Annotated in this window: 54 protein-coding genes (1 of these 54 only partly in view); 22 read left to right on the top strand and 32 right to left on the bottom strand. The window is 62.2% G+C overall.

The window, feature by feature from the left end:
- Positions 1-41: 41 nt before the first annotated feature.
- From ABIE32_RS01265 to ABIE32_RS01295, 7 genes are all read left to right on the top strand, one after another.
- Entirely contained in the window at positions 42-851 is an 810-nt protein-coding gene (locus ABIE32_RS01265; RefSeq protein ID WP_429013079.1) for an alpha/beta fold hydrolase, read from the top strand.
- Positions 852-975: 124 nt separating this feature from the next.
- Positions 976-1272, top strand: coding sequence for a YciI family protein (locus ABIE32_RS01270; RefSeq protein ID WP_224150739.1), 297 nt, complete (start codon positions 976-978; stop codon positions 1270-1272).
- A gap of 218 nt (positions 1273-1490) precedes the next feature.
- Positions 1491-2927, top strand: coding sequence for an MFS transporter (locus tag ABIE32_RS01275; protein WP_429013082.1), 1437 nt, complete (start codon positions 1491-1493; stop codon positions 2925-2927).
- A 23-nt stretch (positions 2928-2950) separates the two neighbouring features.
- The gene (locus ABIE32_RS01280) at positions 2951-4492 is read left to right on the top strand and encodes an FGGY family carbohydrate kinase (RefSeq protein ID WP_429013085.1); all 1542 of its coding nucleotides are present in this window, start codon (positions 2951-2953) and stop codon (positions 4490-4492) included.
- Positions 4489-6171, top strand: coding sequence for an FAD-dependent oxidoreductase (locus ABIE32_RS01285; RefSeq protein WP_429013088.1), 1683 nt, complete (start codon positions 4489-4491; stop codon positions 6169-6171). Before ABIE32_RS01280 ends, ABIE32_RS01285 begins: the two co-directional genes overlap by 4 nt.
- Entirely contained in the window at positions 6165-7706 is a 1542-nt protein-coding gene (locus ABIE32_RS01290) for an FAD-binding oxidoreductase (RefSeq protein WP_429013091.1), read from the top strand. The genes ABIE32_RS01285 and ABIE32_RS01290 overlap by 7 nt, the downstream gene beginning before the upstream one ends.
- 17 nt (positions 7707-7723) lie before the next feature.
- Complete coding sequence (locus ABIE32_RS01295) at positions 7724-8293, top strand: glycerol-3-phosphate responsive antiterminator (protein ID WP_429013094.1); 570 nt, start codon at positions 7724-7726, stop codon at positions 8291-8293.
- Positions 8294-8445: 152 nt separating this feature from the next.
- On the opposite strand, the gene ABIE32_RS01300 is transcribed toward ABIE32_RS01295, so the two are convergent.
- Positions 8446-9579 (bottom strand): pseudouridine synthase, encoded by a 1134-nt coding sequence (locus ABIE32_RS01300; protein WP_429013096.1) that lies wholly within the window; start codon positions 9577-9579, stop codon positions 8446-8448.
- Positions 9580-9880: 301 nt separating this feature from the next.
- Here ABIE32_RS01300 and ABIE32_RS01305 point away from each other — a divergent pair, with 301 nt between their 5' ends.
- Positions 9881-10069, top strand: coding sequence for a hypothetical protein (locus ABIE32_RS01305; protein WP_224150745.1), 189 nt, complete (start codon positions 9881-9883; stop codon positions 10067-10069).
- Positions 10070-10087: 18 nt separating this feature from the next.
- On the opposite strand, the gene ABIE32_RS01310 is transcribed toward ABIE32_RS01305, so the two are convergent.
- Positions 10088-10816, bottom strand: coding sequence for a Crp/Fnr family transcriptional regulator (locus tag ABIE32_RS01310; protein ID WP_224150746.1), 729 nt, complete (start codon positions 10814-10816; stop codon positions 10088-10090).
- A gap of 123 nt (positions 10817-10939) precedes the next feature.
- Here ABIE32_RS01310 and ABIE32_RS01315 point away from each other — a divergent pair, with 123 nt between their 5' ends.
- The 9 genes from ABIE32_RS01315 to ABIE32_RS01355 all read left to right on the top strand — a co-directional run bounded on the left by ABIE32_RS01315 (position 10940) and on the right by ABIE32_RS01355 (position 20494).
- A complete protein-coding gene (locus tag ABIE32_RS01315; RefSeq protein ID WP_224150747.1) occupies positions 10940-11194 on the top strand; it encodes an acyl-CoA-binding protein in 255 nt (84 codons plus the stop codon).
- A gap of 337 nt (positions 11195-11531) precedes the next feature.
- Positions 11532-13478, top strand: coding sequence for an AMP-dependent synthetase/ligase (locus ABIE32_RS01320; protein WP_429013100.1), 1947 nt, complete (start codon positions 11532-11534; stop codon positions 13476-13478).
- A gap of 25 nt (positions 13479-13503) precedes the next feature.
- Positions 13504-14286, top strand: a complete 783-nt coding sequence (locus ABIE32_RS01325; protein ID WP_429013103.1) for an ABC transporter ATP-binding protein — start codon at positions 13504-13506, stop codon at positions 14284-14286.
- Between the two features lie 22 nt (positions 14287-14308).
- On the top strand, positions 14309-15238 hold the full coding sequence (locus tag ABIE32_RS01330; protein ID WP_224150750.1) for a branched-chain amino acid ABC transporter permease: 930 nt from the start codon (positions 14309-14311) through the stop codon (positions 15236-15238).
- Positions 15239-15253: 15 nt separating this feature from the next.
- The gene (locus tag ABIE32_RS01335) at positions 15254-16318 is read left to right on the top strand and encodes a branched-chain amino acid ABC transporter permease (protein ID WP_224150751.1); all 1065 of its coding nucleotides are present in this window, start codon (positions 15254-15256) and stop codon (positions 16316-16318) included.
- A 76-nt stretch (positions 16319-16394) separates the two neighbouring features.
- The gene (locus ABIE32_RS01340) at positions 16395-17705 is read left to right on the top strand and encodes an ABC transporter substrate-binding protein (protein WP_224150753.1); all 1311 of its coding nucleotides are present in this window, start codon (positions 16395-16397) and stop codon (positions 17703-17705) included.
- A 116-nt stretch (positions 17706-17821) separates the two neighbouring features.
- Entirely contained in the window at positions 17822-18649 is an 828-nt protein-coding gene (locus ABIE32_RS01345; RefSeq protein ID WP_224150754.1) for an ABC transporter ATP-binding protein, read from the top strand.
- A 165-nt stretch (positions 18650-18814) separates the two neighbouring features.
- Complete coding sequence (locus ABIE32_RS01350) at positions 18815-20062, top strand: phenylacetate--CoA ligase family protein (RefSeq protein WP_429013107.1); 1248 nt, start codon at positions 18815-18817, stop codon at positions 20060-20062.
- Between the two features lie 189 nt (positions 20063-20251).
- A complete protein-coding gene (locus ABIE32_RS01355) occupies positions 20252-20494 on the top strand; it encodes a hypothetical protein (RefSeq protein ID WP_184710161.1) in 243 nt (80 codons plus the stop codon).
- Positions 20495-20590: 96 nt separating this feature from the next.
- Here ABIE32_RS01355 and ABIE32_RS01360 read toward each other — a convergent pair whose 3' ends face one another.
- From ABIE32_RS01360 to tkt, 14 genes are all read right to left on the bottom strand, one after another.
- A complete protein-coding gene (locus tag ABIE32_RS01360) occupies positions 20591-20989 on the bottom strand; it encodes an OsmC family protein (RefSeq protein ID WP_429013110.1) in 399 nt (132 codons plus the stop codon).
- Between the two features lie 230 nt (positions 20990-21219).
- On the bottom strand, positions 21220-21966 hold the full coding sequence (locus tag ABIE32_RS01365) for a sulfite exporter TauE/SafE family protein (protein WP_429013113.1): 747 nt from the start codon (positions 21964-21966) through the stop codon (positions 21220-21222).
- The gene (locus ABIE32_RS01370; protein ID WP_429013116.1) at positions 21960-22277 is read right to left on the bottom strand and encodes a hypothetical protein; all 318 of its coding nucleotides are present in this window, start codon (positions 22275-22277) and stop codon (positions 21960-21962) included. The genes ABIE32_RS01365 and ABIE32_RS01370 overlap by 7 nt, the downstream gene beginning before the upstream one ends.
- The gene (locus tag ABIE32_RS01375; RefSeq protein WP_429013119.1) at positions 22270-22584 is read right to left on the bottom strand and encodes a FixH family protein; all 315 of its coding nucleotides are present in this window, start codon (positions 22582-22584) and stop codon (positions 22270-22272) included. Before ABIE32_RS01375 ends, ABIE32_RS01370 begins: the two co-directional genes overlap by 8 nt.
- Before the next feature lie 43 nt (positions 22585-22627).
- Complete coding sequence (ccoG, locus tag ABIE32_RS01380) at positions 22628-24082, bottom strand: cytochrome c oxidase accessory protein CcoG (protein WP_429013122.1); 1455 nt, start codon at positions 24080-24082, stop codon at positions 22628-22630.
- A 133-nt stretch (positions 24083-24215) separates the two neighbouring features.
- Positions 24216-25133, bottom strand: a complete 918-nt coding sequence (gene ccoP / locus ABIE32_RS01385) for a cytochrome-c oxidase, cbb3-type subunit III (RefSeq protein ID WP_429013125.1) — start codon at positions 25131-25133, stop codon at positions 24216-24218.
- Positions 25130-25300 (bottom strand): cbb3-type cytochrome oxidase subunit 3, encoded by a 171-nt coding sequence (locus ABIE32_RS01390; RefSeq protein ID WP_429013128.1) that lies wholly within the window; start codon positions 25298-25300, stop codon positions 25130-25132. Before ABIE32_RS01390 ends, ccoP begins: the two co-directional genes overlap by 4 nt.
- An 11-nt stretch (positions 25301-25311) precedes the next feature.
- Positions 25312-25941 carry a cytochrome-c oxidase, cbb3-type subunit II gene (ccoO, locus tag ABIE32_RS01395; protein WP_429013131.1) on the bottom strand — a complete coding sequence of 210 codons (630 nt, stop codon included), beginning with the start codon at positions 25939-25941 and terminating at the stop codon, positions 25312-25314.
- Positions 25942-25956: 15 nt separating this feature from the next.
- On the bottom strand, positions 25957-27402 hold the full coding sequence (gene ccoN, locus ABIE32_RS01400) for a cytochrome-c oxidase, cbb3-type subunit I (protein WP_224150766.1): 1446 nt from the start codon (positions 27400-27402) through the stop codon (positions 25957-25959).
- Between the two features lie 145 nt (positions 27403-27547).
- Entirely contained in the window at positions 27548-27685 is a 138-nt protein-coding gene (ccoS, locus tag ABIE32_RS01405) for a cbb3-type cytochrome oxidase assembly protein CcoS (RefSeq protein ID WP_224150767.1), read from the bottom strand.
- A gap of 18 nt (positions 27686-27703) precedes the next feature.
- Positions 27704-30127 carry a heavy metal translocating P-type ATPase gene (locus ABIE32_RS01410; protein ID WP_429013135.1) on the bottom strand — a complete coding sequence of 808 codons (2424 nt, stop codon included), beginning with the start codon at positions 30125-30127 and terminating at the stop codon, positions 27704-27706.
- 300 nt (positions 30128-30427) lie between these two features.
- Complete coding sequence (gene gap, locus ABIE32_RS01415) at positions 30428-31426, bottom strand: type I glyceraldehyde-3-phosphate dehydrogenase (RefSeq protein WP_224150769.1); 999 nt, start codon at positions 31424-31426, stop codon at positions 30428-30430.
- 322 nt (positions 31427-31748) lie between these two features.
- Positions 31749-32297, bottom strand: a complete 549-nt coding sequence (locus tag ABIE32_RS01420; RefSeq protein ID WP_184710180.1) for a hypothetical protein — start codon at positions 32295-32297, stop codon at positions 31749-31751.
- Between the two features lie 95 nt (positions 32298-32392).
- Positions 32393-34432 (bottom strand): transketolase, encoded by a 2040-nt coding sequence (gene tkt / locus ABIE32_RS01425; RefSeq protein WP_429013139.1) that lies wholly within the window; start codon positions 34430-34432, stop codon positions 32393-32395.
- A 230-nt stretch (positions 34433-34662) separates the two neighbouring features.
- Here tkt and ABIE32_RS01430 point away from each other — a divergent pair, with 230 nt between their 5' ends.
- Positions 34663-35175: a PepSY domain-containing protein gene (locus ABIE32_RS01430; RefSeq protein WP_429013141.1), complete on the top strand. Its 513-nt coding sequence runs from the start codon at positions 34663-34665 to the stop codon at positions 35173-35175.
- 83 nt (positions 35176-35258) lie between these two features.
- On the opposite strand, the gene ABIE32_RS01435 is transcribed toward ABIE32_RS01430, so the two are convergent.
- The 14 genes from ABIE32_RS01435 to ABIE32_RS01500 all read right to left on the bottom strand — a co-directional run bounded on the left by ABIE32_RS01435 (position 35259) and on the right by ABIE32_RS01500 (position 48965).
- Positions 35259-35819 carry a GNAT family N-acetyltransferase gene (locus tag ABIE32_RS01435; protein ID WP_429013144.1) on the bottom strand — a complete coding sequence of 187 codons (561 nt, stop codon included), beginning with the start codon at positions 35817-35819 and terminating at the stop codon, positions 35259-35261.
- Between the two features lie 54 nt (positions 35820-35873).
- On the bottom strand, positions 35874-36440 hold the full coding sequence (locus ABIE32_RS01440; RefSeq protein ID WP_184710185.1) for a carboxymuconolactone decarboxylase family protein: 567 nt from the start codon (positions 36438-36440) through the stop codon (positions 35874-35876).
- Positions 36441-36463: 23 nt separating this feature from the next.
- Positions 36464-37810, bottom strand: a complete 1347-nt coding sequence (locus ABIE32_RS01445) for an aspartate aminotransferase family protein (protein ID WP_377779665.1) — start codon at positions 37808-37810, stop codon at positions 36464-36466.
- 301 nt (positions 37811-38111) lie between these two features.
- Complete coding sequence (locus ABIE32_RS01450; protein ID WP_224150776.1) at positions 38112-39284, bottom strand: MFS transporter; 1173 nt, start codon at positions 39282-39284, stop codon at positions 38112-38114.
- 64 nt (positions 39285-39348) lie between these two features.
- On the bottom strand, positions 39349-40800 hold the full coding sequence (locus ABIE32_RS01455) for an FAD-binding oxidoreductase (protein ID WP_429013149.1): 1452 nt from the start codon (positions 40798-40800) through the stop codon (positions 39349-39351).
- Between the two features lie 146 nt (positions 40801-40946).
- On the bottom strand, positions 40947-41774 hold the full coding sequence (hutG, locus tag ABIE32_RS01460) for an N-formylglutamate deformylase (RefSeq protein WP_224150779.1): 828 nt from the start codon (positions 41772-41774) through the stop codon (positions 40947-40949).
- 135 nt (positions 41775-41909) lie between these two features.
- Complete coding sequence (locus tag ABIE32_RS01465) at positions 41910-43295, bottom strand: formimidoylglutamate deiminase (RefSeq protein WP_377779669.1); 1386 nt, start codon at positions 43293-43295, stop codon at positions 41910-41912.
- Between the two features lie 19 nt (positions 43296-43314).
- Entirely contained in the window at positions 43315-43902 is a 588-nt protein-coding gene (locus ABIE32_RS01470) for a HutD/Ves family protein (protein WP_429013616.1), read from the bottom strand.
- 18 nt (positions 43903-43920) lie between these two features.
- Complete coding sequence (locus tag ABIE32_RS01475) at positions 43921-44697, bottom strand: amino acid ABC transporter ATP-binding protein (RefSeq protein ID WP_317986723.1); 777 nt, start codon at positions 44695-44697, stop codon at positions 43921-43923.
- On the bottom strand, positions 44694-45362 hold the full coding sequence (locus tag ABIE32_RS01480; RefSeq protein WP_224150782.1) for an amino acid ABC transporter permease: 669 nt from the start codon (positions 45360-45362) through the stop codon (positions 44694-44696). The genes ABIE32_RS01475 and ABIE32_RS01480 overlap by 4 nt, the downstream gene beginning before the upstream one ends.
- Positions 45363-45429: 67 nt before the next feature.
- The gene (locus ABIE32_RS01485; protein ID WP_224150783.1) at positions 45430-46170 is read right to left on the bottom strand and encodes a transporter substrate-binding domain-containing protein; all 741 of its coding nucleotides are present in this window, start codon (positions 46168-46170) and stop codon (positions 45430-45432) included.
- Between the two features lie 41 nt (positions 46171-46211).
- On the bottom strand, positions 46212-46988 hold the full coding sequence (locus tag ABIE32_RS01490) for an IclR family transcriptional regulator (RefSeq protein WP_429013156.1): 777 nt from the start codon (positions 46986-46988) through the stop codon (positions 46212-46214).
- A 337-nt stretch (positions 46989-47325) separates the two neighbouring features.
- Positions 47326-48339, bottom strand: coding sequence for an XdhC family protein (locus tag ABIE32_RS01495; RefSeq protein ID WP_429013159.1), 1014 nt, complete (start codon positions 48337-48339; stop codon positions 47326-47328).
- A gap of 17 nt (positions 48340-48356) precedes the next feature.
- A complete protein-coding gene (locus ABIE32_RS01500) occupies positions 48357-48965 on the bottom strand; it encodes a nucleotidyltransferase family protein (protein WP_429013162.1) in 609 nt (202 codons plus the stop codon).
- Positions 48966-49109: 144 nt separating this feature from the next.
- Here ABIE32_RS01500 and ABIE32_RS01505 point away from each other — a divergent pair, with 144 nt between their 5' ends.
- Together ABIE32_RS01505 and ABIE32_RS01510 are read left to right on the top strand one after the other, a co-directional pair.
- Positions 49110-49592, top strand: coding sequence for a (2Fe-2S)-binding protein (locus ABIE32_RS01505; protein ID WP_429013164.1), 483 nt, complete (start codon positions 49110-49112; stop codon positions 49590-49592).
- Positions 49589-51892: a molybdopterin cofactor-binding domain-containing protein gene (locus ABIE32_RS01510; protein WP_429013167.1), complete on the top strand. Its 2304-nt coding sequence runs from the start codon at positions 49589-49591 to the stop codon at positions 51890-51892. The genes ABIE32_RS01505 and ABIE32_RS01510 overlap by 4 nt, the downstream gene beginning before the upstream one ends.
- A 25-nt stretch (positions 51893-51917) precedes the next feature.
- Here ABIE32_RS01510 and ABIE32_RS01515 read toward each other — a convergent pair whose 3' ends face one another.
- Both ABIE32_RS01515 and ABIE32_RS01520 read right to left on the bottom strand, forming a co-directional pair.
- Positions 51918-52655 (bottom strand): 16S rRNA (uracil(1498)-N(3))-methyltransferase, encoded by a 738-nt coding sequence (locus ABIE32_RS01515; RefSeq protein ID WP_377779673.1) that lies wholly within the window; start codon positions 52653-52655, stop codon positions 51918-51920.
- A gap of 91 nt (positions 52656-52746) precedes the next feature.
- A complete protein-coding gene (locus ABIE32_RS01520) occupies positions 52747-53913 on the bottom strand; it encodes an aminoglycoside phosphotransferase family protein (RefSeq protein WP_377779674.1) in 1167 nt (388 codons plus the stop codon).
- A 114-nt stretch (positions 53914-54027) separates the two neighbouring features.
- Here ABIE32_RS01520 and ABIE32_RS01525 point away from each other — a divergent pair, with 114 nt between their 5' ends.
- Entirely contained in the window at positions 54028-56466 is a 2439-nt protein-coding gene (locus ABIE32_RS01525; protein WP_429013170.1) for an LPS-assembly protein LptD, read from the top strand.
- An 11-nt stretch (positions 56467-56477) separates the two neighbouring features.
- On the top strand, positions 56478-56749 hold the beginning of the coding sequence (locus tag ABIE32_RS01530; protein ID WP_224150792.1) for a peptidylprolyl isomerase. The gene runs 1129 nt beyond the window's last position; the window shows 272 of its 1401 coding nt (coding positions 1-272); its start codon is at positions 56478-56480; its stop codon lies beyond the right edge, outside the window.

Here is a 56749-nt window from a genome sequence, read left to right on the forward strand (position 1 = left end):
TTGGCCTCTTGCAATGCACAACGACGAAGGAGTGACACGCCTTGGAGAGCGACGATGATCTGCTACACCTTGAGGAGCGCCTCTCGGCACTCCCCGATCCCAGGCGCCACGGGTATGTTGATGCCCAGGGAGTGCGCATCTGGTTCGCCGTCTTTGGCTCAGGCCCGCCTGTTGTCCTGCTGCATGGCGGCATGGGCAACAGCACCAACTGGGCGTGTCTGATCCCCGAGCTGGTCGACCACGGATACTGCGCCATCACCATTGACAGCCGTGCCCAGGGCCGCAGCTTCTGGGACGGCAAGCCATTGCACTACACGGACATGGCGGCGGACGTTCGGCAAGTACTCGACCATCTCCACATATCTAGCGCCGCCATCGTTGGCTGGAGCGATGGCGCGGACACCGGGCTGGTGTTGGCGGAAACGTCCCCCGAACGGGTACATGGCCTCTTCTTCTTTGCATGCAATGTGGACGCTTCCGGAACCAAGCCGTTCGAGATGACGCCGCGCATCGAACGTGTATTGCAACACCACCGCAGGCAATATGCCGCGTTGTCGCCAACACCCGATAACTTCGACGAGGTCTTTGAGGCAATTCAACGCATGCAGTCGAGCGAGCCGAATTACCTGGCGGCTCAGCTTGCGCGGATGAATGTACCGACCACGGTATGCCACGCAGAGAATGATGAATTCATCTTTCGTGAGCACCTGGCGTATCTGGCAGACACCTTGGGCAATGCCAGGTTCGTTCTCTTGCCTGGTGTTGGGCACTTTGCTCCCTGGCAACAGCCTGCCCTGTTCAACACCGCCGTCATCGCATTTCTGAGGCGCCTGCATACGCCCACAGAATGAACGGCATCATGAATCGATTCGTTCAGCCCTACCGACAGCGCCCCAGCCGCTGTCAACTCCGCATCACCCGTACGAAGGGTGCGTGCGCTACGCTTCATACCTTCTCTTGATCCCTCCTCCTTGTATGCCTTACATCATCGAAACCTTTGACAAGCCCAACAGCCTTTCCCTGCGTAAAGAGAATCGGGATGCACACCTCGAATTTCTCGATGAGCACAAGGCAGCGCTGATCGCATGCGGCGCCAAGCTGAATGACGATGGCACCGACCAAGGCGGCGGCCTGTACATCGTCGCCGTGGAAAGCGCCGAAGAGGCGCGCGCCTTCATTGAGCAGGACCCTTTTTTCAAGATCGGGCTTTTTGGAGACATCAAGATCACCCGTTGGCGAAAGGCCTATGTCGACGGCGTGTGCAAACTCTGAAACGGGTCTGCCAGCTTCATTGCACGGAGCGTCGCCCGCCCAAACTTTCGCTTATGCGACAGCCTGGGGAGGCGATAGTGGTTTGTCCTGAGTTGTGTGCGGAACATGCGTTCTACAATGGGCGCATACAGGTTCAGATTTGAAGACCATCTGTAAGATGGCTTCGTCGCGCCTTATGGGTTTGTATCGGCCTCTTGCAGCACATCAAGGAGGCAATGATGCAAACCAGCGCTATAAAAATTCGTGGTGTCCAGGATGTCATATCCTTTATCGACGGACGCCAGGGAATCAAAGGTCGGGCGGGCGTTATCTGGTGGCTCGCGCTTGGCGGCCTGTTTCTCGATGCATTTTCCAATTCTGCACTCAGCGTAGGCCTCGGGCCGATGACACGCGACCAGCAGCTGACCCCTGCTGAAGTTGCATGGATGACATCGCTTGCTTCATGGGTGTCGATCGCCTTCAATCCCATTGGCGGCTGGATGGCCGACCGCTGGGGCCGCATGCGCCCTCTCATCATCGCCAAGGTGCTCGCCGTCATCGGCGCGCTGCTGGTCACGTTTGCGCCCGACTATTCCACCATTCTGTTTGGCCGCTTCTTTGTAGGCGCGGCGTATGGCATTGATTTCGCCATTGCCATGGCCGTGCTGGCAGAGTTCACACCGGCACGGTTCAAGAGCCGCCTGAACGTATGGCAAGGCATGTGGTACATGGCCGTCTGTACCAACCTGGTGCTTGCGCTGTGGTTCAACTCCTGGGGCGTGGGTGATTCGCTGTGGCGTTACTCGGTCGCTGCCACCGCTGTGTTCGGCTGCTTCATCCTGGTATTGCAGCTTTGCCTGCTGATTGAAAGCCCGACGTGGCTGGCACGCAAGGAGCGCCTTGAAGATGCGGCCCGCTCGATGACTCGCATCTATGCCCAATCATTTGTCGCAGCCCCGGTTTCCGAACGCTTGCCGGTCATCAACCAGGCCAAGCGGGGGCTCGCGAATGTATTGCTGATTTTCCGCGGCGTCTATCTGCCACGCACCATTCTGGCGGCCACTGTGCAGATCGGTCAGTCAATCCAGTACTTTGCGGTGGGCTGGTATCTCCCGTTGATCAGCGCGTCGCTGTTTGGCAAGGATTTTCAGCAGGCCACGCTTGGCGCGTTGGTATTCAACGTCTTCGGCATCGTGGGCGGCTTTCTCTCGCCCACGATCGGCCGCATTCTGGGATTGCGGCGCGCCTCCGCCATCGGATTTGCACTGGTCTTTCTGATGCTGCTGGTGCTGGGTCTTTTCAATGGAAAGATGCCTGTCTGGGCGGCTGTTGCAGCACCGTCACTGTTCATTCTTTTCCACTCGGGCGGGCCGGGTGCCAACGGAAAAAGCCTCTCGACGCTGTCCTTCCGCAGTGAATTGCGTGCCGGAGCAAACGGCGTCATTGGTGCGCTGGGCGCAATGGGCGCAGCCCTGGGTCTGCTGGTATTTCCGCTGTTCCGCCAGCAATATGGCCTGGAGACAACCTTCCTGATCCTGTCGGTGGTTCCGCTGGTGGCAAGCCTCATCTGCTTCACCATCAAATGGGATCCGACGCGCAGCGCCGTCAACCCGGACAACGAACCGGACGCCCCTCAGTTTGAAGCCGATGCCGTCAAAGTGGTAGCTGCGCGATAGCCGAAAAGAAGAGGAGACAGGCAATGGCCGACAACGACGTTATTTTGTCCATCGACGAGGGGACTTCGGGCACACGCGCAGCATTGGTGGGAAGAGATGGCCTTGTCTTCGGCCAGGACTACATTCCGCTGGATGTGTCGTGTCCGCGCCCTGGAACCGTTGAGCAGGACGCAGATGTTCTGCTGGAGAAGACGCTGCTGGTGTGCCGGCGGGTGATTGCGCAAGCGCAGGCCAGCGGAAAGCATATCGTGGCAATGGCCATTGCCAACCAGCGCTGCTCCGCGGTGTTGTGGGATACGTCGACCGGCAGGTCTCTCGCTCCCGTCATGGTCTGGCAAGATTCAAGGCACCGGGAAGAGCTGGCAGCACTGTCCTCGCGCTGGGATTCCACCCTGGTGCAGTATGCGGGGCGGCCTGCCGGTGTCCGCTCGCCCTATCTGTGGGCCCGGCACAAGCTGCGAGAGGTGCCGGAGATTGCGCAGGCCTACCGCGAAAAGCGCCTGGCCTTTGGAACCATCGATACCTGGTTGCTATGGCACCTTTCGAAGTCACGCGAACTGGTCACAACGCCGACGAACGTGACCTCGGGAAACGCATACGTCCTTCGGGAACACCGGTATCTGGATTCGTGGCTGGATGCGCTGGAGTTTCCGCAAGAGCTACTGCCCAGACTCCGGGAAGACGCCGACGATTTTGGCATCACCCGGCATGAGCTTCTGGGTATCGAAGTGCCCATTCTTGCCTGTGCAGGCGACCAGCATGCTGCAGCCATCGGCCTGGGCTGCCTGGAGCGCGGACAGGCCATGTGCGTGCATGGCACAGGCAGTTTCGTAGACGTTCTGACGGGTGTTGATCTGGCACCGCACGATGGCGCCCATGAGAGTTCCCTCACGATGACCGCCCGAAGAACCCACGGGCTGTCCCGCTTTGCCATCGAAACCTATGTGCCCACCACAGGCTCGGCCCTGAACTGGATATGCGAAAAGCTGGAATGGTTCAGTGACCCCAAGCAGATCAGTGAACTCGCCTGCGGCGCAACCACCTCTCCAGACCTGCTGTTCGTGCCCGCGCTGACGGGGCTTCGCATTCCCTCGATGGAGCCCGCAGCGAGAGCATCGGTACTCGGAATATCGATGGCGACCTCCAAGGCGGAACTCGCAAAGGCCATTCTGGAAGGCATCGCGCATTCGGTGACCTCCTGCATGGATGCCAACCAGCAAGCGTCTGGCACTCGCGTATCGGAGCTGCTGGTCGGAGGCGGTTTGGCTGGCAGCTCCACCTTGTTGCAGATACAGGCCGACCTGATGGGCATGCCTGTGCGCCGTCTGGCCGAAACCGATAAGGCAAGCCTCAGAGGAATTGCCTTCCTGGCTGGGGGCTCCGGCCTGCTGTGGGATTCGCTGGAAGAGGCCTGCGCTACCTTGAAGACAGACGCTGTCTTCGAGCCGCAGATGGGCGAGGACGAGCGTGCACACCGGCGGGCGATATGGCACGCACGCGTGGCCGACGAACTGGCCCACGCAAGAAAGTACACACGTCTTGAATCAACGGAGAAAGCAGCATGATAGGTTGGCCAACAAACCTATATGGCAAGGACAGCGCCGAATTGACATTGACCGCCCCACTGCGGCTGGAGCGTGCCGAGCAACTGGCACAACTGGGCGACGAGAAATTCGACCTGCTGGTGATAGGCGGTGGTGTCACCGGCTCCTACGTCGCACTGGACGCCAGTCTGCGCGGCTACCGGGTTGCGCTCATCGAGAAAGACGACTTTGCGTCCGGCACATCGTCCAAATCGTCCAAGATGGTTCACGGCGGGCTGCGCTACATCGAGCAGGGAAACCTGGGCCTGGTTCGCCATTCGCTTCTGGAAAGACAACGCCTGCGCCGCAACGCCCGCCATCTGGTGCATCGGCTGCCGTTCCTGTTTCCCGTGATGGAACGCGAGGGCGTGTTTGACAAAAAACTGGCCAAGGCCTTCAACAGCCTGCTGTGGACCTACGATTTCGCCGGTGGCTGGCGTGAGGGAATCCTGCACCAGAAGCTGTCCAAGGCCGAGGTGCTCTCGCACTGCCCGACTTTCCGCGAAGACCACCTGATGGGCGGATTCATGTACTTTGACGCGCGGGTGGACGATGCGCGTCTGACCTTGACGATCGCCCGAACGGCAGTATTCCATGGCGCAACCGTCGTGAACCATTGCAAGGCGGTATCGCTGACGCGCAATGAAAGCGGCAAGGTCGACGGCGCCATCACCCAGGTTGATGGCAAGGAGATCCGCGTGCAAGCCCGGTCGGTGGTGATGGCGACCGGCGTATGGCTGCGCGACTGGGATGGTCGAAAGAATGGGCAGGAAGCCAGACTGCATGTTCGCCCTGCCAAAGGCGTGCACGTGGCCATTCCGTGGCTGAAGATCCGCAACGACTGCACAGTCACCATTCCGGTGCCAGGCCGCAGCAGACGCGCCACGATCACAAGATGGGGCAATGTCTCCTACCTCGGCACAACGGATGAAGACTACGAAGGCAGCCTGGACGATGTGCACTGCACACGCAAGGAACTCGATTTTTTGCTGGAAGGCGCGCGCTCGGCCCTCAAGACCGACCTGCAGCCAGAGGATGTGGTCGGCAGCATCGCCGGATGCCGCCCGCTGGTCGGGCCGGCTGGCGGAAAAACCGTCGAGATGAAGCGCAACCACGAGATCCATGTCGCCGAAGACGGACTCGTCACCATCGTGGGCGGCAAGCTGACCACCTCTCGCCACATGGCAGAGCAAACTGTGGACACCGTGGAAAAGCAGCTGGGGCGGCGCGAGCGATGCACCACAAAGTCTGCCTTCCTGCTGGGCGCTGCGGGCTACGACTCACAGGCCATCACGGCCACAGGCGGCCTCTCGGCGCATCTGGGTGAGCGCTACGGAACAGAGGCACGTTTTGTCAGCGACATCATGCAGCACCATCCGTCTCTCCTCAAGCCCATCGTGGAAGGGCTTGCGTACACCGAAGCGGAAGTCGTCTATGCGGTGCGCCACGAGATGGCAAGAACGGTGGAAGACGTGCTGTCCCGCCGGATGCGAGCGCGCCTCATGGCGCGCGACGCCTCCGCCTTGGCCGCAGCGCGCGTGGGCGAGATTCTGCAGGCCGAGCTCCATCTGAGCGCAAACGACATTTCGGAACAGGTGGCCGCATACCGCCATTCTGTTGAACGTGAAAAATCCATTCTTATGGGAGATATCCAATGCTGAGCAAAGATGCAATCAAACGTGGCTACAACCGTCGCAACTACGTGGTGGGCGCCCACACCCCGCCCGCCTATGCGGCAGGCATCACCGGGTTCGATGGCCCGGCAGGCCTTCAGCGCGAGCCGGTTCGGGTGACCCAGGCGCAGGTAGAAGCACTGCAGAAAGTGGCAGACAAGGTGGAGACTGCCCGCGAAGCCGTCATTTCTGGAACACGCGACTGGTGGGCCCGTACCATGGTCGCAGAGACTTCGGGGCAGCCCGCCACACCGGATGCAGTCATCGTGCACGCCTCTCAGGTCGCGCAGATCCAGGCCGTGATGCGCATTGCCAACGAACATGCCATTCCGGTGACCGTGGCAGGCGGTCGCAGCAACGTCACCGGCGCGGCGCTTCCCGTGCGGGGAGGCATCGTCCTGGATATCTGCCAGCTCAACAAGCTGGTCGATTTTGACGCAGTCAGCCAGGTGGTGAATGTGGAAGCAGGCATGTTCGGAGACGTCTTCGAAGAGACCATCCAGGGCCAGTTCAAAATGACCATGGGCCACTGGCCTTCGTCCTTCGGCATCAGCACCGTGGGAGGCTGGGTTGCCTGCCGGGGCGCGGGCCAGCTGTCGACCCGGTACGGCAAGATCGAGGACATGGTGTATGGCATGGATGTGGTGCTGGCCGACGGCAGCCTCATCACCGTGGGCGGATACCCGCGCGCAGCCATCGGCTCCGACCTGCAGCAGCTGTTCATCGGTTCGGAGGGCACGCTGGGCATCATTGTTCGCATCCGCTTCAAACTGCACCGCCTGCCTGACTATGGCAAGTCCATTGCCTACGAATTCGGCACCTTCGCGCAAGGCCTGGAAGCCTGCCGCCAGATCATGCAGCAAGGGGCCAACCCCGCCGCCTTGCGCCTGTACGATGCGCTGGAAAGCGGTGTGCAGTTCAATCGCCCTGCGACCCATGTGCTGATGATTGCAGACGAAGGTGCTCCAGAAATGGTCGACGCCGTCATGCAGATCTGTGAGCGCGTGTGCAAGGCCACCGGCACCGAACTGGACGGCGCGGCCATTTTGGAGCGCTGGCTGGACACGCGCTACCTCACCGGCAAAAGCGCGGAAGGCTTCAAGAAGAGCCCCGGTTTTGTCGCCGATACGCTGGAGATGTCTGGCTGCTGGCGTGATCTCCCCGCCATCTATGACGAGGTGGTCAAGGCCATCGCATCGGTGCCTGGCACGCTGGCCGGCTCCGCCCACCAATCCCATGCATATGTCGATGGCGCGTGCCTCTACTTCTCGCTGCGCGGCGAGGTCGAAGTGGACAAGCGGGCCGACTGGTACCGCGCCGCCTGGGATGCGGCCAATGCAGTCATACTTCGTTACAATGCCACATTGAGCCACCACCACGGCGTGGGCCTGCTGCGCGCGCCTTACATGGCCGAGTCGCTGGGCACGGCATTTTCATTGCTGCAATTGACCAAGAAAATGCTAGATCCCAAGAATCTGCTCAATCCGGGAAAACTTGGCCTGTCCGACGAAGTAACGCCTTAACCGAAACGATTGCCAGCATGGACCGCTCCCTGGGCGCAAGGCTCGCCAGATACCCCGTCATGGCTACCCTCTACGGTGCCGAGCAGATGGGCGCATTCCTGGCCAGCGATGCCGAAGTCGCCATCGTCGCGAATATCGAGCTGCGAAAGCTGCGCCTGGTGGTCTCCACGATCACCAAGGCAGACAAGCTCGCCATCGTGAACATCGACAGCTGCGACGGCATATCGCAGGACAAGGGGGCGGTGGACTACCTGGTCGATATTGGTGCCAGCAGCCTGCTGTCCACCAGAATGGCAACCATCCAGCGAGCCAACAAGGCGGGCCTGCTCACCATGCTCAAGGTGTTCGTGACCGACCGGTCCACATGGCCACGCAGCGTCAAGGCCATCGAGCAAAGTGACCCCAACCTCGTCCAGATCATGCCGGCGCCGATGCTGGCGCACATCTCCGAGGCCGAGAAGCAATCCATGCCGCCCATTGTGGCGTCCGGTTTCATCTGCAACCAGGAACACGTGGCACTGGCGCTGCGCTCAGGCGCGTGTGCGATATCCAGCAGCGATGCGGAGCTGTGGAGCCGGGCTTCTTGATATCACGCAGCCCATTCTCTGCGTCAAAGAAATAAAAAAGAGGAGCTGCCTGCGCGCATCGGTATTGGGTTTTCAAGCGTTTTATCCATCAAAGCCCATTCTGCTCTGCGCAAGCAGCTATGCTTCACCAAGTCTTCGGTTTGCTGGCTGGCTCAGAAGCCTTCATTTGCACCCAGATAGCGCCACTGCCCCACCGGCAGATTGCCCAGTGCCACCTTGCCGATGCGAATGCGCTTGAGGCCCACCACATGCAGGCCCACCGCTTCGCACATGCGGCGAATCTGGCGCTTCTTGCCTTCGCGCAGCACAAAGCGCAGCTGCTCCGGGTTTTGCCAATCCACCTCGGCGGGCAGCAGTGCCTGACCGTCCAGCGACAGGCCATGGCGCAGCAGCGCCAGCTTGTCTTCGGGGAAATGGCGCTCCACGTCCTTCTCCACCGCGCCGTACACCACACGCACCAGGTATTCCTTGTCCACCTCGGAGTCTTCGCCAATGATGTGCTTGGCGATGCGGCCGTCCTGTGTCAGCACCAGCAGGCCGATCGAGTCGATGTCGAGCCGACCGCAAGGCGCAAGCCCCTTGAGCTGGCTGAAGTTGAAACGGGTCTTGCTGCGGTCCTCGCGCCAGTGGTTGGGCGGGTTGATCAGCACCACAGCAGGCTCGTGGCCATCTTCGGCCTGCCCGCTGACATAGCCCATGGGTTTGTTGAGCAGGATCGTGACCTGCTGGGCCTGCTGCTCCTGTGCGGCACGCTGAATTTCGATTTTGTCGGTCAGGTTCACCAACTGGCCCATCGTGGCGACCTCGCCATTGACCAGCACCCAACCATTCTCGATCCAGGCATCGCCCTCGCGGCGCGAACACATGCCCAGATCAGACAGGCGCTTGTTCACACGCACCTGGCCTTCAGCCTTGAGCTGCACGTTCTGCGCCTGGGCGGCCGCCGTCTGCATGGTGCGTGGCGTAGCATCTGCCCGCCACACATTCGCCTTGGGTTCGCTGCGGGCAGGCGGTGCAGGACGAAAACCATCACGTGAACGTTCATAGCCCCACGGCTTTCCTGCCGCGTTGCGGGCCCCACGCGCACCCTCGTCCCCTGCGAACCGGCCTGGCGCGCCGCTGCGGCGCGCGCCTCCACCTGCACCGGCATTGCTGCGCGGTGATCCGCTTGCGCCGCGCGCGGCGGGAGCGGACGCAGGCTTGCTGCTGAGCGTCAGTTTTTTACGGCCGTCCCCCTCGGGCGAGGAAGATGCGGGCGATGGGGATGGGGCAGGAGCATTTGGCATAGCCCTGTATTGTCGCGCGAATCCCATGCCTGGCTGCCCCGCACGGCCTTGTGATCCGCCTGTCGGTGCCTGACGGGCTTACATTTTCCCGGGGTTCTTACGGAAATCGAGTCCCACGCCCCGTATTGCATCCCCATGCCAGTTCCAGCCTACGGCAAGAGGTTTGCAAAGCAGCATGAACACAGGCTTTTCACCGCGATGCGCAAATGCAAGCAGGTATGACGGATGCAACAGCACTGTTTCTGGCCGCTCCATAGCGGCGTAGCATGAAACCTCGTTTGAAAAGTATTGGAGAAACACCATGAAATGGCTTTCCCTGTGTGCGGTACTGGCCTGTGCAGCGGCTGTCAGCGGCTGCGACCGAGGCCCTTCATCCGTCCCCACTCCGCGCGCCACACCCGGCACCATGCCCGCACCCGCCACAGCGGCCCCTGGCACTCCGAGTACGGGCCCAGGCTCCGCACCCGGCGCTCCGGAAAGCAAACCTTGAACAAGGGCCCGCTGCTGCTCAAGCGCGCTCGGGGTTGACGAACCAGCCCTTGCCACGCAGGGCCTGCAGATTGAGCACACGCAGGCCGCCGTATTCAATGCGAATAGCGCCTTGCTCCTGCAGGGCCGCCAGTGCCTCGTTCACGCGCTGGCGAGACAGCCCCACCAGATAGGCCAGTTCCTGCTGGGTGATGCGCAGCACATCGCTCACGCCGGGGTAGAGCACCGGATTGAACAGGGCCGCCAGGGTGCGCGCCACGCGCTCCTCGGGCCGGTTGAGGCGGTCGATCTCGCGTGCCGAGATGAACTGCGCCAGCCGTTCATTGAGCTGGTGCATCATGAAACGGTTGAATCCCAATGAATGATCGAGCAGCCAATGGAAGGTATCGACCGGAATACCGCCAATCGTGCTTTTGCGCAGGGCCTGGATGTCGTAGCGATAGGGTTCTCGCTTGAGCGCCGTACCTTCGCCAAACCAGCCACTGCGGGGCATTCCCGCGAAAGTCATGGTGCGGCCTTCGCTGTCCTCGGCACTCATCTTGAGCAGGCCTTCGATCACACCAAACCAGAAAGTGACCGGGCGCCCGACCCGGCACACATATTCACCAGGCTCTGCTTCCGTCACCACCAGTTGCCGCACGGCATGGTCACGCTCCGCAGGCTGCAGAACGCGCAACCAGGGGATGCCCGCCAGTTCATCCGGGGTGGGTGCACGCCGGCGTTGGTACAGGGATGCGGTGACAGTCATAGGGCGCAAGATTGCCGCAGAGCCTGTCGCATTCCTATAGGGAACGCACTAGTGTGCGAGGCTGGTTTGTCGCTTGCGCGCCAGCTACACTGAGGCCCAGCTTTTGATTGCATTGGAAACACCATGACCGATTTGAACACCGCCTTTGAAGCCGCCAAGGACAACGCGATGAACCTCAGCGAGCGCCCGGACAACCAGACCCTGCTCAAGCTCTATGGCCTCTACAAGCAAGGCGCCGTGGGCGACAACAACGAACCCAAGCCCGGCTTCACCGACTTTGTCGCATCTGCCAAATGGAATGCCTGGAACCAGCTCAAAGGCGTGGCGCAGGACGATGCCAAGCAGCAGTACATCGACCTGGTGAAATCGCTGGAATAACCACCAAGCCAGCCCACCCAACAACGGCCCCAGGGCCGTTTTTTATTGCCCCTGTATCGACCGTGCCGGTCAGGCATTGACCTCCAAACATGGGCACCCTGCAGTCTGGCTCGCGGGGTCGGATTTGCTTCTGCGTTACATCAAGATGGCGCAAGCTATCCGTCTTTTCTTCCGTTACCACAACCTGCTCCTCATCACAGGTAAACACCGAGAGTGCTTTCCCTAGGATTGTCGTCATAAAGACAAAATAACGTCAAAGCTGCTTCTACATTCCGTTTCAACAACGACGTGTGCTTTCAAAGCATGCGATCCATAAAAACGGTTCAGGAGACGGCACATGTCCACTACCTTTCCCAAGCTCTTGCTGCAGCATGCCGCCAGCCGGCCGCACGACGCTGCGTTGCGCGAGAAGGAATACGGCATCTGGCAAAGCTATGACTGGGCGCATCTGGCGACCCTGGTCTCGCACATCGCGGCAGGCTTGTCGCAAGCGGGCCTCGCGCGTGGCGAGCATCTGGTACTGATCGGTGCCAACCGCCCTCGCCTCTATGCCACCATGCTGGCTGCGCAGTCGCTGGGCGCGATTCCCGTGCCGCTGTACCAGGACGCCGTTGCTGCGGAATGCGTGTTCCCCCTGAACAACGCCGAAGTGCGCTTTTGCCTCGTAGAAGACCAGGAGCAGGTGGACAAGCTGCTGGAGCTGCGCGAGCAGTGCCCGCTGATCAGCCACATCTTCTACGACGATCCGCGCGGTCTGCGCAACTATTCGGAGCCGGGCCTCGCATCGCTCGACAGCCTGATCGCCACTGGCAAGGCGTATGTCGACAGCCACCCCCAGTGGTTTGAGGGACAGGTGCACGCTACACAAAACGAGGACGTTGCCGCAATGTTCTTCACCTCGGGCACCACTGGCAACCCCAAGGGCGTGGTGCACACCCACAGTTCGCTGCTGGAGAGCGCCTCTGCAGGCGCCGAATTCGAGAATCTGACCAGCAAGGAGGAAGTGCTGGCCTACCTGCCCCCCGCCTGGATCGGCCAGAACATCTTCAGCTATGCGCAATGGCTGGCCTGTGGTTACGTGGTGAACTGCCCTGAATCGAGCAGCACCGTCAATATCGACCTGAAGGAGGTCGGCCCCACCTATTACTTTGCGCCGCCGCGCATTTTTGAAGGCATTCTGACCAGCGTGATGATCCGCATGGAAGATGCCGGCCTCATCAAGCGCAAGATGTTTCACCACTTCATGGAAGTGGCTAAACGGGTGGGCCCAGCCCTGCGTGATGGCCAGCCCGTGAGCCTGGCGGACAAGATCAGCTACCGGTTGGGCGATTGGATGGTGTTTGGCCCACTGCGCAACAACATGGGCTTCAGCCGCGTGCGCGTTGCCTATACCGCTGGCGAGGCGATCGGGCCTGACCTGTTCACCTTCTTCCGCTCCATCGGCATCAACCTCAAGCAACTGTATGGGTCGACCGAAACTGCCGTGTTTGTCTGTATCCAGCCAGACAACCAGGTGTTTGCCGACACGGTGGGTAATCCGATCCGCGGTGTCGAAATCAGGATGGCCGACAACGGCGAAATCCTGGTCAAATCCAAAGGGCTGCTCAAGGAATACTATAAGAACCCCAAGGCCACGGCCGAGGTGCTGAGCGAAGACGGCTGGTACCACACCAGTGACGCAGGCTTCATGGACAAGAGCGGCCAGCTCAAGATCATCGACCGGGTCAAGGACGTGGGCCGCTTGAAAGGCGGCGCCAACGACGGCGCGATGTTCGCACCCAAGTATGTCGAGAACAAGCTCAAGTTCTTCCCTTTCATCAAGGAAGCGGTGGCACTGGGGGACGGCCGCGAAAAAGTCTGCGCGATGATCAACATCGACTTCGAGGCCGTGGGCAACTGGGCCGAGCGCCAGAACCTGCCCTACGCGGGCTACACCGACCTGGCGCAAAAGCCCCAGGTTTATGCACTCATCAAGGATTGCGTGGAGAAGGTCAACGCCGATCTGGCAACCGATGCCATGCTCGCTGGCAGCCAGGTCACGCGCTTTCTGGTACTGCACAAGGAGCTTGATGCCGACGATGGCGAGTTGACCCGCACCAACAAGGTGCGCCGCGGCTTCATCGCCGACAAATACGGCGTGCTGGTCGATGCGCTGTATGCCGGCCGTGCGGAACAGTTCATCGAAACCCAGGTGAAGTTCGAAGACGGCCGCACCGGCAGCGTGAGCGCCACCTTGAAGATCGACGACAGCAAGACCTTCACGCCCGTGAAGTCTGTCGCCTGAAGCCCTTGCCGAGAGAAAGCCACCCATGAGCAAAAAAATCGGTGACGTCATTTTGGACATCCAGAACATCAGCCTGCGATTTGGCGGTGTGAAGGCGCTGACGGACATCTCCTTCAACGTCAAAGAGCATGAAATCCGCTCGATCATCGGCCCCAACGGTGCCGGCAAGAGCTCCATGCTCAATTGCATCAACGGCGTCTACACGCCATCGGAAGGTTCGATCACCTTCCGTGGCCAGACCTTTGCGCACATGAACAGCCGCCAGGTGGCAGAGATGGGCGTGGCCCGTACCTTCCAGAATCTGGCGCTGTTCAAGGGCATGAGCGTGATCGACAACATCATGACCGGCCGCAACCTCAAGGTCAAAAGCAACATCCTGATGCAGGCCTTGCGCATCGGCCCTGCGCAGCGCGAGGAAATGCAGCAGCGCGAGTTTGTCGAGCACATCATCGATTTCCTGGAGATTCAGGCGTACCGCAAGACACCCGTGGGCCAACTGCCTTATGGACTGCAAAAGCGTGTGGACCTGGGCCGCGCACTGGCCATGGAACCACAGGTGCTGCTGCTGGACGAGCCGATGGCAGGCATGAACGTTGAAGAAAAGCAGGACATGTGCCGCTTCATCCTGGATGTGAACGACGAGTTCGGCACCACCATCGTGCTGATCGAGCACGACATGGGCGTGGTGATGGACATCTCGGACCGCGTGGTGGTGCTGGACTACGGCAAGAAGATCGGCGACGGCGTACCCGATGAAGTGCGCGCCAATGAAGACGTGATTCGCGCCTACCTCGGCGCTGGCCACTAAGCACAGGTTCCAGGAGCGAAGCATGGCATTTTTTCTCGAAACTCTGTTTGGCGGCCTGATGGTGGGCATGCTCTATGCGCTGATTGCGCTGGGCTTTGTGCTGATCTTCAAGGCATCGGGCGTCTTCAATTTCGCCATGGGAGCCATGGTGCTGTTTGCAGCCCTGGCCATGGCACGTTTTTCCGAATGGATTCCCAAATGGCTGGGCATGGAGCCGGGCGTCATCAGCATCACCCTGGCGCTGGCAGTCGCCATGGCCATCATGGTGGGCGTGGCCTGGCTGATCGAGCGCTTTGCGCTGCGCTACCTCGTCAACCAGGAGCCCATTGCCCTGCTGATGGCAACCCTGGGCATCGCCTACTTCCTGGACGGTCTGGGGCCGCTGATTTTCGGTTCGGCCGTGTACAGCATCAACGTGGGCATGCCCAAGGATCCGATGTTCGTGCTGGAGAACATCTTCCAGGGCGGCGTGCTCATCAGCCAGGAAGACCTGTATGCCGCAGCCATTGCCGCCGTGCTGGTGGTTGCCTTGAGCATCTTTTTCCAGAAAACCAAGACTGGGCGCGCACTGCGCGCCGTGGCTGACGACCACCAGGCCGCGCAATCCATCGGCATTCCGCTCTCGCGCATCTGGGTGATCGTCTGGTCGGTCGCAGGCTGTGTGGCTCTGGTGGTGGGCATCATCTGGGGCAGCAAGCTGGGTGTGCAGTACTCGCTGTCGCTGGTGGCACTCAAGGCCCTGCCGGTGGTGATTCTGGGCGGCCTCACATCAGTGCCGGGCGCGATTGTCGGCGGCCTGATCATCGGCATTGGCGAAAAGCTCTCCGAGGTCTATCTGGGCCCCATGGTGGGCGGCGGCATCGAAACCTGGTTTGCCTATGGCCTGGCGCTGTGTTTCCTGCTGTTCCGTCCTCAAGGTCTCTTCGGGGACAAAATCATCGACCGCGTGTAACTGGAGACCTGACCTATGTTTTATCGTGAAAATGGCCAGTTCAAGACCAGCTACGCGGCCGATCAGCAGATCTTCCCTGTTCTTCAGGACAAGTGGGCCATCATTGCCATCCTGCTGGTGGCCTTTCTGGTGGTTCCTTTCACCTTCAGCAACTACACCTTCCAGGCGGTGCTGATTCCCTTCCTGATCATGTCGCTGGGCGCCATCGGCCTCAACATCCTGGTGGGCTACTGCGGCCAGATCTCGCTGGGAACGGGCGCCTTCATGGCCGCCGGAGCCTATGCTGCCTACAACTTCCATGTGCGCTTCGAAGGCATGCCGCTCATTCTGTCGCTGATCGGCGGAGGCCTTGTCGCCATGTTGATCGGCGTGTTGTTCGGCCTGCCCAGCCTGCGCATCCGTGGCCTCTATCTGGCGGTGGCCACGCTGGCAGCGCAGTTCTTTGTCGATTGGCTCACCAGCCGTGCAGCCTGGGTCACCAACAACTCTTCTTCAGGCTCGGTGAGCGCCGGCAAGCTGTCGGTGTTTGGCATGGCCATCGAGACGCCGGTGCAGAAATACCTGTTCTGCCTCGCCATCCTGTGCGTGCTGGGCCTGCTGGCCAAGAACCTGGTGCGCAGTGCCGTAGGCCGCGAGTGGATGGCCATGCGCGATATGGACGTGGCCGCCAGTGTGATCGGCATTCGCCCCATGTACGCCAAGCTCTCGGCCTTTGCCGTCAGCTCTTTCATCGTGGGCGTGGCGGGCGCGCTGTGGGGCTTTGTGCATCTGGGTGCATGGGAGCCTGCGGCGTTCAGCCTGGATCGCTCGTTCCAGTTGCTGTTCATGATCATCATCGGCGGCCTGGGCTCCATCGTGGGCAGCATCTTCGGCGCGGCTTTCTTTGTGCTGCTGCCTATCTTCCTCACCCAGGCGCCGCACTGGCTCGGTCTGCCGATTTCCACCGCCACCGCCACCTATCTGGAGCACATGGTGTTTGGCGCGCTGATCGTGTTTTTCCTGATTGTCGAGCCGCACGGATTGGCCAAGCTATGGGCCACGGCCCGCCAGAAGCTGCGTCTGTGGCCTTTCCCCCATTGATCCGTTTTCAGCAGAGCAACGCAGAGTGTTCGTGAGAGGGGTAATCAGTCCCCAACAACCCAAAGGAGATAGAACCATGTCTTTCAAGAAAGCTGTTATCGCCGCTGCCACCGCAGCGCTGGGTATGGGCGCACTGATTGCAGCCCCTGCCGCACAGGCCCAGGAGCAGTTTGTGCCGCTTCTGGTGTACCGCACCGGTCAGTTTGCGCCTCTGGGCATTCCATGGGGCGACGGCAAGCAGGATTACCTCAAGCTCGTCAATGCCAAGGGCGGCATCAACGGCGTGAAGATTGCCTTTGAGGAATGCGAGACCGCCTACGACACGGCCAAGGGCGTGGAGTGCTATGAGCGCTTCAAGACCAAGGCAGGTGTCTCCAGCTTCGACACGCAATCGACCGGCATCACCTTCGCCGTGAGCGCCAAGGCCCCTGGTGACAAGATGCCCGTCGTCACCCCAGGCTACGGCCTGTCGCAGTCTGCCGATGGCCGCGCCTTTGAATGGAACTTCCCGCTGCTGGGCAACTACTGGACTGCTGCCGACTCGATGATTCAGGACATCCTGAAGAAGGAAAAAGGCAATCTCAAGGGCAAGAAGATCGCACTGGTCTACCACGATTCGCCTTACGGCAAGGAGCCCATCCCCCTGCTGCAGAAGCGCGCAGCCAAAGACGGCTTCGAGCTGATGCTGCTGCCGGTGACCGCCCCGGGCGTGGAGCAGAAATCGACCTGGCTGCAGATCCGTCAGAATCGCCCCGACTACGTGCTGCTGTGGTCTGCAGGCGTAATGACGCCTACGGCCGTGCGTGAAGCCCAGGCCACCGGCTACCCCCGCGAGAAGATGTACGCCATCTGGTGGGCAGGCTCCGACCATGACGTGAAGGACATCGGCGCTGGCGCCAAGGGCTACAACACCGTCACCATCCACAACACTGCCGAGCGCGACAAGGTGCACGACGAGGTCAAGGCCATGCTGTATGACAAGGGCCAGGGCACCGCATCGGACGCCAAGGAGCTGGGCCAGTTGGCGCACACCCGCGGCATGATGATTGCCATGCTGCAGGTGGAAGCCATCCGCGCTGCGCAAGAGAAATTCGGCAAGGGCAAGGTGATGACCAGCGAGCAGGTGCGTTGGGGGCTGGAAAACCTGAACCTCACGCAGGAACGCCTCAATGAACTGGGCTTCGGCAAGATCCTGCGTCCGTTCAAGACCAGCTGCGAAAACCACCTGGGCGCCGACTGGTCGCGCATTGCACAGTGGGACGGAGCCAAGTTCACCGCAGTCTCCGACTGGTACCAGGCTGACAAGAGCCTGATTGACCCGCTGGTCAAGGAGTATGGCGAGAAGTACGCCAAGGAAAAGAACCTGCCGATTCGCAGCTGCAACTAATCCGCAGAACCATAGCTGTTCGCGCTTGCCTGGCAATATCTTCAAATGGATTTCATATTGAAATTATTGTCTGGTAAGCGCAGACAGCTTCACTTTCAATAGCATACGGTGAGGCCATGAGCACATCCAATCCCGCATCTACCGCAGCGCCGCTGCTCGTGGTCAACGGCATCGAGGTCATCTACAACCATGTGATCCTGGTGCTCAAGGGCGTGTCGCTTTCCGTACCGCAAGGCGGTATCGTTGCCATTCTGGGCGGCAACGGCGCGGGCAAGACCACGACGCTGCGCGCCATCTCCAACCTGCTCAAGGGCGAGCGTGGCGAAGTCACCAAAGGCAGCATCGAGCTGGAAGGCGAACGCATCGAAAACCTCTCGCCGTCCGACCTCGTCAAACGCGGTGTGGTGCAGGTGATGGAGGGCCGTCACTGTTTTGCGCATCTGACCATTGAAGAAAACCTGCTGACCGGCGCCTACACACGCACCAGCAAGGGCGAAGTCGCCGCCAATCTGGACAAGGTCTACAACTATTTTCCGCGCCTCAAGACCCGGCGCACCAGCCAGGCGGCCTATACATCTGGGGGCGAGCAGCAGATGTGCGCCATTGGCCGCGCCATCATGAGCAATCCGCGCATGGTGCTGCTCGATGAGCCATCGATGGGCCTGGCGCCGCAGATCGTCGAAGAAGTCTTCAACATCGTGCAGGACCTGAACCAGAAGGAAAAAGTCACCTTCGTCCTTGCCGAGCAGAACACCAACATGGCGCTGAAGTACGCAGACTACGGCTACATCATGGAAAGCGGCCGCATCATGATGGACGGCGCAGCAAACGACCTGGCCAATAACGAAGACGTGAAGGAGTTCTACCTGGGCATGGGTGGCGGAGAACGCAAGAGCTTCAAGGACGTCAAAAGCTACAAGCGCCGCAAGCGGTGGTTGGCATGAAGCACTCCCTGAGTCGCTACGCGCCTTCCCCCTCTCTCTACGCGCTTCGCGCTATGGGAGGGGGACGACACCCTCGGAGCGGGGCGGCCCTTCCTCGGTGTCTCGCATATCGGGATGCGCCAGTTTTATAGGCCACGCCCTCCACCTTCATTCACAGGATTAGCCATGAGTGCCTTCTACGACGCGCTGGAGACGCGCACACCCCATGAACGCGAAGCTGCACTGCTTGCCGCGCTGCCGCGCCAGATCGCACATGCACAGCAGCATTCCAGTGCGTTTGCCACTATCTTGCAAGGTGTGGATGCAGCGAGCATCACCAGCCGTGCGGCACTGGCACGCCTGCCTGTCACACGCAAGCACGAGCTGCTGGAGCGCCAGAAGGCCGAGCGCTCCCGCCATGCGTTTGGGGGCTTCAACGCCATCGGCTTTGGCAAGGCCATGCCGCGCATGTTTGCCAGCCCCGGCCCGATTTACGAGCCCGAAGGCAATCGCCCTGACTATTGGCGCATGGCGCGCGCCATCTACGCTGCCGGCTTTCGCGCGGGCGAGTTGGCGCACAACAGCTTCAGCTATCACTTCGTACCTGCGGGCTCCATGATGGAGTCGGGTGCGCAGGCGCTGGGCGCCACGGTGTTCCCGGCAGGTACAGGCCAGACCGAGCAGCAGGTGCAAGCCATGCTGGACCTCCAGCCCCATGGCTACATCGGTACGCCCAGCTTCCTCAAGATCATCCTGGAAAAGGCGCAATCCCAGGACCAGAAGATTGCATCGCTGACCAAGGCTCTCGTCTCCGGTGAAGCGTGCCCTCCATCGCTGCGCGACTGGTTTGCCAGCCAGGGCGTGGCTGCGTACCAGTGCTATGCCACGGCCGACCTGGGGCTGATTGCCTATGAAACCAGTGCCCGCGAAGGACTGGTGCTGGACGAAGGCGTGATTGTCGAAATCGTGCGCCCCGGCACTGGTGACCCGGTGCCCGAAGGCGAAGTGGGAGAGCTGGTGGTCACCACCTTGAATCCCGACTATCCACTGATCCGCTTTGGCACAGGCGACCTGTCGGCGGTGCTGCCCGGCAACTGCCCTACGGGACGCACCAATACCCGCATCAAGGGCTGGATGGGCCGCGCCGACCAGACGACCAAGGTGCGGGGCATGTTTGTGCATCCCGGCCAGGTGGCGGAGATCGTGAAACGCTTTCCCCAGGTGGAAAAAGCCCGCCTTGTAGTGACCGGTGCCATGGCAAGCGACCAGATGAGCCTGCAGGTGGAAACACGCGAATTGGGCGTTGGCCTGGCCGAGCAGATTGCAGATGCCGTACGCGAAGTCACCAAACTGCGCGCCGAAGTCGCACTGTTGCGCCCGGGTGAATTGCCCAATGACGGCAAGGTGATCGAGGACGCACGCAGCTACGACTGATCGGGCGCATGGTGCAAATGCCATCGCATTTTGCACACCGCAATCGTCGACGCGCTCTTACATATTGCAGCCTTGGCGCTGTGGTAAAAACCATGTATGCGGCTGTGGCCTCCCTATGGGAGGCGCAAGCCGCATTTTTATGTGTTGGCCGCCGGTGCGGTGCCCCTCATAGCAAAGGAGAGACAACCTATGACGACTGAACACTCCCACAACTATCCGGAAAATTTCAAGGCCCGCGTGGTGGGCAAGGTCGAGCATCGCATTGGCGATGGTCAACTGGAAACGATCCCTGAAAACCTCGATGTCGACGTGGCCACGGCCATTGCCAGCTTTGTCCTGTCCTGGGAATCCGAGGGCCAGCCGGTGATCGTTTCCCTGTCCAAGCCCGAGTTCGAATATCACGTCGACAATGGCAATATTCTGGTGAAGTAGAAAGCACCGCAGAGGACGTAAAAATCCCGTGGAAGGCGTCCCGTTCATCACAGTGAGCGGGACGCCTTTTTCATGCCTCCGGCCAAGACGCAGGCACTACACCAACGATGTCGTGATCTGCACACCGCCTTCCAACAGCTTGTGCACCGGGCAGGCATTGGCGATTTGCAGCAGCCGCTTGCGTTGCTCGTCATCCAACTCGCCAGCAACCCGGATCGTGCGCTCGATGGCATTGCCCGCTCCGGCCCCTGCAGGGCTGAGTTGCAGATCCACTTCAACGTGCTGCAAGGGCCACTGCTTGCGCTGCGCATACATCTGCAAGGTGATGGTCGTGCAGGCCCCCAGCGCGGACAGCAGGAGTTGAGACGGGGTAGGCGCTGTCTCCCCGCCTCCAAGGCTTGCAGGCTCATCTGCATACCAGAGATGGCCCTGGGGGTTGCCGAGTGTGACGCGGTACGGTGTATCGGTGCTATGGGCTTGTGCACTATGGGTCATGGGAAAGGTCTTCCAGGTGAATCCGTTTGCAATGAATGGCCGCTCATGCACGGCAAACCATTTGTAGCCGAAAACGAAGACCTCAGGGAGATACCAGAAAAACACGCCGGTGCTCTGCAACCTTTGGCCTTTGCAGCGCAGCGGTCCGCCCCATCAGATCCGCAGAAAGGCCAAGCCACACGGCACAGGCAGCGCTGCACCCTACACTACTTCGAAGATTCACGCCGCGATCAGCACCAGAGGCGCGGAGCGCCATGCATTGCATGGTTCCACAACGCCCAGCCGCTCATGCCCACCAAGGCAATACCGGCCAGGCGGGCGCCAAGCTCCTGTCGCCAGGCGTTCAAGCCGCCCTGCATGCGGCGCAACAGCCAGGGAGCGGCCAGCAGCCACAGGGTGCTGCCCAGGCCAAACAGCACCATCGCCAAAGCACCGTCGAGCACGCGGCCCGTGAGTGCTGCAATGGCAGCAGCTGAATAAAGTAATCCACAGGGCAGGCCTGCCCATGCCAGGCCCGCCAAACCCAAGCGGCTCGGTGATTGCAACCACCGCTGTATGCGTGCGCCGAGCGGATGGAGCCTGCGTACTACCCAGTCCGGCGGGCGGGCGCCCCACAATAGCAGGCCAAACCCTGCAAAAAGCACAACGAGCTGAAACAGCGCCCACAGCGGGCGCAATGCCTGTGACCACGCCACGAACTGCGCGAGCCCGCCAACCGCGCCTCCAGCCAGCGCGCCCAGGGCAGCGTAGCTCATCAGGCGACCTCCGTGCAGGACCAGAAGCCGTGGAAGGGATGGCCCGGCAAGCTGTGCAGCCCCCTCATGCACCAGAAGTCTGGAGGTCACTGAGTCTGCGTCCTGCCTGGGCAATGTGTTCGCACACGCCAGTCGCGCACATGGCGCGCCGCACATGGCAACGCAGTGGAAGCCACCGGTCAGCCCCAACGCTAGGCAGGTTGTCATTACGCCAATCAGCATCGATCGTCTGCATTGGCATCTGGCTGGCCTGCGCCGGGGTCAACCGTGCCATGTTGGTTCACCTCGGAGGACGACAGCGATAGCAGCATGGTGAGTGCGGTAGCCACCCCCATCAGCCCCCAGAACACCAGAAAGGCAATGCTATAGATGCCCATGCGGGAGAGCGGAAGCGGCGCTCCAGCCCATTTCAGGTCTTCCGGATCGACCAAGGCAAACACCAGCATTTCCTGTATGCCAGCCAGCAGAAACGCCGGCCATGCGATCCACATCCAGCGCAGAGGCCAGCTTCTGGCCGATTTGCCTTCAGTCATGGCGCTTTTCGCTGGTTGGAGCGGCGTTTGTAGGTGGTGCAGGGCTCACCGCATGATTGCGGCCTTGTATTGCAGGCGCCAGCGATTTTTCAGAATGCTGCATCAGTTGCTGGTTGATGCGCAGGCCATTTTGGTAATAGTTGGAGTCGATGACAGGATCCTGCCCGTGCACTGCAATCCAGCCGGTAACCACGCCCGCAGCCACCACGCTGGCCGGACCGGCAATGAGCAGCCAGACGTGCCCGAACCGCCACCAGGGGGCGCAGGGTACCTGCTCGGACGGGTGCAGCGTGGATTTGGCAGTCATGGCAAGGCTCCTGTGTGTGGTCTAGAAGTGAAGAAAACGGCACTCATCGCGGCACCAGAAACACCGACTTTTCGCTCACGGACTCAGATGCAGCGCCGTCCTCGGCCCGCACCTCGAATTGAAAAGCATGTGATCCCGCAGGCAAGCTGTCATAAGGAATTTGCAATCGCACCGCAACCCAGCGCGCCTGTGCCGGTGCCACTTGCGTGGTGGATTCAGAAACCACCTCCAGCCCTGTCAATCCACTGGCGCTGATACGGTAGGTACGGGTTGCCTCGGTAGCATTCATGATCTGCAAGCGGTAAACGTTTTCCAGCTTGCCGCCCGGGGCCAGACGCGCCAGCGCAGCACGGTCACGCACCACGTCCACCTTGAGCGGGGTGCGCAGGTACAGGCTGGACACCATGGCTACCGTCAATGCGGCCAGAATGCCCGCATAAATCAGAACGCGCGGACGCAGTACGCGGCGCAGCATCTGCGCTTTGCTCCAGCCACCGGCCATGGCATTCTGGGTGGCAAAGCGGATCAGTCCACGCGAATAGCCCACCTTGTCCATGACGTTATTGCAGGCGTCCACGCACAGGCCGCATCCAATGCACTCGTACTGCAGGCCATTTCGGATGTCGATGCCTGTGGGACACACCTGCACGCACAGCTTGCAATCGATACAGTCTCCCAGGCCCTGGCCACGGTGGTCCACTTTCTTCGAACGCGGGCCGCGCGGCTCGCCGCGCATGCCGTCATAGCTGACGATGAGTGTGTCCTTGTCGAACATGGCGCTCTGAAAACGGGCATAGGGACACATGTACTTGCAGACCTGTTCTCGCATATAGCCAGCATTGCCGTAGGTGGCAAAGCCATAGAACAATACCCAGAAAATCTGCCAGGAGCCCTGCAGTGCTGCCAGTTCAACCGCCAATGCCCGGATGGGCACGAAGTACCCGACAAAAGTAAAGCCGGTCCACGCTGCAACGGCAAGCCACAACAGCTGCTTGAGTGTTTTCTTGCCCAGCTTCTCGAAAGTCCAGCGGCCCTGGTCCAAGCGCAGGCGCGCACTGCGGTCGCCCTCAACCTTCTTCTCGATCCAGAGGAACAGCTCGGTGTAGACGGTCTGCGGGCAGGTAAATCCACACCACATGCGCCCTGCTACTGCCGTAAACAGGAAAAGCGATAGTGCGCTGATGACCAGCAATGCCGTCAGGTAGATGAAATCCTGTGGGTACAGGACCAGGCCAAACAGATAGAAACGCCGCGCCCCCAGATCAAACAGCACCATGGGCCGGTCACCCCAGGCCAGCCAGGGCAAGCCGTAGAACACCAGTTGCGTGAGCCACACCATGGCCCAGCGCCAGCGTGAGAGCGCGCCAGTGATAGAGCGTGGGTATATTTTCTGCTGCGCGGCATACAGTGCGTCCACTGTTTCTGCGGGTGCAGGAACGATAGGAATGGCGCCGTATGCATCCGTGCGCGTTTTAGGAGAAGGCGGCGGCGAATTCATACAAACTGCAGGCTCAGTGGCGGTATCACCACCAGAGCCCTCTGACGAGAGAAGGGCCGCAGATGGCTTGGCCCAGGCCACCATCGGCACAACCGCGAGATGGCGTTGAACATTACGGAAACGAGTGGGTGCTTTACTTGGTGGCGACTCCCTGGTTCGACAAGCTCCATACATAAGCCGTCAGCACCTTGATCTGCTGCTCGGTCAACTTGCCTTCTTGTGCAGGCATCTGGTTGGTACGTCCGTTGTTGACGATGGATACGATGGCCTGCTCTCCCCAGCCATGCAACCATATCTGATCCGTCAGGTTGGGGGCGCCGACAGCCTGGTTGCCTTTTCCATCCACACCATGGCAAGCAGCACAGGCTGTGAACTTGGACTTGCCAAGGCTGGCCCGCAAGGAATCGTGCGGGCTGTTGGACAAGCTCATCACATAGTGCGCCAGATTGCGCACATCGTCGGCCGATCCCACGGCAGCCGCCATCGGAGGCATGCTGCCATTGCGGCCTTTGTGGATGGTCTCCGAAATCTGCTCCGGTGCGCCGCCATAGAGCCAGTCGCTGTCCGCCAGGTTGGGGAAGCCTTTGCTGCCGCGCGCATCCGAGCCATGGCATTGGGCACAGTTGTTCATGAACAGGCGCTCACCAATACCCAGGGCCGCCCCGTCCTGGGCCAGTGCCTGCGTACTCATGCCGTCAAACCGCGCATAAACCGGCGCCAGTTCCTTGCTCGCCTGCCGCACCTCATTCTGGTAACTCTGGGCCGAACTCCATTTCTTTTCTCCGGCGTAGCTGCCCAGGCCCGGATAGAGCACCAAATATGCAAGTGCGAACACAATAGTGATGACGAACAGCCCCATCCACCACAGCGGCATGGGATTGTTGGCTTCAGTCAAATCTTCATCCCACACATGCCCGGTTGTGCTGTCCTCGCCTTTGGACACCACCTTCTTTCGGGCTGTCAGAAAAAGCAGAAGCAGGCACGCAAAAATACTGAGTAGCGTGATGGCCGCTACATACCCTGACCAGAAATTGCTCGTGAAATCGCTCATTTTTGTCCCCGCTCAACTTGTGATGGCAGGGCCTCATCATCGAAAGGCAGCATGGCGTCTTCGTCGAAGCGGAGGCGGTTGCTTCTGCTGTATGCCCAGCGTGCAATGCCGACAAAGCAGGCAAACGAGGCCAGGGTAAAGAAGATTCGTAAGTCGTTGATGTCCATTGGAAGCTCCATTACTTCAGTGCTCGGCCCATCACCTGCAGATAGGCCACCAGCGCGTCCATCTCGGTCTTGCCTTTGAGCTCATTGGAAGCCACAGTGATCTCGTCGTCGGTGTAAGGAACTCCGACCTTGCGTAATGCGCGCATGCGAGGCGCTGCATCGGATGGATCAACGGCTGTTGTTTGCAACCAGGGATATGCCGGCATATTGGATTCAGGCACCACATCGCGCGGATTGTTCAGATGCACGCGATGCCATTCGTCGCTGTATTTGCCACCCACACGGTGCAGATCGGGACCCGTACGCTTGGAGCCCCACTGGAACGGATGGTCGTAGACGAACTCCCCCGCCACCGAGTAGTGGCCGTAGCGCAGCGTTTCAGCCCGGAACGGACGAATCATCTGCGAGTGGCAGTTGTAGCAACCCTCGCGCAGATAGATATCGCGGCCGATCAATTGGGTGGCGGTATAGGGCTTGAGACCGGCGATCGGCTCGGTCGTGGACTTCTGGAAGAACAGCGGAACGATCTCGACCAGGCCTCCAACGGCAACGACCAAGACGATCAAGACGATCATCAGGAAGTTGTTGGTTTCGATACGCTCGTGGCTGAAGCTCTTGCTTGTGGTTTGCTCATTGCTCATGGTGTCGTACCTTGATCAGGCGTGCGCCGGTTGCGGTGCAGGAATGGCGACCCGGATGGAACGCCCGGAGATCACCGTCATCCATACATTCCAGAGCATCAGCAGCATGCCGCTCAGGTACAGGAGGCCTCCCAGCGCACGGATGACATAGAAGGGGTAGGTGGCCTTGACGCTTTCAACGAAGGTATAGGCCAACGTGCCATCGGCATTGACTTCGCGCCACATGATGCCCTGCATCACGCCTGCGATCCACATGGCGGCGATGTAGAGCACGATGCCTACGGTGCTCAGCCAGAAATGCAGTTCAATGGCACGGATGGAGTACATCTTCTCGCGACCGAACAGACGCGGAATCAAGGCATACAGCGAGCCCATGGTGATCAGACCCACCCAGCCCAGCGCGCCGGCATGCACATGGCCCACCGTCCAGTCGGTGTAGTGGCTGAGGGCGTTGACCGTCTTGATGGACATCAGCGGCCCTTCAAAGGTGGCCATGCCATAAAAGGACAGCGAAACAATCAGGAAGCGCAGGATCGGGTCGTCGCGCAGCTTGTGCCAGGCCCCCGACAGGGTCATGATGCCGTTGATCATGCCGCCCCAACTGGGCGCCAGCAGAATCAGCGAGAACACCATGCCAACCGATTGCGCCCAGTCAGGCAGAGCGGTGTAGTGCAGGTGGTGCGGACCGGCCCACATGTAGGTAAAGATCAGGGCCCAGAAGTGCACGATGGACAAGCGGTAGCTGTACACCGGACGGCCTGCCTGCTTGGGAATGAAGTAGTACATCATTCCCAGAAATGCTGCGGTGAGGTAGAAGCCCACGGCATTGTGGCCGTACCACCACTGCACCATGGCGTCCTGTACACCCGCATAAGCCGAGTAGCTCTTCATCCAACCGGAAGGAATGGCTGCACTGTTCACGATATGCAGCAATGCAACGGCAATGATGAAGGCCCCGAAGAACCAGTTGGCCACATAGATGTGGCGCACCTTGCGGATGCCCACCGTTCCGAAGAACACGATCGCGTACGCCACCCAGACGAGGGTGATGAGCACATCGATGGGCCACTCCAGTTCGGCGTATTCCTTGCCCTGCGTGTATCCCAGTGGCAGGCTGATGGCAGCAGCCAGTATGACGGCTTGCCAGCCCCAGAAGGTGAAGCTGGCCAGCCTGGGGCAGAACAGCCGGGTATGCCCGGTACGCTGCACGATGTAGTAGCTGGTGGCAAACAACGCGCAGCCGCCAAAGGCGAAGATCACGGCGTTGGTGTGCAACGGACGCAGGCGCCCATAACTCAGCCACGGAATACCGGCACCGATCTCTGGCCAGGCCAGTTGTGCGGCAATGAACAGCCCTACAGCCATGCCAACAACACCCCAGACCACCGCCATGAAGGCGAATTGGCGCACTACGGTGTCGTCGTAATGGGTGGTGCTGGCTTGTGAAGAAGTCGCAACCATTTTGTCCCTCGTTGACAGGTCGGAAGCTCGGCTTGCCATGGCATCCATGGCCAAGAGGTCTGCCTGTTCGGCACAACAACGGATGAAATCCGGCTTTCCTGACCGATAGTGTTCGCCTTCGTTGCCTCAAGCCCTTTGACTTGCCTCAAGAGTCATGCAGGATGCGTTCAGCTTCCGGCTCCACGCTCTCGAACTGACCACTGTGTACGGCCCACCACAACGCGGCCACAACCAGCAACACCAGCAGCACTGACAGAGGGATGATCAGAAAGAGGATGTCCATTCAATGTCTCCAGGCCGCTCAGGTGCGGCCCATTGCCTGCGTTTCGGGGGTTGCCGCCGTGCCTGAGACGGCGCCTGCCCGTGGCACGCCGGTCGCTGGCCAGCGCAGCAGCCGGGCCGCATTCAATACCACGGCCAGCGAGCTGAGCGCCATGCCCAGCCCTGCCAGCCATGCAGGCATGTGGCCCAGCATGGCCAGCGGCACACAAAGCGCGTTGTAGGCAGCTGCCCATAGCAGGTTCTGGCGGATCACGCGCAGCGTAGCGCGCGCGTGCAGCATGCAGCACGCCACCACACGCAAGTCGCCACCAGGAATCACGATGTCGGATTGCGCCTGCGCCAATGGCAGCGCGTCTCCCATGGCGAACGACACCTGCGCGGCAGCCAGCACCGGCCCATCGTTCAAACCGTCCCCCACCATGGCGATGCGGTGCCCCTTCGATTGCCGGGCCTGGAGCCAGTCCAGCTTTCCTGCAGGCGAGCATTGGCCGTGGGCCACTTCGATGTCCAACTGGTGCGCCAGCGCCTGCACCGCCTCTTCACGATCGCCCGACAGCAGGCAGATATGCAGCCCGGCCTGGCGCAGCGCCTGCAATGCCTGGAAAGCTTCTGGCCTCGGTGATTCGGTCAGGCTGAAGGCGGCCAAAGGCTGCCAAGGCCCCTGGTGGCAGCCGCGCCAGGCCAGAACCAGCCGAGCGCCGGGCGCCTCGTCTTGCGGCAATTCGGTGAATGCAGCCGATCCCAGACGCAGCTCGAACGATTGCCCTGTCGGTGGCATCGCAGCATGGATGGGAAAATTACCCAGCTGGACGACACGTGCCTGCAGGCCGTGGCCCGCAACTTCATGCACCTCGTCCATTCGCCAGCCAGACGCTTCACCCGTATCTGGCTGCACCAGCGCGCGCGCGGCGGGATGATGCGATTGACGGGCCAGCAAGGCAGCCAGCCGAGATACTTCCTTGCCCGGCAACGGGCCCAGGAGGGTGATCTGCTGCAGGCTCAACCGGCCATCGGTGAGCGTGCCGGTCTTGTCGAACACCACGGTATCGACATGGTTCAATTGCTCCAGCGCCTGCAGGCGCCGCACAAGCGCACCGTGGCGCGCCGCCGCACCAGCCGCGCACAGCAATGAGGCAGGCGCAGCCAGCGACAGCGCACACGGGCAGGTGACGATGAGTACCGCCACGGCCACCATCAGCGCCTGCGCAGGGCCCTGTGGCCACCACAACACGGCCGCCAGCACAGCACACAGCAGTACACCCCACAAAAAAGGCCGCGCCACCCGGTCGGCCAATTGCACCATCGCCGGCTTCTGCGTGGCCGCCTGGCGCATCAGGGCCACCATGCCTGCGTATACGGTCTGCTCGCCGAGCCGCACCACTTCGATATCCAGTGGCGCAACCAGGTTGGCGCTGCCGCTCACCACGCTGTCGCCGATTGTCTTGGGCCGAGGCGTGGCCTCGCCGGTGAGCAGCGATTCGTCCGCCTGCGAGTAGCCCCTGCGCACCACGCCATCGGCTGCAAAGATATCGCCGGGCAGCACATGAATCGTGTCTCCCACGCGCAGATCGCTCAGCGCCACGGGCTGCAGCCCACCGTTTTGCTCGACACGCTGGACCGATTGCGGCAGGCGATTCAATGCCGCGTCCAACAAACCCGCGTTGCGGTGGCGCAGACGCTGCTCCAGCAGGCGGCCGGAGAGCAGAAAGAACACGAACATCGTGAACGAGTCGAAGTACACCTCGCTCCCGAAAGGGCCACCCGGGTCCAGCGTGCCCAGCGTGCTGACGCCGAAGGCGATGCCCATGCCCAGGGCCACTGGCAGGTCCATGCCGACCTGATGCCTGCGCAAATCACGCCAGGCTCCCTTGAAAAAGGGCTGACAGGTGAACAACAGCACCGGCAGCGAAATCACCCATGAGGCCCAGCGCAGCAGCGATTCCATGTCTGCGCTCAGGTCCCCGGGTTGCGCCACGTACACCGGCCACGCGTACATCATGACCTGCATCATGCAGAACGCCGCCACCAGCCAGCGCCACAGCAACTGGCGGGCTTCTTGCCTGCGCAGCTCCCGTACCGAGGCATCCATGGCCGGCTGCACGCGGTAGCCCGCCGCCTCGATGGCGGCCATCCAGTGCGAGGGGCGTGTCTGTCCCGCCAACCACACTACCCGCGCGCGCTCGGCAGACGTGCTGACTTCCACCTGCTCCACGCCTGGCACGGTGCGCAGTGCGTCCTCGATGGTCAATGCACAGGCAGCGCAATACATACCGCCGATCACGATGTGTGATTCCCACCGACCGGCAATGTCGTCCAGGCAGCGACCAAAGCGCGGCCATTCCCGGGCATCGTCCAGCAGCAGCGTTCCCAAAACGGGACCGCTCCCCGCTTCGTGAGAGGCGGGATGGGAATCGTCTACGGGCCGTGCATGACTGTCCTGCATGGCAAGAGCTTAGTCAGCTCGCCATACCTGCATCTTGATGCGCATCAAGCGTTGCCGACTGCGCCCGGACATCCAATGCTTTGCGGCAGATGCAACCGATCTGCTTCTTGCAGGCTGGTGGATGGCGTTACCCTCGTCCGCTGCTTTGCATCTCACAAAGCCGGATGCAAAAAAGCCAACATGCGTTGCATGTTGGCTTTCTGATTGCTATCGCTGTCGCCATAGCTGTTACCGTTGCCTTTGCTGCCAGCACCTGTCGCATCAGCGCAGGTGCTGGAGCAGGCAGGTGACTGCCAAGGATTACTTGGCCACTACTCGCACCATTTCGAGGCACTTGTTGGAGTAGCCCCATTCGTTGTCGTACCAGGAGACGACCTTCACAAAGGTCTTATCCAGGGCAATGCCGGCTTCGGCGTCGAACACGGAGGTGCAGGTTTCACCACGGAAGTCGGTGGCCACCACCTTGTCTTCGGTGTAGCCCAGCACGCCCTTGAGCGCGCCTTGCGATTGCGCCTTCATCTCGGCGCAGATTTCTTCGTAGGTGGCTTCGCTGTTCAGCTCCACGGTCAGGTCCACCACAGAGACGTCAGACGTAGGCACGCGGAAGGACATGCCGGTCAGCTTCTTGTTCAGCTCGGGAATCACCACGCCCACTGCCTTGGCAGCGCCAGTGCTCGAAGGAATGATGTTTTCCAGAATGCCACGGCCACCGCGCCAATCCTTGTTCGAAGGGCCGTCCACGGTTTTTTGCGTAGCGGTGGCGGCGTGTACGGTGGTCATCAGGCCGCGCTTGATGCCCCACTTGTCGTTCAGCACCTTGGCCACGGGAGCCAGGCAGTTGGTGGTGCACGATGCGTTGGAGATGATGGCCTCGCCCTTGTAGCTCTTGTCGTTCACGCCGTATACGAACATGGGGGTGTCGTCCTTGGAAGGCGCCGACATGATCACCTTCTTGGCGCCCGCGTCGATGTGCTTCTGCGCGGTTTCCTTGGTGAGGAAGAGGCCCGTGGATTCGATCACCACGTCCGCGCCCACTTCGTTCCACTTCAGAGCGGCAGGATCGCGCTCTTGCGTGAGGCGGATCTTCTTGCCGTTGACGATCAGGGTGTTGCCTTCCACAGAAACTTCACCGTCGAAGCGGCCATGCACGCTGTCGTACTTCAGCATGTAGGCCAGGTAGTCAGGCTCCAGCAGGTCGTTGATGGCAACGATTTCGATGTCAGAAAAATTCTGCACTGCCGAGCGCAGCACATTGCGGCCGATACGGCCAAAACCGTTGATACCTACCTTGATTGCCATGGTTTTCTCCAAGTAAATGAAATTCTGGATGCCCATCCGGCTGCAGCAATGGCAATGTGGCGATCGATTCGCCACTGGGTGCCGCTTTTGAGGCCCGGCGGAGCGACAAGCGCATACGCCCCGGCACAGCAGAGCCACCGAGGCGCTTCAATCATGCCGCGTATTGTAGAGGCGCCCTGTATCGTGGCGCTTTTATGGGCCATTGGCCTGGTGCCTGCCTGTGACGGCTGCGCGACAGCAGCGGCACAGCCTGCAACCCGATAGGCATGAAAAAGGCCCCGCAACGGGGCCTTGGGATCGTCTTGCTCTGCAGACCGGGAGCTCAGGCTGCCACTGCCTCGGCCGCCTGTATGCGTCGGCGGCGCCACCGCATGCCCAGGCCGCCCAGAATGGCCAGCAGCAGGCCTGCCCCCATCATCAACGGGGCTTCCGCGCTGCTGCGGTCGGCGTCTTCCTGCATGTACTTGGCCATCTGCGCATAAGGCAGGATTTCCTTGCCATCGCCCTTGACGGCGTATGCGTCGTTGTTCGAGCTGGTGGCGTCGTACGAGACCTGAATGGTGTCGGCGTTCGCCATGTCCTGCACCTTGGATTCCGGCACCAGGGTTGGCAGGCGCACGGTCAGCTTGTCTCCGGACTGGGGCTGCACATCCACTTCATAGTAGTAGGAGTGGCTCTCGCCGCCGCGGCGACGCTTTTTCGTGACCGTCACCTTGCGGGCGCCTGCCACCTCGCCTTGCACCACGGCCAGGGCCGATTCCTGCGGGATGCCTCCGCCGGTAGCGCTCTGGTAGAGCAGATAACCGCCAAAGCCCAGCAAGGCAAGACCGCCAAGCAGCAGATAGCGCGCGTATCCCAGGATGAAATTCATAGACTTTCTTTCTCCCCCCTTTTCGAGGGTTCACTGTTATAGGTATGGCAACTATAGCCATAACCTATAACAACCAAAAGTCTATCTATCAGTGATTAGCGTTTCTGCAACGCCACTTGCACCGTGTTGGCCACATTTTCGGCGGTGAAGCCAAAGTGCTCGAACAGCACGCCAGCCGGTGCCGATTCGCCATAGGTGTCGATGCCGACCACGGCGGCGCAGCCGTACTTCCACCAGAAGCCAGTAACACCCATTTCCACGGCCACGCGTGGCAGGCCCGCTGGCAGCACGCTGGACTTGTACTTGACATCTTCCTTGTCGAAGGTCGTGGTGCTGGGCATGGAGACTACGCGCACGGCAATCTTGCGCTCGGCCAGCAGACGCTGGGCCTTCAAGGCCAGTTGCACTTCGGAGCCGGTGGCAATGATCACGGCCTCGGCCTTTTTCTTCAGGCCAATGTCGGCGGGCTCGGAGAGCACGTAGGCGCCACGGCTGATGTTGCCGATGGCCTCGCCATTCTTGGGCGCATAAGGCAGATTCTGGCGCGACAGCAGCATGGCCGTCGGCTTGTCGCGGTTGGTCAGCGCCACGCTCCAGGCCACGGCGGTTTCGGTGGTGTCCGCTGGGCGCCATACGTCCAGGTTCGGAATCAGGCGCAGGCTGGCTGCATGCTCGATGGACTGGTGGGTTGGGCCGTCTTCGCCCAGGCCGATGGAGTCGTGCGTGAACACGTGCACCACGCGTCGCTTCATCAGCGCGGCCATGCGGATGGCATTGCGGCTGTAGTCGCTGAAGGTCAGGAAGGTGCCGCCGTAAGGAATGTAGCCGCCATGCAGCGCCACGCCGTTCATGATGGCGGCCATGCCGAATTCGCGCACGCCGTAGTTGATGTGGCGGCCGATCTGGCCATCTTCGGTCTTGACTACGTTGCCCTTGTCATCCACACGGAAGGCAGGCGTCGACTTGGTATTGGTGAGGTTGGAGCCGGTCAGGTCGGCAGAGCCGCCCAGCAGCTCGGGCATGGCAGCCGTGAAGGCTTCCAGCGCCAGCTGGCTGGCCTTGCGGCTGGCCACGGTCTCGCCCTTGGCGTGGGCACCAGCCACGGTTTCCACCGCGATCTGGGCAAAATTCTTGGGCAGGTCGCCTGCCATGCGGCGCTGGAGCGCTTCTGCCAGCTCTGGGAAGGCCTTGGCGTATTCAGCAAACTGGGCGTCCCAGGTCTTTTCGGCCTTGGTACCCAGTTCCTTGTGGTCCCAGGCAGCGTAGACGTCTGCAGGAATCTCGAACGGGCCATGGTTCCAGTCCAGCACGGAGCGGGTGAGTGCGATCTCTTCGGCGCCCAGTGGCTCGCCGTGGGCCTTGCTCGTGTCCTGGCGGTTGGGGCTGCCCTTGCCGATGCTGGTCTTGCAGATGATGAACGATGGCTTGTCTGCCACCTTCTTGGCCTTGGCGATGGCATCGCTCACGGCCTTGGCGTCGTGGCCGTCGATCGGGCCGATCACGTTCCAGCCATAAGCTTCAAAGCGCTGGGCGCTGTTGTCCACAAACCAGGGCTGCACCTTGCCGTCGATGGAGATGCCGTTGTCATCGTACAGCGCGATCAGCTTATTGAGCTTCCAGGCGCCAGCCAGGGCGCAGGCTTCGTGGCTGATACCTTCCATCAGGCAGCCATCGCCCAGGAAGACATAGGTGTGGTGGTCCACCACATCGTGGCCCGGGCGGTTGAATTCGGCAGCCAGCAGCTTTTCTGCCAACGCAAAGCCCACGGCATTGGTGATGCCCTGGCCCAGCGGGCCGGTGGTGGTTTCCACGCCAGGGGTGATGTCCACTTCAGGGTGGCCCGGGGTCTTGCTGTGCAGCTGGCGGAAGTTCTTGAGTTCTTCGATCGGCAGGTCGTAGCCGCTCAGGTGCAGCAGCGCGTAGATCAGCATGGAGGCGTGGCCGTTCGAGAGGACGAAACGGTCGCGGTTGATCCACTGCGGGTTGACGGGGTTGTGCTTGAGGTGCTTGCTCCACAGCGCCACAGCCATGTCTGCCATGCCCATGGGGGCACCGGGGTGGCCGGAATTGGCTTGTTGAACGGCATCCATTGCGAGTGCGCGGATCGCATTCGCCATATTCTGAGTGTTGACCATGGGTATGGGAGAAGTTGAAAGCAACAAACCCGGCATTTTACTGGCGTGCCCGCAAAGGCGCTGTGCCATTCGCACTTTGCCGTACGGAGATAGTGGGCCTCCGCCTACGCGGCAGGTGGCGCATCGCACCCACACTACATCTTTCACGGGCCGCAACAATGTATAAAAACCAGGCTTTTCAGCGTGCAATGCGCGTCTGTCACCTATCCAATGACTCGAAAGGACTCACCATGCAACACCGCATCCGTACCGCCGCCGTCGCTCTGGCTCTGGGCCTGTCATCTCTGGCAGCATCTGCCAGCACGGCGGACAAGCTGGCTGCCGCCCAGGCCGCTGCCATTGATCTGTCGCAAGCCATCGACACCGCGCAGACCCAGCACGGACTGAAGGTGGTGGAGGCCGAGATCGACATGAAGAAAAAGCAGCCGGTCTATGAGTTCAAGGGCATCAATGCGCAAAACCATGAGACCCAGCTGAAGTTCAGCGCGCTCGACGCCTCCAAGATGCTGGAAACCAAGGACGAAGGCGCCGCCAAGAAGAAGTACACCGACCGCCTGGCCACCGCCAAGATTGGCATCAACGAAGCGATTGCCACCGCACTCAAGCACACAGCCGGCAAGGCCGTGGAAGTGGATCTGGACGACCACCTGGGCGTGCTGAGCTATGACGTGAAGATCATCGACGCCAACAGCAAGCTGGTGGAGGTGCGCGTCAATGCGGTGGACGGCACCATCAAGCAGTAAGCCGCACCACTGCATACCCCTCAACCCTGCCCTGCCAGCGGCAGAGCACCTCAAAAGGCCAGCCACGCGCTGGCCTTTGTGTTTCAAGCACCCTGGCTGCGGTACGGCTGCACCATGTACACCGCATCCTCGCCATAGCCGCGCACGGCCGCTGCGTCGGCATCGGACAGGCCCGCATGCAGCGCATAGCCTTTGCGGCGCCAGTAATCCTGGGAGCCCTGCACCGATACCAGCGCCGAGTGACTGGGAGACCAGCTGCGCGCACCGTGCCAGAGCGCATCCAGCAGCGCCGATGCCAGCCCCTGGCCTGCGCAATCGGGACTCACGGCCATGTCGTGCAGATACAGGGTGTCGGGATCGTCATAGCCTTCAAACGCACCGTGTATGGGCGTGACCCGCCCCAGGGCAGAGCGGTAAGCCGCCAGGTAGGCCAGCACGGTATCGCCCTGCACGGCGACCAGCGAGCAGTGCATGGGGCTGGCGATACGGCTGCGATAGACCTCGGCACTCTCCATGTAGTGCCTGCCATAGCAGGCTTCCTGCACCTGCATCAAGCCATCAAGATCGGCCAGCGCCAGCGGGCGGATGATGCGGGAATCATTGGAATCGGGGGCAGAAAAGCGCATGGCCTTATTGTCGGCCATGCGCTTTTCTATTGCATGCGCTACGGATTGTGGAGCGGCTGCATGCCGCGCCCATCACAAAGCAGGCAACGGCGCCTGCGAGGACGCGGGCACCGTGGTGCGCGCAGCATTCATCACCATGGACAGCAGGCTGTAGTAACCATTGATGCCGATCAAGTCCATCACACCCTTGTCGCCGAACAGCTGCTGGGCCTTTGCCCAGGTGGCGTCGCTCACCTGGCGCGCCTGGTGCAGCTCGATGCAGAAATCATGCACCACGGCTTCGTCTTCGGGCATGGCAGAGGGCCGCTTGCCAGCGGCAACCGCATCAATGGTGGCCTGCGCCACGCCTTCGCGCAGTGCAATCGGCGCATGGATCGCCCATTCCACCTGCTGCGTCCACTGGCGCGCAGTCACCAGAATGGCCAGCTCGGTCAGGCGCACGCCGATGGCGCTGCGGTAGCGCAGGTATTCGCCCAGGCGCTGCGTATGGTCCATCAGCTCGGGGCTGCGCAGCAGGGGAACAAAGGGCGAGATCAGCGCGCCTCGGGGGCCGTCGATGATGGGTTGCGCATAGCGGCGCTGTTCTTCGCTCCATGCCTCTTGCGGCAAGGGCGGCATGCGGTCATTGGCAGATGTCATAGCGGGGGTCTTTTCCTGTCCATTCATGCAGCCGCTGTGGCGCCATTCCGGGCCAGCACGGTATCGATGGCGTCGCCCAGACGCTCCACCACCTGGTCCAGTTCAGATTCACTGATGATGAACGGCGGCGCCAGCAGGATATGGTCGCCATTCCTACCGTCGATCGTGCCGCCCATCGGGTAGCACAGCACGCCGTTTTCCATGGCCTGGGCCTTGATCTGGGCATGGAGCTTGAGTGCCGGGTCAAAAGGCGCCTTGCTGCTCTTGTCCTGCACCAGCTCCACGCCCCAGAACAGGCCCCGACCACGAATATCACCGACATGCGGGTTGCTGTCAAAGCGGGCATGCAGCTGCTTTTGCAGGTAGGCGCCCCGCGCCAGCACCTGCGGCATCAGCTGGTCGCGCTGAATCACCTTCTGCACTGCCAGCGCCGCAGCAGCGGCCATCGGGTGGCCGATATAGGTGTGGCCGTGCTGGAACAAGCCGCTGCCCTTGCGCATGGCCTCCACAATCCTGCCCTGCGCCAGTACGGCGCCAATTGGCTGGTAGCCGCCGCCCAGGCCTTTGGCAATGGTCATCAAATCGGGGCTGATGCCTTCCTGCTCCACCGCATGCAGGCTGCCGGTGCGGCCCATGCCGCACATCACCTCATCGGCGATCAGCAGAATGCCGTAGCGGTCGCACAGCGCGCGCAGGCCCGTCCAGTAGCCAGCGGGGGCCGCCACCGCACCCAGGGTAGCGCCCACCACGGGCTCGGCGACAAAGGCAATCACCTTGTCGGTGCCCAGCTCCTGGAACTTGGCGTCAATTTCCGCCAGCAGGCGCGCTGTATAGGCCTGCAGGCTTTCGTCCGCGCGGCGGTCGCGGTACTCGTAGGCAGGCGCCACACGGCCCACATCCATCAGGATGGGCGCAAACTGCTTGCGGCGCCATTCGTTGCCACCGACGGCCAGCGCACCCAGGGTGTTGCCATGGTAGCTTTGGCGGCGCGCGACAAAGTGCGTGCGCTCGGGCTGGCCGATCTCCACAAAATACTGGCGCGCCATTTTCAGCGCGGCTTCCACGGCTTCAGAGCCGCCAGAGACGAAATACACGTCCGTCATGCCCGCAGGCGCATGGGCGATCAAGTGGTCGGCCAACTCTTCCTGCACCTCCGTGGTGAAGAAACTGGTGTGCGCATAGGCCAGTTGGTCAATCTGGCGGTGCATGGCAGCCATCACATCCGGCTGGGCATGGCCCAGGCAGGAGACGGCCGCGCCGCCACTCGCATCGATGTAGGCCTTGCCTGCCTTGTCAAACAGCTGAACACCCTTGCCGCCCACAGCAACGAGCGGAACCTTGGCCAGAGAACGATGGATAACATGGCTCATGATCGAGCACTCCTTATTCCGTTTCTAAATCAAACGATTACTTTGTCGGCTGCGTTCGCCGTGCTACAGCACTGCCTTCACTTCGCCTTCGCGTACTCCCTTTGATTGAGAAACGGCATTTGCGATGCGGCGCCGGCCCTGTGCTGGCGGCCATGCCGCATAGTATAAGGAACATTTGTTATTTTTTAAATATTTTTTAGAACAAATGATCCAAAGATGCTCATGTCGCTACTGATTTAATAGTCAAAGTGTGCACCAGTATTGCGCCAGCGCCCCATTTCATACCAGAACAGCGCCTGGCTCAGGCAGCCGCCCTCTTCTGCCGCCATACCAGCCACCCCATGGCCAGCGCGGTCGCAATCAGGGGCACGATGGAGCCCAGGTTGAGCATGTTCCAGCCCTGGCTGGTGACCAGCGCGCCCGAGGCGAACGAGGTCACCGCCATGGTGGCAAACACGAAGAAGTTGATGCAGGCCTGCGCGCGGTCCTTTTCCTCGGGGCGATAGTTCTGCACCGCCAAGGTGGTGCTACCGGTGAACAGAAAATTCCAGCCCACGCCCAGCAGACTGAGCGCCAGCGTGAAATGCATCACGGTCTGGCCCGACAGCGCAATGCCCACGCAGATGGCATTGAGCACCACGCCTACAAACATGACCTGCATCACGCCAAAGCGCTTGATCAGATGCCCGGTGAAAAAGCCCGGGGCAAACATGCCGATCACATGCCACTGCAGCACGCCTGCGGCGGCGCTGAAATCAAAGCCGCACACATCCATGGCCAGCGGCGTGGCGGCCATCAGCAGGTTCATGATGCCGTAGCTGGCCGCAGCTGCCAGCGTGGCCACGGCAAAGCCCGGCTGCCGAAGCAGCTCGCCCACCGTGCGCTGCGGCACGCTGCCAGGCCCCGCGCCCGCTGTCTGTGGTGCAAAACGCACCAGACGCATCAGCCCCATCGACACGACCGCCACCACCATCAAGGCCAGATAAGCGCCCAGAAACGGCGTGGCAAACATGGTGCGCGTGGCGCTGGCCAGGCCCGGGCCCAGCACCGCACCGATCAGCCCGCCCGCCAGCACCAGCGAGATGGCCTTGTCGCGCTGGGCAGGCGCCACCAGTTCGGCCGCCGCAAAGCGGTAGAGCTGTCCATTGGCACTGTAGTAGCCCGCCACCAGGGTGGACAGGCACAGCAGCACAAAATGCTGCCAGTAGGCCGCCAGCGCGCACAGCGCAGCCGACCCCAGCGCCACCAGCAGGCCCAGCTGGAACGAGCCCTGCCGCCCCAGCCGCGCCTGGCTCCTGGCCACCAGCGGCGTGGAAAGCGCGCCGCCCACCACATAGCCCATCACCGGCAAGGTCGCCATCCAGGGTGCAGGCGCCAGGTGCAGGCCGACGAGGCCATTGATGGCAATGAACACCACGTTGTTGGTGAGAAACAGGCCCTGGCACAGGGCCAGCCATGCGATGGAGCGGTTCATTACGGTTTGTGATGTGTGTTGTGTTCAGAACGTGTTTACGTTCTTAAGTCCAGCATGCAGGCGCTCATGGCGCTGCGCAGTCACCTGCGGCTCCATCGAACACCTTGCCCGGGTTCATCAGCCCCAAGGGGTCGAGTGCAGATTTGATAGCGCGCATTGCAGCCAGTTCCTGCGCTGTGCGGCTGAAAGGCAGATAAGGCTTCTTGTGCAGGCCGATGCCGTGTTCTGCAGACACGCTGCCCTGGAACTGTTGCACCAGGCCGTAGAGCACGGCCTCCAGCGCCTCGTCCTCGCCGCCAATGGTCTTGCCATCGGTCGTCACATGCAGGTTGCCGTCGCCCACATGGCCGAAGAACAGGCTGTGGTGGCCGGGCCAGCGGACGTCGAACGCGGCGCGGCAGGCGGCGGCAAAGCGGCCGATATCGACCTGCGGCAGGCTCACATCGAAATTGACGGGCGGGTGCATGTGCTGGGTCATCTCGGCCGGGGCTTCGCGCAGCTTCCACAGGCTTTTGGCCTGCTCGCCCGATTGGGCAATCACGGCATCCACCACCTCGCCCGCCTCCATGGCTTCGCCCAGGGCGGCTTCCACCGCATCCTGCAGGCTGGCTTCGTCCTTGCCGTCCACATCGATCAGCGCCAGGAGCGGGTGCTGCTCGGCAAAAGCGGGCTGGAGCTTTTGCCACTGCATCGAGGTCTGCACGAAATCGTTCCACATCAGCTCGAACGCCGCCACACTGTTGCCAAAGCGCGACTGCATGCGCGCCAGCACTGCCAGGGCCTCGTCAAACCCCGGCATGGCAACCAGGCAGGTGGCCTTGGCCTGCGGCGCGGGGCGCAGGCGCAGCAGCACGCGGGTGATCACCCCCAGGGTGCCTTCCGCGCCGATGAAGAATTGCTTCAAGTCATAGCCGGTGTTGTTCTTGAGCATGGGGCGCAGCATCGGCAGCACGGTACCGTCGGCCAACACCACTTCCAGGCCCAGTACCTGTTCGCGCATCATGCCGTTTTGCAGCACGCCGTTGCCGCCCGCATTGGTCGATACATTGCCGCCAATCTGGCAGCTGCCGCGCGCGCCCAGGTCCACGCCGAACACGCGGCCAGCCGCCACGGCAGCCTCCTGCACGGCCTGCAGGGTCACCCCCGCCTGCACGGTCATCAGACCGGTGCGCGCATCCACGTCTTCGATGGCGTTCATGCGCTCCATCGACACCGCCACGCAGCCGGGCACCGGCACTGCGGCGCCTGCCAGCCCCGTCAATCCGCCCTGCGGCACCACGGGCACGCGGTGGGCATGGCAGATGCGCAGCAAGGCGCTCACTTCGTCCGTGCTGCGCGGGCGCACCAGAGCGAGCGGCTGCACGGGGGCGGTGCCGCTCCAGTCGGTCCAGTATTTTTCAGGAATGGAATCCGCGCCGCTGCGCGCAAAGCCTTGTGCGCCCAGGGCTTGTTCCAACTCGGTCCAGAAGGCAGCGCCAGGGGCAGTCGCTGCGGTGGTGGGGCTCGGGGTAGTCATAGCCTTCTATTGTGGTGTGCCTGGCGCCACTGTGGCGCAGGCGGCGGCGCTCAGCTGTCATGCCGGTACAGCGGCGCACTATCAAAAAAATAGCATCTAGTGCCCATGGGGTGAACACCAGATGCGGTTTTTGCCACCAATAATGGTCAGCGTCCCTGGTTTTGCACAAACTGCAGCAGCACTTCCACCATGCGGCGCACATGCGGCTGGATCTTGGCCGCCACCTCGGGCAGGTAGTCGAAGGGCATGGTTTCCTGCATGTAGGCGCACTGCGTCATCTCCAGCTGGATGGCATGCACGTTCTGCGCAGGCTGACCATAGTGGCGGGTGATGTAGCCGCCGGTGTAACGGCCATTGAGCACGGAGGTAAAGCCGTCAGCCGCGCTCTTTTGCGCCTCTGCCAGCAATTGCTCGCCCAGGCCAGGGGCGCAGCTGGCACCCTTGTTGGTGCCCAGGTTCAGGTCGGGCAGCTTGCCTTCGAAAAAGCGCGGCAATACCGAGCGGATCGAGTGTGCATCCCACAGGCCGGCCGCGCCATGCTGCGCCTTGATGCGCGCCAACTCACCCGCCAATTGGTCGTGGTAGGGCTGCCAGACGGCATCACGGCGCTGGGCGATCTCGGCGTCGTCGGGCTCCAGGTCCTTGCTGCGGTAGATCGGCGTGTCGGCAAAGGTGTCGGTCGGGCACAGGCCCGTCACGCTCTGGCCGGGGTACAGGCTTGCGCCATCGGGCGGACGGTTCATGTCGACCACGAAGCGCGAATGCGTCGCCACCAGGGTGGAGGCGCCGATCTCCTCGGCAAAGGCGTACAGGATGGGCAGGTGCCAGTCGGTGTCGTGCACCTCGCGCGCATCGGGCATGAAGCGCTCGGCCAGCGCAGGTGGCACGTAGGTGCCGACGTGCGGGAAGGAGATCAGGACAGGCGCGGTTCCCTGACGGAATTCAAACGCCGGACGATCGGTTTCGAAATGCATATGTGGCTCCTTCTTTCTTTCCGTGCCTTGGCTGTTCATCAAAAAATGAGCTGTTGGCGCTTATCTGTATTAATTTTCAACATGTTTTATATCTGAAAATCAATAAAGCAATACGCCTACAGCTATGCTTTTTACCTAGGCAAGCAGTTCGCTACGTGCAGCGACAAACGCCTGCTGCGCACTGCGGTGCAGGGCGTGGCGGCCTTGTTCCACCTGGCACTGCCCTGCCACCCAGACGCTGGCCACCGCGCTGCTGCGGCTGCTGGCAAAGACGTGCGAATCAAGTTGCTCGGCCACCGGCAGCCCGGCGAGCGCAAAGTGCTCGCCATCGAGCACGACGCAATCGGCCTGCTGCCCCACGGCAAGGCCCGCCACGTTGCGACCTGCGGCCTGCGCGCCGCCCTGCACGGCAGCGAGCATCATGTGGCTGGCCACGTGCGGCTGCTGCACACTGGCGGCCACATTGCGCTGCTGCGACTGCAGGCGTTGGCTGTATTCGAGCACCATCAATTCTTCCGCTGCATTCACACCGATGTGGCTGTCCGATCCAATACCCCAGCGGCCCGCACCGGCTTGCCAGCGCGGCAGGTCGAAAATGCCGTCGCCCAGGTTGGCCTCGGTCAGCGGGCACAGGCCTGCCACGGCCTCGGAGGCGGCGGCAGCGGCGTATTCCGCATCGTCCATGTGCGTGGCATGCACCAGGCACCAGCGGGCGTCCACCGGCATGTGATCCAGCAGCCAGGCCACCGGGCGCTGGCCGCTCCACTGCAGGCAGGCGTTCACCTCGGCCATCTGCTCGGCGATGTGGATATGAACGGGCGCCCGTGCATTCAATGCATGCAGGCCTTGCACGGCCTCTTTCAGGGCATCGGGTGCCACGGCGCGCAGCGAGTGCGGCGCCAGGCCCAACGCGGCGCCCTGGGCAGCGCAGGCGGGTGCCAGGGCTTCGAGCAGGCGCAGCATGTTGTCGGTGCTGCGGATGAAGCGCTTCTGGCCGTCGCCGGGCGGCAAGCCGCCAAAGCCGCTGTTCTGGTAGAGCACGGGCAGCAAGGTGATGCCGATACCCGCCGTTTGCGCGGCGCGCAGCAGGGCCAGGCTCAATTCGCTGTCTGGCGCATAGGGCTGGCCGTCCGGCTGGTGGTGCAGGTAGTGAAACTCGCACACGCTGGTGTAGCCCGCCTCCAGCATTTCGATATACAGCCAGGTGGCAATGGCCTCCAGGTGCTGCGGCGACAGGCGCGCGGCAAAGCGGTACATCAGGTTGCGCCAGCTCCAGAAGCTGTCCTGCGCCTGGCCGCGAAACTCCGACAGGCCCGCAAATCCGCGCTGAAAGGCGTGCGAGTGCAGGTTGGGCATGCCCGGCAGTACCGGGCCTGCAGCCTGCATGGCACCCTGCGGCGCCTCTGCATCGGCCTGCACCAATGTGAAACGCCCTTGCGCATCCCAGCGCAGCAATACGTTCTGCGCCCAGCCGCCGGGCAGCAGCGCATGGGCGGCAAACAAACTGTTTTCTTGGTTCATGGTTCGCATGGCAGGCGCATCAGGCGCCGATTGCCACCTTGTTCAAAGCCACGGCAATCAGGATGGCGTCATCGCTTGCCGCGCTTGCCTCCACCGCCGCGCCGCTGTGCGCGGCCCAGTACACGCCATCGTGCACGCCGGCCTGCAGCGCAGCGCCACCTTGTAGCTGCCATTGGCCAGCACGCGCCAGCAGCAGACCATGGGGCGACGCCAACTGCATGCTGCCACCGTGATGAATGCTGACCACGGCGTGCGCCACGCCACGGCGCGCCATCACATTGAAGTCGTACGAAGGGCCGCCCAGCAGGTCGCAGTCCAACGCCACATCGCCCGAAAAGGCAAAGGGCTGCAGGGCCTGGCCCAGCCGGTGGTTGATGGCGCCGTCCGGCGAATGCAGGTGCACGCCGTCGCCCGACAGCAGGGTGATCACGCGATCAATCCCTGCAAAGGCCGAAAACGGCCCGCTCCTGGCAATCTGCGCGATGCTGATGCGCCACTCAAAGCTGTCGAGGCCCGCGCCCTGCGGCCAGCACACCACTTCCTGCGTGGTGCCGCCGCCGTTCTTCCATGGCGTAGCGGGCAGCGACTGGCTGCTGAAAAAATGCATGCTCATCCAGCGGCTCGCTTATTGCTTGGTCAGTACCGCCTGCAGGAAGCTGCGCGTGCGCTCCTTGGTCGGGTTGCTGAAGATGGTGTTGGGGTCGCCAGCTTCGATGATGCCGCCGCCATCCATCACCACCACCACGTCGGCCACTTCCTTGGCAAAGCCCATTTCGTGGGTCACCACCATCATGGTCATGCCTTCGGAGGCAAGCATCTTCATCACCTGCAGCACCTCGCCCACCAGCTCGGGGTCCAACGCAGACGTTGGCTCGTCGAACAGCATGACCTTGGGGCGCATGGCCAGCGCGCGGGCAATCGCCACGCGCTGCTTCTGGCCGCCCGAGAGGCTTGCCGGCATGGCGTCGGCCTTGTGGCCCAGGCCCACTTTCTTGAGCAGGTCGTGCGCCAGGGCGTCTGCGTCCTTGCGGCTCATGCCGTGCAGCTTGCGCGGGCCGAGGGTGACGTTGTCGATCACCGACAGATGCGGAAACAGGTTGAAGGACTGGAACACCATGCCCACTTCTTCGCGCAGCGCGTTCAGCTCCTTGTCGGACAGCATGCGGCCTTCGTCGACCAGCGTGCGGCCGCAGATGTCGATGCGGCCACCCTGGGGCTCTTCCAGGCCGTTGCAGCAGCGCAGAAAGGTGCTTTTTCCCGAGCCGCTGGGGCCGATGACCACCACCACCTGCTGGGGCTTCACATCAAAATCGATGCCGTTGAGCACCACGTGATCGCCATAGGCCTTGCGCAGGCCGCGAATGCGGATCATCGATTCCGGGTTGGGGGTTGCAGCACTCATTGCACCATGCCTCCAGCGCGCATGCGCTTCTCAAAATGGCGCAGCAGCAAGGTCGTCACGCCCGTCAATACAAAATAGATCACGGCAATCGCCAGGTACACCTCCAGCGAACGGTAGGAGACGCTGATGATCTTCTGGCCTTCGTGCATCACGTCATGAATAGTGAGCAGCGACACCAGAGCCGAATTCTTGATCAGCGCGATGAATTCGTTGCCGAGCGGCGGAATCATGCGCACGATGGCTTGCGGCAGAATGACCGAGGTCATGGCCTGGCCGGACGACATGCCAATGGAGCGCGCCGCCTCCATCTGGCCCTTATCGATGGACTGGATGGCGCCGCGCACCACTTCGGAAACATACGCACCCGAGTAGATGCCCAGGCCCAGCACGCCGCAGGCAAAGGCCGGCAGCATGATGCCGAACTGCGGCAGGCCAAAGAACAGGATGAACAGCTGCACCAGCAGCGGCGTGCCACGTATGGCTGCCACATAGGCCGTGCAGATGCCATAGACAATTCTGCGCTTGGGGTTCAAGCGGCCAATACCGATCAGCAGGCCCATCACACAGCCCAGCAGCAGCGCGCAGGCGGTGATCTCCACCGTCACCGCAGCGCCACGCAGCAGCTCCGGCCATCCAGCCCAGACGGGCGAAAAATCCAATTCCATAATCTATCCTGTCGTGTCGGCACAGCACGCGGCACCCGCCACGCGCTGCGGACATCACTGCTTCACATTACTTGCTGGGGAACCACTTGTTGACGATGGCCTGGTAGCCGCCATCGGCCTTGAGCTGTTCCAGCGCCTTGTTGACGGCCACGGTCAGTTCGGGCGTGTCCTTGCGGATGGCCATGCCGTATTCCTCGGTCGTGAGCTGCTCGGGCAGCACCTTCATGCCGCCACGGGTGCGGATGTACTGGAATGCGGCGGGCTTGCCGGTGACGGCGGCATCGGCGCGGCCAATGTCCACCAGATTGAACATCTCCTGGTTCTTTTCCACCTCGACGCGCTGCACCTTGGGGTAGTGCTCGGTCAGAAAGCCCACCGACTTGGTGCCCACCTGCACCGACACCTTCTTGCCGTTCAGATCAGTCAGCTTGGCAATCGGGCTGCCTTCCTTGACCATGGCAACCAGGCCGCCGGCGTAGTACGGCTGGGTGAAATCCACCACCTTCTTGCGCTCTTCGGTGATGTAGATGGCCGATACCGCCATGTCGTAGCGCTTGGCGATGAGGCCGGGCACCAGGCCCTTGAAGTCGATATCGACCCATTCCACCTTCTTGCCCATCTTGGCGGCAACGGCTTCCACCAGCTCCACGTCAAATCCGGTCTTCTTGCCGTTTTCGACAAACTCCATGGGCGGGAAGGTGGCATCGGTGGCCACGCGCAACACATTCGACTGGGCAAACGCGCCTGCGCCTGCACCCAGGGCCATGGCAAGCACAGCGGTCTTCAAAACGATACGACGGAAGTTCATGGGGAAGTCCTTTCGGGGGGAAATTGGAAAAATGGAATCAATCACTCAGCCAGAATGCGGGAAATGCGCGCCGCAGCCGCCAGGGTGGCCTGCACCAGCTGCGCCTCCTGCTGCAGCACGCGCTGGTGCGGCGCCATCAGCGTGATCGCAGCCAACGCGCGGCGGCCGCTGCCAAAAATCGGTGTGCTGCAGCCCCATACACCGGCATCGACTTCGCCGACGGTGGTGATGTAGCCGCGCTCGCGCAGCGCAGCCAGCTCGGCAGCCGCCTCGTTGTACGCCGCCGTGTCGCGGCCATGGTGCTGGCTGAGCAATGCGTCGCGCTGCACGGCGGGCAGGTAGGCCAGCACGCATTTGGCCGAAGCGCCCACCCGCAGGGGCACGCTGCTGCCCTTGACGAAAGAGCAGCGCAGCGACTGCGGGCTCTCCACCATGTCCAGACACACGGCCTGGCCATTGGCGGCGACCAGCAGGCCTGCGCTTTCGCGGGTCTGCTCGGTCAGCTGCACCAGAATAGGCCGTGCCACCTGCACCAGGTGCGAGCCATCATCAAAACCACGGGCCAGCTGCAAACCCAGCGGCCCGGGCGCGTAGCTGCCACCATGCTCGACCACAAAGCCAAAGCGCTTGAGCCGCGCCAGTTGCCGGTACAGGCTGCTGCGCGGCAGGCCGGTGCGCTGCATCAGGTCTGCCGCAGACAACGCGCAGTCTGCACAGGCCAGCACTGCCAGCACCTGCAGCACACGGTCGGCAGCCGAAATCTCGGCAGCCGGTGCAGCAGGGTCTTGGGCAGTCGCAAAGCGCTCGGGGGCATTCATTCTTTAATTCCCATATCTTGGGATCGAAAAATCACAACCTGAAACAGGTTTCATGCCGGAATTTTCATTTCTCCCTCTGTAGAGACTCTTAGTAAAAACCCTTGATTGCGTCAGAATGCAAATTACATATCCCGTTTAATGGGAATTTAAATTGTAAAACTGGGATGGATCTGCGGATTCACGCTGCCCATGAGCGGTCTCAACCGGCACGGCTGATGGCACAGTCCTGCAGCCTGCCGCAGAAGATGAAAGCAAGGATGATGCCGCGTGCACGGCGGTGTACCGATGCGCACCAGGAGGCGCCAGAGGGCGCCCATGAAGTGAGCTTGCCGATCGGCTAGAGGGAGGCGCCCGCCAGGGCCTTGCCCTGCTCCACGCTCATCTCACGCGGCAGGGCGACACCGTTCTTGACGGCCAGTATCTCGGCCATGATGCTGACGGCGATCTCCGCCGGGGTCTTGCTGCCGATGTACAAGCCCACCGGGCCGTGCAGGCGCGCCAGGCTCGCCTCGGTCTCCCCGAAATGGGTTTTGAGCCGGTCCTTGCGACTGTCGGTATTGCGGCGCGACCCAATGGCACCCACATAGAACGCCGGGCTGCGCAGGGCTTCAAGCAGGGCGAGGTCATCGAGCTTGGGGTCGTGGCTCAGGGCCACGATACAGCTGCGCGGGTCAGGGGCAAAGGCCAGCACCGCGTCGTCGGGCATGTCGTGCCACAGCCGCACGCCGGGCAAGCTGAGCGCGCCCCAGTACTCTTCGCGCGGGTCGCACACCGTCACGGCAAAACCGGAAAACTGCGCCATCGTGGCCAGATACTGCGCCATGGCGCCTGCCCCGATCAGCAACATGCGCCAGGCAGGGCCCAGCACATTGCGCATGGTGTCGCCGTCCCACTGCAGGTCGATGGCCTGGAGGGCAGGCGCCAGCGAAGTAACACCCGTGCGGCCATCGACAATCCGCTCCACCAGCAGGCCGCGCGAGAGGCGCTCCACCAGATCGCACAGCACCGGCAAGGGGGGTGCAAACTCCAGCAGCAACTCCAGGGTGCCGCCGCACGGCAGCCCGAAGCGATGCGCCTCATCGGCTGTGACCCCGTAGCGCACCAGCTGGGTGGGCTGGCCACCCACGGCCGCGGCGCGCTGCGGCCCCGAAAAGCGCTGGATCAGGTCGTCCTCAATGCAACCACCCGATACCGAGCCGACCGCCTGGCCATCGCCGCGCAAGGCCATCATGGCCCCTTCCGGCCTGGGCGACGAGCCCCAGGTGCGTACCACCGTGGCCAGCAGCGCCGGGTGGTCGGCTTCGAGCCAGTCCTTCAGGGTTCGCAGCACCAGGGCGTCCATGTCTTCCATCGCAGCTCCTCACATCCTCATTCCATGGCAGCTGACGCCGCCGCAAGGCGCGCCAGCCGCTGCAGATCTTCGAGCGTATCCACATCGCTCACCACGCCAGCATCCAGCACCGGCGCATCCTGCACCTGCCGCGCCGCGCGCAGGGCCTGCACCACACTGGCAGCCCCCTGCTCGCCGCTGAGCTGGCTCAGCGCCGGGTAGCAAAGGGCATCAAACACCACCGGATGGCCTCGCTGGCCGTCGTAATGGGGCACCACGCAGCGAATGCCCCGAGGTCTTGCATCCTGCAATTGCTGCGCCAGAGACACCAGGGTAGCGGCCTGCACCAGAGGCAGATCACCCGGCAGCACCAGCCAGGCACTGGCCTGCGGCGTGGCGCGCACCCCGGCTGCAATGGAGTCGCCCATACCGGTGCCCGCTGGCATGGCATCCACCACATGCCAGGGCAGACCGCTGGCCTGCACGGCAGCCAATACGTGGTCCAGCACGGCGCGCCCCTTGAGCTGTGCCTGCAGTTTGCTGCCGCTGCCACCCGATTGCACAAAACGACGCCCCTGCCCGGCTGCAAGCACGACGACAACGGCGTCTTCAAAGCGTTGATCGGAAGAAGGTGCGGCGGCAGGCATGTTCGTGAGCATCATTCGCCGCCGCTGCCGTCCATGTAGGACAGCAGGCCGTGATGCGCGCGAGACGTTGACGCGCCGGGCGTTTCTACGCAAATTCATGTGGCGCTTCCCTCCCCCCCACGATCCAAAACAGACAAGACCCCCATGGCGACACTATCCATCAACGGTACGCAGCAAACCGTGCAAGCTGCGGACGACACCCCACTGCTGTGGGTGCTGCGCGACGAACTGGGCATGACCGGCACCAAATTTGGCTGCGGCATGGCGATGTGCGGTGCCTGCACCGTGCATGTCGACGGCCAGCCGACCCGCTCGTGCGTCACCCCCATCTCTGCGCTGCAGGGCGTGCAGGTGGCAACGATCGAACACCAGGAGGCCGATGCCATCGGCCGCGCGGTACAGGCCGCCTGGGTGGAACTGAGCGTGGCCCAGTGCGGTTATTGCCAGGCCGGGCAGATCATGTCGGCCATCGGCCTGCTCAAGAGCAACAAGAGCCCGTCGGACCAGGAGATCAGCGATGCGATGAGCGGCAACCTCTGCCGCTGCGGCGCTTATCTGCGCATCCATGCCGCCATCCAGCTGGCGGCCAAGAATCTGGCCAAGGCAGGGACGGGAGCGCCATCATGAATGCACGCGACAAGAACCTCAATGGCCTCTCGCGCCGCCAGCTGCTGCAGGCTGGCGTTGCCGGGCTGACCCTGGCAGTCACCGCGCAAGGCAAGGTGTGGGCCGCCACACCGGCAGAAGCCAAGAAATACGGAGCCGATTCCATGCCTGGCGGCACGGTGGACGATCCGCTGGTCTTCGTCTCCATCGCGGACAGCGGAGTCGTCACCATCATCGCCCACCGCGTGGAAATGGGCACCGGCGTGCGCACCAGCCTTCCGATGGTCGTGGCCGACGAGATGGAAGCCAAGTGGGACATGGTGCAGGTGCAGCAGGCCGAAGCCAACGAAGCCCGCTATGGAAACCAGAACGTGGACGGCTCGCGCAGCATGCGCCACTTTTTCATGCCCATGCGCCGCGTGGGCGCCGCCGCACGCCAGATGCTGGAAGCGGCCGCTGCCGCCCAGTGGGGCGTGCCGGTGGCACAGGTGAAGGCCGTGCAGCACGAGGTGGTGCACAGCGCCAGCGGCAGGCGCCTGGGATACGGAGCGCTCGCACAGGCGGCAGCCAAGCTGGCGGTGCCACCCGAGAGCCAGCGCCGCCTCAAGAAGGAATCGGAGTTCCGCTACATCGGCAAGAGCCAGGTGCGCATGGTGGATCTGGAAGCCATCGGCAAGGGCCAGGCCAAATACGGCATGGACCAGCACATGCCGGGCATGGTGTACGCCGTGGTGGCGCGCCCTGGGGTGCTGGGCGTCAAGCTGCGCAGCTTCAATGGCGACAAGGCCATGCAGGTGCCGGGTGTTCTCAAGCTGGTCGAGATACCCATGTACCAGGGCGCCCCTGCGTTCAGCCCCCTGGGCGGGGTTGCCGTGGTGGCCCGCAATACCTGGGCGGCCATGCAGGGCCGCAAGGCGCTGGAGCTGACCTGGGAAGACAGCCCGCACACCCAGTATGACTCGGCCAGCTACCGCCAGACCCTGGAGAAGGCGGCCCGCGCGCCCGGTAAATCGGTGCGCAACGAAGGCGATGTGGCCGCCGTGTGGGACAAGGCCAAACCAGCGCAGCGCATCACCGCCGAGTACTACATCCCCACGCTGGCGCATGCGTCCATGGAACCCCCCGTGGCCACCGCCCTGGTCAAGGATGGCCAGTGCGAGATCTGGACATCCAGCCAGGACCCGCAGACCGCGCTGAACTACGTGGCCAAGGCCCTGGGCCTGTCGCCCGAGAAAGTGAAGGTCCAATGCGGGCTGCTGGGTGGCGGGTTTGGCCGCAAATCCAAGTGCGACTATGTGGTGGAAGCCGCGCTGGTGGCCAAGGCCATGCCCGGCACGCCGGTGAAGCTGGTATGGACGCGCGAGGACGACATCCAGCACGACTACTACCACGCCGTAGCGGTGGAGCACCTGGAAGCGGCCATCGGCAAGAAAGGCCTGCCGGACAGCTGGCTGCACCGCACGGTCTCGCCCACCATCAGCTCCCTGTTCGACCCCAATGCGCAAGGCGAAAGCCCGATGGAGTTGGGCATGGGCGCCATCAACATGCCCTACCGGATACCGAATGTGCGCATTGAAACGGGCAATGTGCCCGCCCACTCGCGCATCGGCTGGTTCCGCTCGGTCTACAACATTCCGCATGCGTTCGCCACCCAGTGCTTCATTGCCGAGCTGGCCCACCATGCAGGCAAGGACCACAAGCAGTACGCGCTGGACCTGATCGGCCCGGCCAGAAAGCTGAATCCGGAAAAGGCCTTGGCCGACGCCTGGAACTACAGCGAAGACCCCGAACGCTACCCCTACGACACCGGGCGCCTGCGCGATGTGATCGAAGCGGCCACACGCGGCGCTGGCTGGGGGCGCAAGCGGCCCAAGGGGCGCGGCCTGGGGCTGGCGTTTTCCTACAGCTTTGTGACCTATGCGGCCACCGTGGTCGAGGTAGAGGTGGATGACAAAGGCCAGGTCAAGGTGCTGGCCGTGGACATGGCGCTCGACTGCGGCCCGCAAGTCAACCCCGAACGCATCCGCTCACAGATGGAAGGCTCGGCCGTCATGGGCATCGGCATTGCGTTGATGAGCGAGATCAGCTTTGACAAGGGCCAATGCAGGCAAAGCAACTTCCACGACTACGAAGTGCTGCGCCACAACGCATCGCCGCCGGTCATCCGCACCCACCTGGTCAACAACCACCTGCTCACGCCCCCCGGCGGGGTGGGCGAGCCGCCGTTGCCCCCTGTGGCGCCTGCCGTGTGCAACGCCATCTTTGCGGCAACCGGCGTGCGCGTGCGGGATCTGCCGGTGCGGCAAGTCAAGCGCAGCTGAGCGCCGAGCGCCTCGTTTACCGCGTTTACAGCGCGGCGAGGTAGGCCAGCGCCGCCAGGGGCGCGGTCTCGGCGCGCAGCACCCGCGCGCCCAGGGTGACCGGGGCAAAGCCGTGGGTACGGGCCAACGCTTCTTCGGCGGGGCTCAGGCCCCCCTCGGGGCCGGAGAGGAACACCACTGGCTGCGTTGCCGCGCGTGCCTGCAAGGCCACGGGCAGCGGCTGTGTGCCCTCGGCCAGCGACAGCACCAGACGCTGGGCACCCGCCAGCGCATCTGCCCGGCTCCACTGCGCCAGATCGACCGGCGCATGGATGACCGGCACCTGGTTGCGACCGCACTGCTCACAGGCGCTGGCCGCAATGGCCTGCCAGCGCTCCTGGCGCTTCGTCGCCCGGTCGCCCTTGAGGCGCATCACGGAACGCTCTGCCTCGAGTGGCGTGATGCTGGCCACACCCAGCTCGGTGGCCTTTTCCACCAGCCACTCCATGCGCTCGCCTGCCGTGATACCGGCCAGCAGATGCACCGCCACAGCGGCCTCGCGCTCGACGGCGGCATGGCTGTCGATGCGTACGGTGACATGGTTGCGGCCCATCTGCATGATGGTGGCCGCATATTCACCCGCAGGCACCCCCGCCGTGCCATTGAACAGGGTAATGCCGTCGCCCGGCTGCATGCGAAACACCTGCACATGGCGCGCAGCCTCGGCGGGGAGATCCAGCTCGGCGCCAGTGCGCAGTTCCACAGGGCAATAAAAACGGGGCATGTTTCAGGCCAGAAATACTATAGTTTTAATAGCTACTGGCGCTTGATGGTCGGGCGCCAGATTTCGATTTCTCATTAGTTGCTGCCGCGCATCAGCCGCGACCGATCACCCAACCGCCCTGCTCCTCGATGCCTTCGATCTCCTGCACCAGGCGCAGCAGGGGTTTGAGTTCGCGGTAACGCGCAGCCGTGGCGCAGATGTACTGGATGAAGCGCGGCGTGTCAGCCAGGTACCGGGGCTTGCCATCGCGCAAGGTCAGGCGGGCAAAGATGCCTGCCACTTTCAGATGGCGCTGAATGCCCATCCACTCCACCGCACGGTAGAAATCGCCAAAATCCTCGCCAAAGCCGCTGGCGCTCTGGGCGCCCAGCAGGCCGGCCTTGCGGGCCTTTTCCCAGTAGCGGATGGTGATGTCGATGACGAAATCCTCGTCCCAGCTGATGAAGGCATCGCGCAGCAGGCTGGCAATGTCATAGGTGATGGGGCCATGAAGTGCGTCCTGGAAATCCAGCACGCCCAGGGCGCCGACCGGCTGGGCTGACACGGCCGCATCCCACGGCACCATCAGGTTGCGCATCATGAAGTCGCGGTGCACGAACACGCGCGGCACCGACAGGTTCTGTGCCACGATGGCGTCAAACGCGCCCTGCAGCACGGCCTGCTGCTTGTCGTTCAGCACCACGCCCCGGTGCTTGGCGATGTACCAGTCGGGAAACAGCTGCAGTTCGCGGCGCAGCACGGCTTCGTCGTACGGGGGCAGCACGCCTTCTTGCGATGCCTTCTGCCAGTCCACCAGAATATCGACGGCCTGCATATACCAGGCGTGGGCGGCATTGGGGTCCGCAGGGTTGAGCTTTTCAATCACCGTCTGCGTGCCCAGGTCCGACAGCAGCAGGAAGCCGTTGGCAGCATCCCAATCCAGGATCTGGGGCGCATTCAAGCCCGCCTGCGCCAGCAGGGCCTGCACCTTCACGAAAGGCTCGCTGTTTTCCTTGTCGGGCGGCGCGTCCATGATGATGCGTGTTCCACCTTGACTGTCATCAACTCTCAGGTAGCGGCGAAAGCTGGCGTCGGCAGAAGCCAGGCGCACGCTGGCTGGCAAGAGGCCATGCTTGTCCGCCACGGCCTGCAGCCACCCCGCAAACAGGGCTTCGCGGACAGGATCGGCCCAGGCGACAGCCGTAACGACCGGTAAAGATTGCGCGGCAGTGTCAGATGGAGCAGGCGCTGCAGAATTTGCAGCAATAAGGTCAGACATGGGGGAAATAGAATGGCTCATGGATAATGCAGATTCTACAAAGCCCCGCCGCCCCGACGGGGCGCAGACCCGCCTGCATGCGCTGCATGATGTACAGGCCAGTGGCAATTTCCCATGGATATTCACGTTTTGACCGATGTGGCACCCCGCTCATCCCGCCCTGCACGCCGCGCAGCCGGCGGTGCGCAGCGCATGGCAGCGGCATCCACACGCTTTTCCACCACGGCCATCGCCAGCCTGTGCATGGCCATGCTGTGGACGGCCCCGGCCATAGGCCAGACCGCGCCCGCAGCAGCCACTGACGATGCGGGCCTGGTGTTGCGCAGCAGCCCCCGCCTGCAAGAAGCCCTGGGCTCCAACCAGCGCGGTCAGATGCCGGTGTTCATAGAGGGCGACGATCTGACCGGGCAGACCGCCGATATGACCACCGTCACCGGAAATGCCATGCTGCGCCGCGCTGACACCATGATCCGCGCCGACCGCCTGCGCTACTACGAACCCACCGACACGGCCTATGCCGACGGCAACGTACACATCAACCGCGCAGGCAGCGTATTCGATGGCACCGAGTTGCAACTGCAGCTCGATTCTTTCGAGGGCTACTTCAAGGACGCCAACTACCGCCTGCTCCAGAACAACGCCTATGGCGTGGCCTCGCAGGTGGATTTCATCGACCGCGACCGCTCGGTGGTGCACCAGGGCACCTACACCACCTGCCAGCGCAATGATGAAGCTACCTGGACGCCGGACTGGATGATCCGCGCCGACAAGATCAGCATCGACACCCTCGAAGAAGTGGGCGTGGCCGAAAACGCCGTGCTTGAGTTCAAGGGCATACCGATCCTTCCCGTGCCGCGCATGAGCTTTCCGCTGTCGGAAAAGCGCAAGTCTGGCCTGCTGCCGCCCACCATGTCCCTGGACAGCGACAGCGGCTTCACCTATTCGCAGCCCTATTACTGGAACATCGCCCCCAACCGCGACGCTACCATCACGCCGACGGTCATGCTCAAGCGCGGCGCGGCGCTGGCCGGTGAGTTCCGCTACCTGGAGCCGACCTACAGAGGCACCTTGGCCGGTCTGTACATGCCCGGCGACAAGCTACGCGACCGGGACCGCTGGTCGTGGCTGTGGCAGCACACCAGCAGCCTCGATTCGCCCATCGGCGGCCTGGGCCTGAACATCAACCTCAAGCGCGTCAGCGACTCGGACTACTGGCACGATTTCCAGAGCAATGGCTACAAGCTCAACGAGCGCCTGCTCAACAGCGAAGCCTCGGTCAGCTGGTCGCGCGACGACCACAGCCTGCTGCTGCGTGCGCAGAAGTGGCAGACGCTGCAGGATCCGCTCTCGCCGATCGTGCCGCCGTATGACCGCATGCCGCAGTTGCAGTACCGCTACACCCCGCAGAACCTGCCGTTCGGTCTGGAAGCCACCATCGAAGCCGATGCAACCCGTTTCCGCGCCGACGAAAACCTGCTGCGCCAGCCCAATGCCGACCGCGGCTACGTGCAGGCCGAAATCAGCCGCCCCTTCGTGGCACCCCAGGGCTTCATCACGCCCAAGCTGATGCTCAACTCGCGCCACTACGGTTTCGACAACTCGCTCTACAGCACCGTGAGCAGCAAGAGCCTGACGATTCCCACCGTCAGCCTCGACAGCGGCCTGGTGTTCGAGCGCAATACGCAGCTGTTTGGCCGCAACCTGATCCAGACGCTGGAGCCCCGCGCCTTCTACACCTACACGCCCTACCGCGACCAGAGCATGGTGCCGGTGTACGACACGGCGCCGTACGACTTCAGCTTTGCCACCATCTTCAGCTCCAATTCGTTCAGCGGCTACGACCGCATTGCCGACAACAACATGCTGACCGTGGGTGCCACCACCCGCTTTCTGGACGCCGATACCGGCGCAGAAGCCGCGCGCTTCGGCATTGCCCAGCGCCTGCGCTTTTCCGACCAGAAGGTTGTCATGCCCGGCGCCAGCCCGGCAAACGAGCGCTGGTCGGACATCATGCTGGGCGCCGGCATCAACTGGACGCCGAAATGGGGCTTTGACACCACCGTGCAGTTCAACCCGGATGATGGCCGCTCGGTGCGCTCCACGATGTCTGCCCGCTACAAGCCAGGCGATTACAAGACCCTGGCCGTGGCCTACCGCTTCCAGGCACAGACCAGCGAGCAGTGGGACGTTGGCTGGCAGTGGCCGGTCGACCAGATCTTCAGCGACGGCGGCAAAAAAGCCAAGGGCGAAGGCCGCTGGTACACTGTCGGCCGCCTGAACTACAGCATGCGCGACAAGAAGCTGGTGGATTCGGTCATCGGCCTGGAATACGCCGGTTGCTGCTGGAGCAGCCGTGTCGTGCTGCAGCGCCTGCAGAATTCGCTGGTGCAAGCCAACACCAAGCTGCTGTTCCAGATCGAGTTCACCGGCTTGACCCGTCTCACCCTGGGTTCCGACCCGCTGGTCAGCATGCGCGACAACGTGCCCGGCTACCAAATGCTGCCCACCGGCAAGGGAGCAGCCGTTCCCAGCCGCTTCAGCAATTACGATTGATGCATTCGAACATGAAACAACGCATTCTTACCTGGAGCGCAGCCTGCAGCCTGGCGCTGCTGGCCACGGCAACCTCGGCACAGGGGTTCAAGCAGGCCAATGACAAGGGAGCGGGCGGCATGCGCCTCAAGGAAACAGCAGGCGCCAGCGCGCCGGCAAGCTCCCGCAGCACGCAACTGACGCCCCGCTCGGCGGACTTCATCGTCGCCGTCGTCAATTCCGAGCCCATCACCAACGTCGAAGTGCAGCAGCAGTACGACCGCATGGTGGCGCAGGCCGACAG

Source organism: Comamonas sp. 4034 (assembly GCF_050434545.1).
Lineage (GTDB): Bacteria > Pseudomonadota > Gammaproteobacteria > Burkholderiales > Burkholderiaceae_C > Comamonas > Comamonas odontotermitis.

Excerpts from the sequence above, each read along its gene's own strand:
- ABIE32_RS01270 (WP_224150739.1), top strand. The coding sequence starts at position 976 with ATGCCTTACATCATCGAAACCTTTGACAAGCCCAACAGCCTTTCCCTG.
- ABIE32_RS01275 (WP_429013082.1), top strand. The coding sequence starts at position 1,491 with ATGCAAACCAGCGCTATAAAAATTCGTGGTGTCCAGGATGTCATATCC.
- ABIE32_RS01280 (WP_429013085.1), top strand. The coding sequence starts at position 2,951 with ATGGCCGACAACGACGTTATTTTGTCCATCGACGAGGGGACTTCGGGC.
- ABIE32_RS01285 (WP_429013088.1), top strand. The coding sequence starts at position 4,489 with ATGATAGGTTGGCCAACAAACCTATATGGCAAGGACAGCGCCGAATTG.
- ABIE32_RS01290 (WP_429013091.1), top strand. The coding sequence starts at position 6,165 with ATGCTGAGCAAAGATGCAATCAAACGTGGCTACAACCGTCGCAACTAC.
- ABIE32_RS01295 (WP_429013094.1), top strand. The coding sequence starts at position 7,724 with ATGGACCGCTCCCTGGGCGCAAGGCTCGCCAGATACCCCGTCATGGCT.
- ABIE32_RS01300 (WP_429013096.1), bottom strand. The coding sequence starts at position 9,579 with ATGCCAAATGCTCCTGCCCCATCCCCATCGCCCGCATCTTCCTCGCCC.
- ABIE32_RS01305 (WP_224150745.1), top strand. The coding sequence starts at position 9,881 with ATGAAATGGCTTTCCCTGTGTGCGGTACTGGCCTGTGCAGCGGCTGTC.
- ABIE32_RS01310 (WP_224150746.1), bottom strand. The coding sequence starts at position 10,816 with ATGACTGTCACCGCATCCCTGTACCAACGCCGGCGTGCACCCACCCCG.
- ABIE32_RS01315 (WP_224150747.1), top strand. The coding sequence starts at position 10,940 with ATGACCGATTTGAACACCGCCTTTGAAGCCGCCAAGGACAACGCGATG.
- ABIE32_RS01320 (WP_429013100.1), top strand. The coding sequence starts at position 11,532 with ATGTCCACTACCTTTCCCAAGCTCTTGCTGCAGCATGCCGCCAGCCGG.
- ABIE32_RS01325 (WP_429013103.1), top strand. The coding sequence starts at position 13,504 with ATGAGCAAAAAAATCGGTGACGTCATTTTGGACATCCAGAACATCAGC.
- ABIE32_RS01330 (WP_224150750.1), top strand. The coding sequence starts at position 14,309 with ATGGCATTTTTTCTCGAAACTCTGTTTGGCGGCCTGATGGTGGGCATG.
- ABIE32_RS01335 (WP_224150751.1), top strand. The coding sequence starts at position 15,254 with ATGTTTTATCGTGAAAATGGCCAGTTCAAGACCAGCTACGCGGCCGAT.
- ABIE32_RS01340 (WP_224150753.1), top strand. The coding sequence starts at position 16,395 with ATGTCTTTCAAGAAAGCTGTTATCGCCGCTGCCACCGCAGCGCTGGGT.
- ABIE32_RS01345 (WP_224150754.1), top strand. The coding sequence starts at position 17,822 with ATGAGCACATCCAATCCCGCATCTACCGCAGCGCCGCTGCTCGTGGTC.
- ABIE32_RS01350 (WP_429013107.1), top strand. The coding sequence starts at position 18,815 with ATGAGTGCCTTCTACGACGCGCTGGAGACGCGCACACCCCATGAACGC.
- ABIE32_RS01355 (WP_184710161.1), top strand. The coding sequence starts at position 20,252 with ATGACGACTGAACACTCCCACAACTATCCGGAAAATTTCAAGGCCCGC.
- ABIE32_RS01360 (WP_429013110.1), bottom strand. The coding sequence starts at position 20,989 with ATGACCCATAGTGCACAAGCCCATAGCACCGATACACCGTACCGCGTC.
- ABIE32_RS01365 (WP_429013113.1), bottom strand. The coding sequence starts at position 21,966 with ATGCTGATTGGCGTAATGACAACCTGCCTAGCGTTGGGGCTGACCGGT.
- ABIE32_RS01370 (WP_429013116.1), bottom strand. The coding sequence starts at position 22,277 with ATGACTGAAGGCAAATCGGCCAGAAGCTGGCCTCTGCGCTGGATGTGG.
- ABIE32_RS01375 (WP_429013119.1), bottom strand. The coding sequence starts at position 22,584 with ATGACTGCCAAATCCACGCTGCACCCGTCCGAGCAGGTACCCTGCGCC.
- ccoG (WP_429013122.1), bottom strand. The coding sequence starts at position 24,082 with ATGAATTCGCCGCCGCCTTCTCCTAAAACGCGCACGGATGCATACGGC.
- ccoP (WP_429013125.1), bottom strand. The coding sequence starts at position 25,133 with ATGAGCGATTTCACGAGCAATTTCTGGTCAGGGTATGTAGCGGCCATC.
- ABIE32_RS01390 (WP_429013128.1), bottom strand. The coding sequence starts at position 25,300 with ATGGACATCAACGACTTACGAATCTTCTTTACCCTGGCCTCGTTTGCC.
- ccoO (WP_429013131.1), bottom strand. The coding sequence starts at position 25,941 with ATGAGCAATGAGCAAACCACAAGCAAGAGCTTCAGCCACGAGCGTATC.
- ccoN (WP_224150766.1), bottom strand. The coding sequence starts at position 27,402 with ATGGTTGCGACTTCTTCACAAGCCAGCACCACCCATTACGACGACACC.
- ccoS (WP_224150767.1), bottom strand. The coding sequence starts at position 27,685 with ATGGACATCCTCTTTCTGATCATCCCTCTGTCAGTGCTGCTGGTGTTG.
- ABIE32_RS01410 (WP_429013135.1), bottom strand. The coding sequence starts at position 30,127 with ATGCAGGACAGTCATGCACGGCCCGTAGACGATTCCCATCCCGCCTCT.
- gap (WP_224150769.1), bottom strand. The coding sequence starts at position 31,426 with ATGGCAATCAAGGTAGGTATCAACGGTTTTGGCCGTATCGGCCGCAAT.
- ABIE32_RS01420 (WP_184710180.1), bottom strand. The coding sequence starts at position 32,297 with ATGAATTTCATCCTGGGATACGCGCGCTATCTGCTGCTTGGCGGTCTT.
- tkt (WP_429013139.1), bottom strand. The coding sequence starts at position 34,432 with ATGGTCAACACTCAGAATATGGCGAATGCGATCCGCGCACTCGCAATG.
- ABIE32_RS01430 (WP_429013141.1), top strand. The coding sequence starts at position 34,663 with ATGCAACACCGCATCCGTACCGCCGCCGTCGCTCTGGCTCTGGGCCTG.
- ABIE32_RS01435 (WP_429013144.1), bottom strand. The coding sequence starts at position 35,819 with ATGGCCGACAATAAGGCCATGCGCTTTTCTGCCCCCGATTCCAATGAT.
- ABIE32_RS01440 (WP_184710185.1), bottom strand. The coding sequence starts at position 36,440 with ATGACATCTGCCAATGACCGCATGCCGCCCTTGCCGCAAGAGGCATGG.
- ABIE32_RS01445 (WP_377779665.1), bottom strand. The coding sequence starts at position 37,810 with ATGAGCCATGTTATCCATCGTTCTCTGGCCAAGGTTCCGCTCGTTGCT.
- ABIE32_RS01450 (WP_224150776.1), bottom strand. The coding sequence starts at position 39,284 with ATGAACCGCTCCATCGCATGGCTGGCCCTGTGCCAGGGCCTGTTTCTC.
- ABIE32_RS01455 (WP_429013149.1), bottom strand. The coding sequence starts at position 40,800 with ATGACTACCCCGAGCCCCACCACCGCAGCGACTGCCCCTGGCGCTGCC.
- hutG (WP_224150779.1), bottom strand. The coding sequence starts at position 41,774 with ATGCATTTCGAAACCGATCGTCCGGCGTTTGAATTCCGTCAGGGAACC.
- ABIE32_RS01465 (WP_377779669.1), bottom strand. The coding sequence starts at position 43,295 with ATGAACCAAGAAAACAGTTTGTTTGCCGCCCATGCGCTGCTGCCCGGC.
- ABIE32_RS01470 (WP_429013616.1), bottom strand. The coding sequence starts at position 43,902 with ATGCATTTTTTCAGCAGCCAGTCGCTGCCCGCTACGCCATGGAAGAAC.
- ABIE32_RS01475 (WP_317986723.1), bottom strand. The coding sequence starts at position 44,697 with ATGAGTGCTGCAACCCCCAACCCGGAATCGATGATCCGCATTCGCGGC.
- ABIE32_RS01480 (WP_224150782.1), bottom strand. The coding sequence starts at position 45,362 with ATGGAATTGGATTTTTCGCCCGTCTGGGCTGGATGGCCGGAGCTGCTG.
- ABIE32_RS01485 (WP_224150783.1), bottom strand. The coding sequence starts at position 46,170 with ATGAACTTCCGTCGTATCGTTTTGAAGACCGCTGTGCTTGCCATGGCC.
- ABIE32_RS01490 (WP_429013156.1), bottom strand. The coding sequence starts at position 46,988 with ATGAATGCCCCCGAGCGCTTTGCGACTGCCCAAGACCCTGCTGCACCG.
- ABIE32_RS01495 (WP_429013159.1), bottom strand. The coding sequence starts at position 48,339 with ATGGAAGACATGGACGCCCTGGTGCTGCGAACCCTGAAGGACTGGCTC.
- ABIE32_RS01500 (WP_429013162.1), bottom strand. The coding sequence starts at position 48,965 with ATGCCTGCCGCCGCACCTTCTTCCGATCAACGCTTTGAAGACGCCGTT.
- ABIE32_RS01505 (WP_429013164.1), top strand. The coding sequence starts at position 49,110 with ATGGCGACACTATCCATCAACGGTACGCAGCAAACCGTGCAAGCTGCG.
- ABIE32_RS01510 (WP_429013167.1), top strand. The coding sequence starts at position 49,589 with ATGAATGCACGCGACAAGAACCTCAATGGCCTCTCGCGCCGCCAGCTG.
- ABIE32_RS01515 (WP_377779673.1), bottom strand. The coding sequence starts at position 52,655 with ATGCCCCGTTTTTATTGCCCTGTGGAACTGCGCACTGGCGCCGAGCTG.
- ABIE32_RS01520 (WP_377779674.1), bottom strand. The coding sequence starts at position 53,913 with ATGTCTGACCTTATTGCTGCAAATTCTGCAGCGCCTGCTCCATCTGAC.
- ABIE32_RS01525 (WP_429013170.1), top strand. The coding sequence starts at position 54,028 with ATGGATATTCACGTTTTGACCGATGTGGCACCCCGCTCATCCCGCCCT.